The organism is Fictibacillus nanhaiensis (assembly GCF_023715445.1).
Classification (GTDB): domain Bacteria; phylum Bacillota; class Bacilli; order Bacillales; family Fictibacillaceae; genus Fictibacillus; species Fictibacillus nanhaiensis_D.
The window spans coordinates 1-57671 of sequence record NZ_JAMBOD010000011.1 but is presented as its reverse complement, the minus strand read 5'-3'; the positions used below and the strand labels follow the sequence as shown (position 1 = coordinate 57671).

Here is a 57671-nt window from a genome sequence, read left to right as displayed (position 1 = left end):
CGCTTTTCCTTTGATTAAAACAGTAGAGTTTGCCTTAAACTCTTTGTACGTTGGGCTTGATAAAGTCACTTCAACCTCTTCTGCATATGGAAGCAGCTCAAGCTTCTCTAACTTTTCATCTTTATTTGCCTCTTCAGCAAGAGCGGTGTATTTATCCTTTTTTTCCTCTTTTGCTGGGCTGCTTGAGCCGTTCTGGTCTGCGCTGCAGGCGGTCATTGCAAGCACTATAAATGATAGAAGAATACTTGTAAGCTTATTGTTCATTCTATTAATCTCCCCTATACGTATTCAAAAAGAAAGAGATGGGGTTGCCATCTCTTTGTTGTTAGTTCTAATCAAGACTGTCCTGTTCCTGATTTCTTTTGTTTTCAATCGCTTCCTGTAAAGCATCACGATTGTCTTCTATTTCACTTTGTAGTGTTTTAAACGTAACATCATCATAATCTACGAGTGTGTTATATCGATCGTTGATTAATTTTTCAACTTCAAAGCCATTTTTCACTTTCTTTAATTCACCTAAAAGTTTAACTCCTTTTTCAAGGCGGTCCTTTTCTTCAACGATTTTATTTAAGACCTCACTATGCCTATTCTGTACTTCATTAAATTTATCACTGGCTATTTGTTGGGCTTGCATGAAATTCTCGTCGCTCCAGCTTTGCCATTCCAGCCACAGTTTATTTTTTTCCCCAAGCAGATATTTCTCAAAATCAGCAGCAGAATTAACAGAATGGTATTCTCCGCCACCAGCTTGAGCAATTTTTCGTAAGGATTGCTGACCTTCGTTATTGACATCAAACCCAATGACATTAACTTGAGCTTTTGCAGGAGAATCAGCAATTGCTTTAGCTGCTGCAGCTGGATCACCATCACAAGTCTCTACACCATCACTCACAACGTAAATTAAATTCTCCGCTTTATCACCGTTTTGTCCCACTAAATCTTTTTGAGCTGCTTGAATTGCACCAGCAATTGGTGTCCATCCTGTCGGTTTAAATTTGTCGAGACTGTTCTGAAAACCGTCTTCGTTATATGTATTAAGTTTATATACAACTTCCGTACTTTCACATGAAACCTTTTTGTCACTATCGGCATTGCTTCCTTTTTGGCCGTATACGCGCAGCATTACATTAGACCCTTGTGGCAACTTACTTGCATAATTACGAACTGCTTCCTTGGCAATTTCCATTTTGGTTTTTGAGCCAGCTTTAGCAGCCATACTCCCACTCGAATCTAGTAAAATAGCAACATTTAAAGCTTTTCCGTTACCTGGTTTATCAGATACAGGCACTTCAATCGTTGTGTTTAAATTCTTGTAATACTTATAGTCTTCCTTGTAGTCTTCAGCCAAGTAATGGATAACCGCATCATAAGCTTCATTAGTACTAAGTTTATTCGGAATTTTTGCAAATGCATCTTTCATTGCTTCTTCTGAATAGTTGTCATCCACTAGCTTACCAGGACCTTCCAACATCATATCTTCGGCCTCTGTTGCAGCTTTAGGAAATTCAGTTTTCTCTTCTTTTTTCTCTTCCTTTTGTAGAGGATCTTCATTCTTCGAAGCTGTAGATTCGGAACAGGCTGACAATAGAAACAGGAATGACATTATCACTATACAGAGTGTAAGGTACTTTTTCATAAATGCCTCCTTATTGTTTAGGGTTCTTCAGTCGTAACATAAGTTCCTGCTATAAAATCATGAACAGCTCTCTTATCATTCCTAAAGATGATCATAAAAATAGTTACGATATATAATGTTAAAAAACTGATTGTATATAAAACTTGTGCTACCGGCATTCGAAGTATTGTATTTTTAAAGCCTAGTTTTTCACCATCAACACGAACAATTCTTGCACCTGTAACACGTTTACCCACCGTGTATCCATTCCAATAAACAGGAACGAGAATATAGTAAGCCATTACATACAACCAGATCGCGATTCTGGATAAATTCTCATCTTCAAAAATAGGTCCGATGAAAAATCCAATAACAGCTCCTACTCCTGCGTCTATAACTACTGCACCTAAACGTCTCCAAAAGCCTGCAGGCTTTTGTAAATCCATGGTGTCACTTCCTTCTTTATTAATAGCTAAATATCTAGTTATTAATAAAATATACTAATACAAATACAACAGGTACTGCTATTGCAGTATAAACGATTGTTCTTCCGTTAATTTTACCACCCATACTTTCTCGGACCTTCCCAAAAATAAGCAGAGCTGCACAAACAAACATTAATCCTACAATAAAATAAGAAAAAATAGATTGATCAAAAATATAGTTACCATTTGGAAGTTTTGTTGCAGAGGTACTAAATAATATAAGTGCTAAAACAACAATACTGAGCATTGGGCCCCAAAAAAACCAATCATATGATTTTTTATTCATTCTTAATCTCCCCTTTAAGGTCTTTTATACAAATTTAAAATGGATTGATGCAATTCGTTGAACTTATCTAAACCTTTATTATATAAATCCTTTAAGCCATTATCAGGATGAGATTTAGGGTCATTCCAATAATATACGTCAGCGGTTAAGGAGTTTATAAAATTACCCATTGGTTGAGTAATAGGTTCCGCAAAATCCCCCAAAGCATTAGCAATTGCAGATGAACCAGGAAGGGCTATTAATCCACCTATTCCTCCGACAATTAAATCCTCAACACTAAAACTACCATCCAGATATTCTGTGAAACTATATGAAGCTGACCCTATTCCGGCACTTAAAGTTGCCCAGCCTGTAAGACTTCCCCAGCTCTTAGATGTAATAGCGCCAAATAACTTTCCTGGAATTGGTCCTCCTATACCTGCTAGGAAACCGTTTATACCCATATTTCTAAAGGTCTCACCAAAGTTTAATTGCTCACCTGTTACCAAGGCAGATCCTACATCCCATACAAAGGACACACCAGCGCCTATACCAAATGCTTTTAAGAAAACACCCCAACCACCATAAAACCTACCTATAGCAGTAAAGGCTGCTCGACCTCTGGCACCTGCCCAACGTCCAAATTGCATTGCATTTCTTCCAACAAAGCTCCCGAATCTTCTTGCACCTTGCCCAATCCAGCCAGCGAACGAACGAAGATATCTAACACCTGTTCGGAGCCCTTGACCAATCCAGCCTCCGAACGTTCTCATTCCACTGCCAATATAACGCAGACCCTGTCCTAACCAGCCACCAAAAGTTCTCATTCCACTGCCAATATAACGCAGACCCTGCCCTAACCAGCCACCAAAAGTTCTCATACCATTTAAGGCTGCGGTTAAACCCCTAGCTAATCCTGCACGAAGCATTCCAGCCATAGCACCAACTGCACCTATACTGTATAACCAGCCTCCTAATGCGCCTAGAGCTGCACCACCGAAAGCCCAAGCTAGAACTCCCCATCCAAAGGTATCCGTACCACCATATTTCCAGAAATAAAAAGCACCTGCAACAATGGCACCGATAATAGCACCTACTAACAATGCCACGCCTACAAACGGCAGCAGTACAAACGCTGCAACTGCAACGGCAACCACCGCTAATACGGCAAGAATTGTATAAATGAGGTCTTTTGTCCAATCATTCAGGGAATTCCACCAGTCTCCAACACTTTTAATTCCATTTGCTGCCCAATCCACAGCATCTCCAAGCGCTTTAATAACAGGCTCAAAGAACTTTTCCACTTTTTTTAAAGTATCCTTTAATCCATCTCCAAAATCAAAGGGCAAGAAGTCCCAAAAGCTATTCGAATCATTCGCCTGCATTTCTGTAGGCTTTATCTGACTTTTATTATATTCAAGCGCTCCGACAGAAGCAGGGGAAACACTTACGAATGAGAATAATAAACATAGAATAATAGCTAATAAAGATCGTTTACGGCTCATTTTGTCTCCCTCTTAATCACAGGTAATTTCAATCCCTTTGGGTGTAGCTATATTTACTGCGGCTTCTGCTCGTACTTTATTTTCATCACCTGAAAACATATTTTCATCAACCGTAACAAATTCAGCTTTCTTCTTAACTTTCACAAAAACTTTGAATTCCCCTTCATATGGAAACTCGACTTCAACGTCTTCTTCTGCTCCATTTAACTTTGCATAATGGCGTGCTGCTTCTTCCACCTGAGGAAATGCATCCTCAATAGATCCGCAACTAATATGATTAATTTCGTCTTGTTCAAATAAATATTTTAAGGCTTCATTTAAATCCATTGAGTCAAGATCTACAATACTACCATTTATCCATTTTTCTACCCCAGGTGGCATTTCTTTTCCAAAGAGGGCATCACCTATCCCAGTAATAGGTGTAGAGATCCCTTCACCCTCTGCAGGTTCAGCTCCCTCTTTTCCTTCTTCTTTTTCAGCTTCTTTTTCACTTTTAAGATCATCCAGACGATCTTTTATTTGTTTTCTGAGCTCTTTATCATAAATTTGTTTTGCCTCTTCAGCGGCAGCAAGTGCAGCGGAGTCAGCAGAAGTTTGACCCACTCGTTTTGCAGCAAATGTAGTAAAGAAATCAAAAAAGATGAAACTGATAAAAATGGCTGCCATAAGCAAACCCATAACTACTAAAAGGGTACTACCTCTTTCATTTTTTAAGTAGTTATTATTCATCGGTTTCATCCTCCTCCATTGGCATAGTTGCATCGGCTTTCAAGTCATAATCAATCTTTCCTAAAAAGGGAACAGATACAGTTGGAACTTTTGTAACTACTGTAACCGTTACATTTTTTCCATAACTAGAATCACCGGTCGAACTTGAAACACTTTGAAGATCTAATCCGTATGCTGAGCTTTCTACCGCTGCTTCATAATCCCCTTCAACCGATGCCACACGTGCACCATCTCGAGCTGCTGCTTCTGAAACAACAACGGCATAGGCAACTAAAGCAACTTGCCATATAAATAGCAAAGAAAATATGATCATAGGGAACACAGCTAAAAACTCTATTAGCTGCGATCCTCTTTCATTCTTAATGTATTTTTTTATATATCTCATATGGCACCCCAGAGACTCGGTTTAACCGCCAATCCCATTAATCAATTTGATTAATTGGTTTTTCACTGCTGTACCTACAGACGTGTCACCTTTAAAAGCAGTAGCAATTGCTGCCATAATCGCTAGTACTAACATGCCCAGTGCAATCCACTCTAACGCTTGTGCTCCTCTTTCATTTTGAACTCTTCCTGTAACGTTCTCCCAAGCACTAACTGTTTTCACATATAATTTTGTAAACATTTAAATCTCTCCCTATTTATATTTTTTATTATTTAAAAGAAGCTATCTAATCCGAACGCCCCTGGATTGTAAATAATATTTAAAAGCAGAAGCCCAATGATTAAGAAAAATACAGCAGGAGCAACAAAGAATGTTGTTACAAGTGTGATCTGCGGGCTTGCCTTTGCTGCCTTTTCTTTCGCTTTAAAGCCTCTCATAGCTCTTAAATCATCCGCTTGTATACGAAATGTCTGAGAAACAGGAACTCCTAAAACTGAACCTTGAATGAGAGAGTTTACAAGCATCTCCAGTTCTTTTGATGAATTACGAGATATTAGATTTTGATAAGCTAGTTTCCTAGTTACACCTAAATCGATCTCATAGTTAAAACGCTCAATCTCTTCACTTAATGGGCCATCCATTTGATTGGTAACCTGTTTTAACGCTCCATCCAGACTGACACCTGCTTGAAGCGTAACACTCACAGTATCAAGAAAATCTGGCATAGACACGCTGATTGACTCTTGCCTTTCTTTAGCCTTCATCCGCAGCCAAAGCTGTGGCCCTAAAAATCCTGCTATTGGAAAAATCAAAAGCACAATTAACGAGAATGGCATGCCTAAAATGGAATATATAGAGCTAAAAAATAGAGCTCCAAGTCCAGAAATAAAACGCATTCCATAAAATTGGTCGAGTGTGAGACCCAAGGGATTTCCAGCTCTTGTTAAAAACAGAGTATCCTGTTCTTGATTCGCAAAAAATGGATATTTTTTGGCTGTAGGTTCCGCATATTTTGCAGCCCTCAAAAGAGGACTTATCATACTTTCTCTTAAACTGCGCTTTTTTCTTTTCTTCTTCTCTCTTTGATGCAGGTATTTGATTAAATTATCTTTTTTTGCAATGTACAAATACAAATAAACAAAGCCAATTAATATAAATAGTAAAATAAAAAATGTCATTAATACTGAGAATAAACCTAATATTTGACCCATAACTTACACCCTAATCCTAGTAATCTTCTTAATAAGCAAGAAAGCGATAAACTGCATTCCAAGAAAAACAGCTAACAAAATTAACCCAAATGGTGTAAAGAGAGGATTAAGAAATCCAGGAATAAATAGGTTCATCATCATAGCCATCATTATCGGCATGACTGGCAAGATATACGAAATGAATTTCGCCTCTGCGGTAACGGTATCTATTTCTTTGCTCACCCGAGCTCGCTCTTCTAGAGTTTGAGCCATTAAACTCAAAACTTCGGCTAAGTTGCCTCCTACCTTTCTCTGAATGAGTAAAGTAGAAACAAAAATATGCAGATCATTACTATCAAAACGATCTCGTAGTCTCATCATGACTTCTTCAAAATCATCCCCAAGACTAAGCTGCTGGTCGATCTTTTTAAATTCAGGTCCTGCAGGTGCTTTAACTTCCTGAGCAATCATTTCAATGCCTTGAGGAATGGTTAAACCTGCTTTAACAGAGTTACTCATCATCCGGCATATATTGGGAAGCTGTTTATTGAAGTTTTCACTTCGCTTGTTTTGGCGGGATTTTAATAAAAACTTTGAACCCAGCCAAACAATAAAATATGAAATGGATGCATCAAGCGGGAATACAAGACTTAAAATAAAGTGGTTCATAAACCAGAGTAAAAAGAATAGCATTATACATATTCCCGCGTACTCGGATGCTTTCAATGGAATGTGGGCCTGAACAAGCTTTTTTGATAACTCTTCAGCAAGTTCTGATCGATCGTATTTATCACCTATTCCAACAATAAAACTGCTTCTTTCTTTCTTCTTTTCTTTTACAAACCACGATTCTACATGTTTTTTGACCTGCTTGTTGCTAGAACTTCTTTTAATAAAAAAAATGGCTAGGAAAAACGAAAAGATCGCTAAACTCAATGTTGTCCATGCGAGGATCATTCAGTACCCTCCTTTTGGAACATGGTTTCATTAATAGATATCCCAAATGTTTTCATTCGTTTATAAGCTTCAGGAACATACCCTGTCGGTGCAAAATGGCCAATAACTTCGCCTTTAGCATTTACACCTTCTTGTATAAATTTAAATATTTCGAGGACCTTAATTTCTCCGTCTTCCTCTTTAATTTCAGCGATACTTACAATCTTACGTTTCCCATCAATTTGTCTGTTCGTTTGTACAATGAGATCAAGTGCTCCAACAAAGTAGCTTCTAATAACATCAACAGTTAGCGGCAAACCAGACATAATGACCATGGCCTCTAGTCTTCCTAAAGCATCCTTTGGAGTATTGGCATGGACAGTGGTTAATGATCCTTCGTGACCTGTATTCATAGCTTGCAGCATGTCTATCGCTTCTGATCCACGCACCTCACCCACAATGATACGATCTGGTCTCATACGAAGAGCATTCCTTACTAACTGGCGAATGGTGATTTCGCCTTTGCCCTCCATATTTTCTGGTCTAGCTTCCATTTTCACTAGGTTTGCATGATGGAATCGTAATTCTGCCATATCTTCAATCGTAATTATGCGTTCACCTTGTGGAATGGATCCAGATAAGACATTTAACAACGTCGTCTTACCACTTCCTGTACCTCCAGAAACGAGAATATTACATTTAGCACGAACAGCCGCTTGGAGAAATTCGCCCATATCTCGTGAGAATGTTTCAAATCCCTGCAGGTTCTGTAGGGTAAATGGTGTTTTGTTAAATTTACGAATCGACATGACTGAACCATCGAGACTAACAGGCGGAATGACTGCGTTAACACGGCTTCCGTCATGAAGGCGGGCATCTACCATGGGAGAACTTTCATCAATACGCCTTCCCAAAGGTGCGATGATCCGATCGATGATATGGCGGATATGTTTTTCATCTTTAAAGCGAATAGGTGTCTTTTCTAAACGCCCTTTTCTCTCAATAAAAATCTCATTTGGACCATTTACCATAATCTCGGTTATAGAGTCGTCCTCTAATAAAGCTTCCAACGGGCCGTAACCAACCGATTCATTAATGATTTGTGTAACAATCTGGTCCATCTCGTATTGAGGAATAATTACACGTTCTTCTTGAATCATCTGGGTTACGAGACGTTCAATGGTTTGTTTCCGTTCTTGTGCCGGCAGAATCGTTATAGATTCAAGGTTGGCTTCCTTAATAATCCGAGCTTTATAATGCCGGACCAGCTGTTCAAGCTGACTATCATTCACATCCCAGTCATGGTCAGGTACTAAAGGTGATTTTGCAGTTATTTCTTTAATCCAAGAACCCATTTTTTATCACCTCACTTCTCCATGCTAGTAACAAATTTCTTAATATCTTTTAATGCCTTGGATGAGTGTTTTTCTTTCTTAGACGTAAAAAACGGTTTACCGATATTTACATGTGGCTGAAGATTAAAAAAATCTGCCCTGATTTCACTAACGATCGGTCTTGAAATCATTTCATCGATATCTTTCTTTGATAATTCATTTTTGGCATGGACTCTATTCAAAAGAATAGAAACATTATTCCTTATACCAAGCTGGAAGCGGGCAAACGAATCTTCTGTGTTTTTATACCCTCGTAATCCCATGCTATCTGGTGTAAGCACGTAATAAATATGATCAGCTTCACCCAGTGCTGTATAGGTAATATGGTTAAAATAAGATGGAATATCAAGAAGAACATAATCGTAATGCTCTTTGCAGATACGGATTAGTTTAATGATAAGTTCAGTCGTTACTTCTTCTGCTTTCGCCAGATCTTGAGGACCTAGCACAATAACGTTGCCAGTCCGTTCATCTTTATAAGCAATGTTTTCAATGTGTCTAATATTCATCTCTTGGATAACAGGTTGAAGGTCATAATAAGACCTTTTATGATCAATACCCAGTATTGTATCAAGACCGCCAAACTGGGCATTTAAATCTATAATGGCCACTTTACAATCACCAAAAATCTGAAGTCCTTGACCGACTGCAGCTGAAAGTAGAGTTTTCCCGCTCCCGCCTTTGCTGCTGTAAAACGCATAGGCTTTTCCAGTGCTTTCTTTTTTGTCTAAGGACTGAAGTAAACTAATTTTCTCTTTTGCTGTATCAAGAACTTTTTGCACACGATACTCTTCCTCAGGAAGAATAATCACATCCGATGCATCAGCAAGCATCCATTGACGACCAAGTTCAAATGATTTTTCACTTAGTAAACCTATTACGATTAACTTATTCTGATTTTTAAAGGATTCGAATGATTTAAAGGACTGGTGATCGATAAAAAGGATAGAGTATTGATTAATTTCTAGATTTGTTCCACTCCACTCCCCTATGATATCTACCTGCAAGTTGTTTTCTTCAATGATTGGTTTAAGAGTGTTTATGTATATCTCACTCTTAGTAACAATTAAAACTTTATATCCATTCATGCTACTTACTTCCCTTCTACGATACTAGTTTGCTTTTGGTTTAGCTTGGGGTGCTGGATTCTGCTTAGGAGTAGCTGGTGCAGGTGCAGCCGGTTTAGCAGCTGGTGCAGCTTCCTCCTTCTTCTCCTCTGTATTTTTCTCTTCTAATTCATTAACTCTTAATATTCTTATCTGCTGTGCAGTATTTTGGTAATGAATCAGCTTTTCAGCATCCTCAATAGAAAGGGAAACTTTGATTACACTAGTCGTCTTATTCTTTTCAATTTCAACATCATCATCTACTTCTACTACATGAATGCCTTTTAATGCTCTTTTGGTGGTCATTACATTTTTTTCTTCCATAGAAACAACGATGTCTACACGGTCACCTTCCGTAACATTCTCATCAATTAGTACATTTTCAGTAGGGTTAAGCCATACTACTCTATGCCCCTTAGATATATCTATCTTGGAACGCAAGACGTTTTTCGTTAATATGTCACCGTCTTTCATATCTGTTAGGACAACCTGATTTTTCAAATCCCCCTCAGACTGTATAAAGTTAGAAACGGCTGCATTTTTAGGGATTTCAACCCACTTAATCTTGGAGGATGTTATGGCCTCATTTGATTTAATGTTTCCTTCTAATGCTGCAACTTTAGTCGTTTCTGTTAGGTTCTGCTGGGCTTTTCGAATTTCGTTTAAAACTACCCCAGCTGTGACAACTGCTAAAATAAATGCTACAACTAAAAATATAAGTGCTTTGCGTTTTGCGTCGACCATTATTCGTTAACCTCCAGTAATCAAAAACACAAAATTATCTAAGTATGAAATATGTAAAATGAATCATGCCAAAATTATCACATTTTTTCACTGAGCGTCAATCTCTCTAAAACCTTTATATATAAAGGTTTTATGGACGTTTCCACAACCTTCTTACTACTCCCTTTCACGCTTCGACTTTAATCGACAATCGGACGAATTAACTATACTAGGAATATAATCATAAAAAATATGAAAAAATAACCATATTTACTAAAATTCAAATTCCCCAAAAATGTGTTTTCAAAACTAAAACCCTGTATTTTAATGGTAATTATTGATGTAAAACGTAAATACTGACTACTAGGAAAAAAGTATTAAAAATAAAAAAACCAACTAAATTTAATTAGTTGATTTAATCATTTTTTAAGTTCACCTAACCATTGCCACGAGTTCCTGGATTCCATGTTTTGTACGTAACACTATCCACTTCTTTTTTTTCACCTGGTTTTATAGTGGCACCCCATTAAAGGCGACTACTAAAAAATCTCTATCCCTTCTACTCTCACCTTCTTGTCAAAAAATCCTCTCCAACAACTCCACACTATAATAATAAGTCACCAGCGCACCCAATGCTAAATACGGTCCAAATGGAATTTCCGTTTTTCGGGTAAACTTTTTCAGCAATATTCCTGTAACGCCAATAACCAAACCCACTACTGATGCGATCATGAGCGTTATAAACGCCCCCTGAAACCCAAGCACCAGTCCAAGCACACCCATCAGCTTAATGTCCCCGCCGCCAATACCGCCTTTTGATAAAATCGCGAGCAGCAACAAAAACAAGAACCCTAGCAAGCCTCCCGCCACTGCATCTAGCCAGCTTCTATATTCAAAAACGACCTGCAATGCCAAAAACCAAACGAAAAACACAATCAATACCTTATCTGAAATGATGAAATACAATAAATCCGATACAAAAATAATGGCACATAACAATAAAAGTGAGCACACTAAAAGCAGTTCCACTGAGAAACCATACTTTATGTAGGAAAAGGCATAAAGTGCACCTGTTAACACTTCTATTACCGTATAGATGGCAGGAATATGCTTTTTACACGTCCCGCATTTCCTGCCTGCAGCAATAAAAGAAACAATAGGAAACAGCTCATACCATTTCAGCTGCCTTTGGCAATGATCACATTGTGAGCGTTCTACACCTGTAATCTTCATTCCCTTTGGCAGACGATAGCCGACTACTCCGCCAAACGAAGCCAGAACCGCTCCTACTATAAAAAACCAAACACTCCACATCGTTTCCATTTCCCCACTTCTCCTTAACGCTCCATCTGCACACTATTATAATGAAGGAACTATAATTTCGCACCTTTCTTCCTTAAAGTTATCGTCTTCTCTTTTTATTTTTCTTCCTCAGAACGTAAAAAAGGAATGCCCGATTTCGGACATTCCTTCTGATGTTTTTCACTATTCTACTAAGAATACAAAGTAGCTGATAAAGATGACAAACAATACCCACATGATCGGGTGAATTTCTTTTGCCCGTCCTTTTACAGTCATCGTTAATGGATACATAACGAACCCTAGCGCGATTCCTGTTGCGATACTGTATGTGAGCGGCATTGCAATTAGAGTTAAGAAAGCTGGTACTGCGATTTCAAGACGGTCCCATTTGATCTTGCTTAGTACAGAAACCATCAATACACCTACGATGATTAATGCTGGGGCCGTTACAGATGGTGTTACAACTACTAATAATGGTGAGAAGAATAATGCCAATAAGAATAATGCACCTGTTACGACAGATGTGAATCCAGTACGTCCGCCTGCTGCTACACCTGAAGCTGACTCGATGTAAGCTGTTGTTGAAGATGTTCCGAGAACTGCTCCAACTGCGATTGCTGATGAATCCGCAAGCAATGCTTTACCTGCACGAGGCAGTTTGTTGTCTTTCATGATTCCAGCCTGTGAAGAAACGGCCATAAGTGTTCCGGCTGTATCAAAGAAATCAACGATAAAGAACGTTAAGACAACAATCATCATTTCCACTGTGAAAATTTGATCGAAGTGACTGAACGCTTGTCCAAATGTTGGCGCAAGGCTCGGGATCGCCCCAACGATTTTGTCTGGCTTATCAATCAAACCAGCGAATATACCCACAATAGCTGTAATGACCATTCCGTAGAAGATTCCACCACGGATGTTTCGGATCATCATTAGAATTGTAACAATGAAACCAAAGATCGCTAGTAATGTTGGTCCTTGTGTTAAGTCGCCAAGTGAAACAAGTGTTGCTTTATTTTCAGCAATGATACCTGCATTTTTCAAACCGATAAACGCGATAAATAGACCGATACCAGATGCTGCTGCAAATTTTAAATCTTGAGGTATTGCGTTAATAATGGTTTCACGAATTTTAAATAATGTAATAAAAATAAAGATGATTCCAGACATCAATACTCCGGCAAGTGCAGTTTGCCAAGGAATACCCATTACTAAAACAACAGAGTACGCAAAGAATGCATTAAGTCCCATACCCGGTGCCAGCGCGATCGGATATTTCGCAACGATTCCCATGAACAATGTTCCAAATGCTGCGGCAAGTGCTGTTGCTGTGAATACAGCTCCTTTATCCATACCAGCGTCACCAAGAACCATCGGATTAACGAATAGGATATAAGCCATAGCAAGAAACGTAGTTAAGCCTGCTGTTGCTTCTTTCTTATAGCTTGTATTAAAATCTTTAAAGCCAAAATAACGTTCCATCTCTCTTACTCCCCCTATACACACCTACGTATGAACTACATAAAAATAAAGACCCAAGGGACTCGCCCTTGGGTCTGATCACGAAAAAGTTAAAGAATCCGTCCATATGCCACTTTATCAATAGCACATGTCATTATTTCAATAATCTTCCGTAGTCAGACCATTTAAGGCAGTCTGGTAGAAACTTTCGGGCCATATCCCCGATATTATACGTAAGAATTTCATTTAGTTTTATTAACATCTTGAGTATAGGTCGAATTGTGTCGTTCGTCAAGCACTTTTCCGAATAATTATATGTTATTTTACAATAATCGTTCGGTTTTTTATACTTTTCCTATTCCCACTCAATTGTTGCAGGCGGTTTTGATGTAATATCGTACACAACGCGGTTAATGTGATCCACTTCGTTTACGATACGAGTAGAAATTTTCTCAAGTACATCAAACGGGATACGAGCCCAGTCAGATGTCATTCCATCGATGGATGTTACTGCACGGATACCTATTGTGTAATCGTACGTACGTGCATCGCCCATTACACCAACACTGCGGATATCAGGAAGGACAGTGAAATACTGCCACACTTCACGCTCTAACCCCGCTTTTGCGATCTCTTCACGCAGGATGAAATCAGATTCACGAACGATTTCGAGCTTCTCTTCCGTAATTGCGCCAAGTACACGAATTCCAAGACCTGGTCCCGGGAACGGCTGACGCCAAACGATGTGCTCAGGAATACCAAGCTCTGTACCTACTTTACGCACTTCGTCTTTAAATAGTGTGTTAAGTGGTTCGATAAGTTTGAACTGCATATCTTCTGGAAGACCGCCAACGTTGTGGTGAGATTTGATCGTTTGAGCTGTTGCTGTACCGCTCTCTACGATATCTGTATAAAGTGTTCCTTGTGCAAGGAACTCAATGCCTTTAAGATTAGATGCTTCTTCATCAAATACGTAGATGAATTCGTTGCCAATGATCTTACGCTTCTTCTCTGGATCAGAAACACCTTCAAGCTTGCTTAAGAAACGTTCTTTTGCATCCACTTTAATAATATTGATGTTGAAGCCTTCGCTGAATGTTTTCATAACTTGATCTGCTTCATCTTTACGGAGAAGTCCATGATCTACAAAAATACAAGTCAGCTGGTCCCCGATTGCTTTATGAACAAGTACCGCAACAACAGAAGAATCTACTCCTCCTGACATGGCGCAGATTACTTTTTTGTCTCCGACTACTTCGCGGATCTTTTGTACTTCGTCTTCGATCCAGTTTTCCATCGTCCAGTTTCCTTCACAGCGGCAAACGGATTTAACGAAATTATCCAAGAACTCGATTCCGTATTCAGAATGACGAACCTCCGGATGGAACTGAACACCGTAAAGCTGACGTGATACATCACTCATTGCAGCTACTGGGCAAGAGATACTAGTAGCATCTGTAACGAAACCTTCAGGTGGCGCAACAACAAGGTCACTATGGCTCATCCATACAACTTGCTGTTCGGGAAGATTTTCGTAAAGTTTATTTGTATTTGTGATGTTAATAGTAGCTTTTCCGTATTCACGGTGGCTCGCACGCTCAACTTTTCCGCCAAAATGATGGCTCATCAGCTGCATGCCATAACAGATACCAAGTACAGGGATTCCCAGGTCAAAAATCGCCTCATCACAAGCAGGTGAACCTTCTGCATAAACAGAGTTTGGTCCTCCAGAGAAAATGATTCCTTTTGGATTCATTTTTTTAATTTCTTCCGCAGTAGTTGTGTGCGGATGCAGCTCGCTGTATACTCCTAAATCACGGATACGGCGTGCAATCAACTGATTGTACTGTCCGCCGAAATCCAACACAACGATCATTTCGCTCATTACGTGCAAGTCATTCATTTCGTGCATGTACTCACCCCATCTATTAATGTCAGCTATAGTATCCGTCAGCTTGTCTTACTTTACACCATCAAAAAGTATAACTTGTTTAACCGATTGTTAAAACGACGCAGCAAACAAGTAAGATAGTATAAGTGCAACGAAGGCTGACTTAAAGTGCATGTCGTCAGCCAAGCTTTCTTTATAAAACAAAAAGAATTCCACCCTTGTTTTCCACAAAAAAACAAAGGCAGAATTCCTTAAAATAACTATAAAGAATCCTGCCTTCATAGTCAGGTTATTTTCGGCAACCCGGTAGAGACTCTCGAACCTTATTATCGAGGATATACGAAGGAGAATATTATCTGACGCTATAATCTTAAGGACATTCTAACAATGCCTGTTATAGCGGTCAAGGGCGGATTCTTTTAATTAAATTTTCCCACAATTCACGGTTGAATTCGTTCCATAAATCAGTCTTCTTTTTCGGGCTGAATTGGACCCCTTCATACGCTTTAGCCAGGATTCTCATGTCTTTCGTGTCGAGTGCCCGATCGACGTATAGTGCGTACTCTCTTAGCGTATACGCTGGCTGTCTTCTAATTCCATACACTTTAAGCAGCCACAAAAGTTTTTCAAACGCTTCTTCAAATGTTTCTGTACCTTGTTTGCGTTTGTAGCGCCAGATTGTATACTGACGAAGCCATTTTCTGCGGAACAAGAAGGCAAGTCCTGCAACGATCAAAAGAAAAATGAATAATGCAGCAGCCATATACCCAGCTGTTTTTAAAATCGACCCAATGCTCATTTTTTCAGTTGAAGAAGTACTGCCTTCGTTCAAATCTTTTTCAGGCTTTTCAGGCTGTTCAGGAACGGCTGCAGCTGGTGTAGCTGTTTCTTTATCTTCTTCTGGCTGAAACGGATTATCGAAACCGCGAGTCGGTTCAAACGGTACCCAGCCAATTCCAGAGAAGTAAACTTCAACCCAGGAGTGGGCGTTTGCATTTGTAACGGTATATTCACGAAGACCGTCATCGCCCATTCCTTCAAATGTACCTGACGTAAAACCTTTTACCCAACGAGCAGGAATCCCGACGGATCGCAGCAGGACGATCATAGATGTAGAAAAATTATCACAATACCCTTTTCTTGTTTCAAAAAGGAATTGATCAACATAATCTTCATTATCTTCAGGCACAGCTACTTCAATCGTGTTGTAGCCATATGCATTTTTCGCAAAGTACCCTTCAACCGTTTTTACTTTATCGTATATCGTCGGCTGACTTGCTGTTATTTCTTGCGCTAGATCGCTGACTCGCTGCGGGAGCGTTTCCGGCAGCTGCAAGTAGTTATCCATTATATATTGCGGATAGGAATTCGTTGATTCTTTTAGCTGTTTTTCTTTTAATACTGGAAGTTGATAGTTCATGGAGTAAGAGGATAGTTTAACTTCTCCCCCATTTTGGAAGGTTGAAATTTTACCTTTTACCCCATCGAGCTGAAAAGTCGTATCTGGATCTGCTTCGATTTTCGTTAACTTGCCGGGAATCATCAGAAACGGATATTCCTTGCCTTTTTCCGCTTCAATTCTTGCTGTGCTGTCTTCCATCTCTAGTCCTTGTTCCCAAATTTTTGTATAGTCTGTTTGAGCGGAAGGCTGATTTGCATCAACCGGAACAGCTGTGGTTGGGATCTTATTCTCCCACCCTTTTCCCGTATAAAATTCCTTCGTTTCAATTCTCCAATAGTGTCTCGTATTATCGTATGACTTGAAAATCAGCGTATAGTCAAATTCAAACGGACCTCCAAGCTGGCTGTCGTTTTCTCCATACCCGATTTTTGCTATACCACTGCCTTTTCCGCCTTCTCCAATGTCTTCTTTGCCAGACAAATTTTGAATGAACGGTACAGGATCTGGCCAGATCGGTGAAGCTTTTGGAGCGACATAACCTAATACGGATGACAATGCAATCACTCCTGAAAGAGGCGCTACCCAAAGAACAGGGAACTTTCCTTTTAACAACGAAAATCCTTCTGTCTCAATAATCTTCATCATTCTTAAAATACCGATCAGCAACAATCCGATAAAGACCGTTCGTATAATCGCCAGTTGGCCGTCATAAACAGTAAATGTATCAAGGATGGAAATGTAAATGACCGTGATTAAGAAAAATAAGAAGATCCTTCTCGTTTGAATCAGCCAATAATGCATCAGATAGCTCACAAGCCATAATAAAATAAAGAACAGCAGTGAGCGGCTGAGCGAGGTCATTTCATTCCAGTTCTGATCCGAAAACAGCGATAAATTGTAATGAATGTCCTCTATCAGATAAGGAACCCATTTAAAAGATAGAAATACATCAAAAAAGTAAAGAGAATGTAAGGCGTACAGCAGTGCACCCAGCTTAACCGGGAATGAAATCCAGATCGGAAGCTGAAAGTACGTCACAATGAATAAGAACATCGTATACATCACAAAAATGTTAATATCATTCGTGGTAGTAATATCTTTTAAGGGTCTCAGCCATTCCCATAAAAGAAGAAATCCTAATCCGTAGAGAACGAGTGTATGCAGGGTCGAAGGCTGCTGTTTAGATTGTTGCATACATTCCACCTGCCTTCAGTGATTCATTAAAGTCAGAGCCGATTATTGGTGTAACCGGAACACCGCATTGTCTGATCCGGTTCATATACGTCAGTTCCTGGCTGTTCAGCTTAGGATCCAAAGCCAGGTAAAAGAATATGACATTCGTTTGCTGTCTGGAAGCTATAAGTTCTAGTGTCTTCATCGTGTATTCAGACAGATTAGGAGAGATGATAAGCGCTGTCTTCCCTTCCATATGACCAATCATATATTCCTGCTTCAGACGTTCCTCAAAAGGTTCTTTTATATCAGCCTTCACCTTAGCCAGTTCATGAAAGATGCGCCATTCCTGTTCAACCCCAATGTTCATCGGGATCTCTTTTCCTTTAAAAGGATGATACCCGATAGAACCGCCTTTTGAGATTGAAAAATGAACAAGTGATGCTGCGAGTGAAACACCGCGTTCAAACAGCCAGTCATTCATACCGTAGCTTTTGTCGCAATGATCCAGAACGATTACAAAATCATCATTCCGCTGCTGCTCAAACACTTTTGTGAGCAGTTTGTTAGATCGCGCACTCGCCTTCCAATGCAGCCAATTCATTCTGTCACCAGCCACATAGTCGCGGACACTTACGGTAGATGTGTAATCTGTAAATGAACGCTTACCCACCTTTTTCATACCAGTTTGAAGCATTTTCCCGTTTTCCCAGCGTTCAATATCCTGATATTGCGGGTAAACAAAAATTTGATCCTTTATAGACACACTCGTATTTTTTAAAACAAAACCGAAGATGTCGCCAGTCTTAACCATGATTTGATCAAACTTAAACAACCCGCGTGGTGCAGGGTTAATCGTATAGGAGTATTTCAGACGTTTCCGAAACAAAGGGAACATCAGTATACGAGATTGTATCTGATGAGTGTTCCCTTCATAGCGGGTTTCACGAAGTAGTGCTTCAGGCAGCACGTCTTCCAATACGACATAGAAAAGAGGGAAATTGCTGCGCCGTGTAACCACAATTGTGATCTCCACTTCTTCTCCAGCCATCAGTTTTTCTTTTGAAATAATCCGCTCAATATTCAGCCGCCCGATGGGATAGAACGCCATTGCAACAGAATATAAAACGAGCGGGAGAACACTGTAAAACAAAAACCAGCTTACGAATCCGCCTTGGAACATGGCAAAAGAAAACGTAGCTAGCAGTAAAAAAATGATCCCTGAAAACCCTATAGGTGTTTTATAACGCTCCCAAAATTTTTGGAGAAATGCCTTCATCTCGCATGCTGTTCCTTATGAATAGGTGCAGGAACGCGGGCTAAAAGATCCTTGATTACCTCTTGGGCGGTTACACCTTCAAAACGGGCTTCAGGCTTTAATAGCACACGATGCACAAGGACAAACGGTGCCAGATATTTTACATCATCAGGGATTACAAAATCACGGTTCATTAACAGTGCATAAGCCTGTGCCGCTTTTAGCAAGGCAAGTGAACCACGAGGACTCACTCCTAATGCAATGGACTTATGATTACGCGTACGGTTAACGAGATCAACAATATAGCGCTTCACAGAATCAGATACATAAATATTTTTCACAGCGGTTTTCAGTTCAGCGATCTCTTCTGCTGAAATCGCTGGCTTCAACAAGTGGATCGGATGTTCGTTTCCGATAACGTTAAGTACATTAAACTCTTCCTCCGGCGTTGGATATCCCATTGTAAGCTTCATTAAGAAACGGTCCAGCTGGGCTTCCGGCAGCGGATATGTTCCTTCGTATTCAATTGGGTTCTGTGTTGCCATTACTAAGAACGGGTCAGGCAAGATATGTGTTTGCCCATCAACCGTCATGCTCATCTCTTCCATTGATTCAAGAAGAGCTGACTGTGTTTTTGGAGAGGTACGGTTAATTTCATCTGCCAAAATAACGTTTCCGACTAGCGGACCCGGTCTGAACTCGAAGCTCATGTCTTTTTGATTATATATGGATACTCCCGTCATATCCGACGGCAATAAATCAGGTGTAAACTGAATACGGTTGAATGTTAGACCAAGGGATTTAGCGATGGATCGAACCATCATTGTTTTCCCTACCCCAGGTACATCCTCAAGCAATACGTGCCCCCCAGCTAACATAGATACTAGCGTTAATTCAGTAACTTGTTTTTTTCCTACCATTACTTTTTCAACATTTGTGATAACGTCTCTTAGCTGCGGATGATATTCGAATGAATTTTCATTTCTAGCGCTCATGATAGACTCCCCTCTAACATTTCTGTCTCTCTATTAGATAATTTTTTTCTTTCCTATTAAATTCGCATTTGTAAATGTATATTCCTTGTTTAATTTACAAAAAAAGAGAAAATTCGGGAAATCAGCACAAAATAAAAAAGATGCACCCTGAACAGTGCATCTCAATACTCTATTTTCTATTCATCATTTGCGTTTTTAAACTTTTTTCCAAATCGTGGTGCAGGGTTGGTGCTGGAACTTCAGGATTAGGGATATTTCCTTGTGGGACAGGATCTGCTTCATAAACAAAATCACCTGTACCATCCTGAGCACTTCCTGTTGCCCACAATCCTTCTTTAGATTCCTGTCCTTCTGAAAGGTTCCAAAACTTATAGGCTTCCGGCTGGGATTCTAATTCGGCTTCTGGCGGGAATGAAGCCGGAACAACTACACCGTTCTTCTGTTCAAGTTCTTCAATAGCTGCCATCCACTGATATTGATGATATCGGTCACGCGCAAGCATTTTTCGAAAAGCAGCACGAACTCCTTCATCTCTCGTCATATGGTACAAGCGGGCTACTTGCAGTCTTCCTTGACTTTCTGCATGCAGATTTGATCTCATATCTGCCAATAAGTTACCGCTCGCTACAATATAGGCTCCGTTCCATGGTACACCGTTTGAGTTGGTCGGCAATCCGCCAAGACCGCTTACAAGCAAGTGCTGCGGGTTGATTCCTCCCATGATTGCTGCTGTAGCGGGATCTTTAGCAGCTTTTGCTTGGTCATCTGGAGAAGCACCATCAAGTAGCTGACTGATCATTGCACATAGCATTTCTACGTGTCCGATTTCCTCTGTTCCAATATCCATGAGCATATCCTTGTACTTTTCTTCTCCCCTGCAGTTAAAGCCTTGGAAAAGATACTGCATCATAACCGTCATTTCCCCAAACTGTCCGCCTAAAACTTCCTGAATCTGACGGGCGAGCTGAGGATCTGGACGTTCTACCTTAATCTCAAACTGCAACTCTTTTTGGTGACGAAACATATGAAACCTCCTTGATAGTTGGTTGATAAAGCTTCAATTCTTTGATTACCCGCTTATTCACCTTTCAAACAGCTATCATAAAAAACAGGTCAGAAAGAACTAGGCTTCAATGTGCCATTGTACCAGCAATATGCAGAAAGCCCTTATAAAAAAAGTAGAAGAAGATTGGTTTGTAGTTGGTTTGATAATAACTCCCTGAAGGAACAAGCAAAAACCCTGTCCAGTAAAAGGAGACAGGGTTTTTAGATTTTAAAGAATTTTTTTAAACAAGTTTCGCCCAAGAAGTTCGTTGGCGAGCTGAGCTTCTTGTTTGCACAGCAAATTACGGATTCTTGTCGATGAAATGGTTTCGCCTTTTGAACATTTTATCGGCGGATGGGTAAAGGTTTGAAACATTGCTGAAAGGTCGGCCGCCGTCCCTTTTTTTCCTTTTCCGAAATTAAAGTCCGGTCCAACCCAAACTTCCTGCGGATTTAATACTTTTAGCTCCTGCAGAAAAGCTTCAGGACTGCGTGAAGCGTAGTGTTCATTAAAGTCAGCTATGATCACATAATCCACCTTCATTTTTTTGATAAAGCTTATTTTTTCCCCAACATTCGTTAAAACCATTTGATTTTGAAAAAAGGCACGGGGAGGTGGATTAAAGGTGTATACGACGGAAGGGACAGCGAGTTCCCTTGCACGGTTCACTGCTCGTTCGATTAATGCTTGATGTCCTCGATGAATGCCATCAAAAGCTCCTATCGTCACGACAGACTGTTCAAGCATTAATTCATTGTTTCTAAATACCTTCATCATGGGGTTCCTCCGTTACTTTTCATTTTAGTTTAGAGAGGAATTGTTGGATTTGCTGGTTTATTTCAGGTTGGTTTTTAAAGACCATGGTGTAGTGATTACTTGGCGTTGTAACTGTCTCTATTTTCTTTGTATATTTGCATGTATCCTCATAGGACTTCTCATTAAAGAGAGGCGGTTTTTCGCCTATCTTTCCATCGGCAACTACTAATAGCGTATCGCAATCTACTTTAGAGCAGACTGATTTTGGTTCATAATCATAAAAGCTTTCAAAGTCTTCGGCTATCAGTTTAGGATCTGATTTGTGTTTCCACATACCGTTTTGTTCCTTAACCTCGTATCTTGCGTTTTCTTCTAATTCTGGATTCCATTGAATACCCAGCTTTGAATAGATAACTTTTGTTTCCTCCACATAGTCTTCAGGAGATTCATAGTCTTTGCTTAGGCGGCTTAAGGATGGCTTGATCTGGTCTCTCTGCGTTTCATCCGCTTTCCCTCCCCCATCTAAAAGGATAATCCCTTTCACCCGTGGGTCCATACTTCCAACTAACGCAGAGATGTAAGCTCCCATGGAATGGCCGATCAAGATAGGGTCTTCGATATTTAAGGCATTGATGATTTGAATTACGTCACTTGCATGCTTGAAAATGGATGGAGAGTCGTCCATTGGGGAACTGTTCCCTCTTCCTCTCAAATCTATAGAAATAAATCGGTACTCTCCAGAAAGGGTCTCGGCGTAATAATGCAGGTTTTTATGGTTTCCTGTCAGGCCATGTATGGCAAGGATAGTGCCCTTCTCTCCTGGATATTCCTTTATTTCGAATTGTTTATCCATTATGTTTATTTGATATTGCTTCATTAAGCCACCTCCCTGATCCCTTTATTTAACCGCATAAATCGAATATTGTACGCCATCTGGCAGCCTTTTTCCAACACAAATAAAGACCGTACGGTTAAGCCAGTCATATTTTTCCGATGCCGTTTCAAAAACAGGAACGGTACGGAAATAATATTCCGTCATATCTACTTCTTCTCCAGCATCCAAACGTTTTAAAACCGATTGAGGTCCCGTGCGTATACCACGGTATGTCATTAAAATAAGGGCACCATCATCGGTGCGGAGCGTAATTCGGACATCCTGTATGATGGTTCCGTCCTCTCTTACTGTAATCCAGTCATCTCCGCCCGGGACCACCTCTCCTCTTATTTCTTCCCCTTCAAATGTCCCGCTTGCTACATTTATAATTCTTCTCTTGCCAACGGGGGTCTTTTCCTGAAAATGCGGAGGGTCTACTTTTAACGATAAATTAAAAAGAAATGTAAGTTCGGGAGCAGAAAATGTCTGCAATAGATCCCACTCTCCTTTCGTCTTTCGGTTAATTTATTGTACCGCCTCTATACACGCTGCGATCCCTTGCCCCATTCCAATACACATGGTCGCTAATCCTTTTTGGGCCTTACGCCTTTTCATTTCGTGGATGAGGGTCGTGACAATCCGGGCACCGCTGCATCCTAATGGATGACCGATAGCAATTGCCCCTCCGTTTACATTAACAATTGATTCTTCAAGATTTAGTTCTCTTATTGAAGCAATTGCCTGTGAGGCAAATGCTTCATTTATTTCTGCAATTTCAATATCCCCTGTTTCCCAGCCTGCTCTGGATAAAGCCTTCCTTGATGCTGGTATTGGGCCAATGCCCATGTAATTTGGGTCGACTCCTTCGGCGGCCCCTGAAACAATTTTTGCAAGAGGCCGAAACCCTAATTCTTTTGCTTTAACGCTCGACATGACAATCAGAATAGCGGCTCCATCATTGAGACCGGATGAATTACCCGCGGTAACCGTGCCTTCCTTCTGAAAGGCAGGCTTAAGGGCTGCTAATTTTTCATAGGTTGCTTCAGATCTCGGATGTTCATCTGTATCGATAATGGTTATATTGCCTCTTTTATCGTTCAGCTCAACGGGGATTATTTCGTCCTTCCAAATGCCTTTTTCCTCAGCTTCCTTCCATTTTTTCTGGCTCCAAAGAGCAAATGAATCCTGTTCTTCTCTTGTAACATAATAGCGATTAGCAACATTTTCAGCTGTATCTCCCAGAGAAGACAGGGAATACATTTTTTCCATTTCCGGATTTGGAAAGCGCCAGCCCAGTGTTGAATCGTACATTTCCTTCGTTCCGCGGGAAAATGCGGTTTCTGGTTTTCCTATCACCCATGGAGCTCGGCTCATGCTTTCTACACCGCCTGCGATAAAGATATCTCCTTCTTCCGCTTTAATTGCCCTTGCTGCCTGTAAAATGGCTTCCATCCCTGAACCACACAGACGATTGACTGTAACACCTGGAATTCGTTTCGGCAAACCTGCCAAAAGCAGCGCCATACGCGCAATGTTTCGGTTATCTTCCCCTGCTTGATTGGCACAACCTAGCAGCACGTCATCAATGAGTTCAGGATCAAGTCCCGTTTCTTTTATTACTGTCCGCATCGTAGTGGCTGCCAAGTCATCCGGACGTATTGAAGAAAGAGAACCTCCATAGCGGCCAATCGGCGTTCTTTTGGCTGCAATGATTACCGCCTCTTTCATACTCACCACTCCCATATCCAATTCATTACGTATTTTTTCGTCTATATCTGCTAACTTTTTCCTCATCCAGCTCCACTCCGAGACCTGGTTTTTTCGGGACGAAGATTCTGCCGTTCTCATACTTCACCGGCTCTTTAACAATGTCATCTGCTAACCACACAGGGCCGAACAACTCACTGCCGTAATCCAAATTGGGGATTGTGCAGTAGGCATGCAGACAGGCTGCTGTGCCGATCGAGCTTTCGAGCGAGGTTCCTCCAAAGCATGAGATGCCCGCAGCTTCCGCGATTCCCGCTATCTTCACAACGTTTTTCATACCTCCAGACTTATGAATCTTTAGAGAGATAATGTCTGCTGCCTTCTTTTTCGCCAACTGCATGACTTCCTGCAAGGTGGATGCACTTTCATCCGCCATTACGGGGACTTTCGACATTGCTGTTAATCGTGCAAGACCGTCTATATCCCAGTAAGGAAGAGGCTGCTCTAAAAATTCGACGCCCGCTTCATTCAGCCGGTCCATCCAGCGGGTTGCCGTCAGAATGTCCCATGACCCGTTTGGATCTACTCCAACTGTTGAGTGACCACGAAGCAGATATGCAACATCGGCTGTTCTTTTTGCGTCTTGAGCTGGTGGTATGTTGCCCGCTTTTATTTTAAAATTCACATAGCTTTCTGTTTCCATCTTCTCTTTTGCTTCCGCCGCGTCTTCCTCTACGTCACCTGTTGCAAGCGCCCATCTCACAGGAATACTTTCCTGGTACAGCCCGCCCAGCAGCTGATGTACAGGCACCGCATTTATTTTACCAATGAGATCGTAAAGAGCCATTTCAACCGTTGCTTTCGCAAATTGGTTTCGTTCCACTTGCCTGTCCATTAAGGCGAGTATCTTTCCCATGTTTCGCGGGTCCTGGTTAAGCAGCAGCGGCTTAAAGTGGGCTTCAATAACAGCCTGCATCGTTTCTACACTTTCACCGCTCCACCATATACCAGGTGTCGTTCCTTCCCCTATGCCCATCAATCCTTCTGCCGTTTCGATACGGACTATGACAAAGCTTTTTGCATACATTTTTTCTGCTGAAAATTGGTGGGGACGCTTGATTGGAATATCCAGAATTTCTGTCTTAATTGAACGGATGGTTTTATCCATGTTTTCCCCCTTAAGCCTTCTTTAGCTCCCTTAATTTTTGCAGTTCTTCATCCCTTGGCGGCTCCACCACTTGCACATTCTTTGCAATCTTAAGCTTCCAGCCGATGTTCTCCTGCACTTGTTCTTCCTTAACACCAGGATAAAGCTCGGTCAGTGTTAACTCTTTTGATTCCGGATCCGGTCTTAGGATGCCGAGGTCTGTAATAACAATCGATGGTCCACTGCCGTTAAATCCTAAATCAGTGCGGGAATGGGAACCTTCTAAAAAACCCGCTGAAGTGATAAAATCGATTTTTTCAACGAATGCTCTTTTTTTCAAAGGCATAATAATAAAGACTTCTTTTGCCATAGAAGCAATTTCAGGTGCGCCACCGGCTCCCGGCAACCTGACGTTCGGATTATCGTACGTTCCAATGACAGTGCTATTTAGATTCGCAAATCTATCAATCTGTGCGCCTCCCAAAAATCCAATGTCCACTCGATTGCCCTGCAGCCAGTAATTGAATATCTCGGGAAGAGGCACTATCGTATCAGACGTTTCAGCCAATTCTTCGTCACCTATGGATAAAGGTAACGCTACTGGTTTTGTGCCGATCGTACCGGATTCATAGATTAATATACTTTCCGGCGCATGGAGATGGCGTGCCAGATTGGCTGCCGCGCTTGGAAGTCCAATTCCAACAAAGCAAGACACTCCGTCTGTTAATTGCCTTGCAGCAACAATCGTCATCATTTCATCCGGGGTATAATCCATCACGTCACAACCCCCTCTAAGCTTCTAAGAAATTCTTCCGTGTTTTTTGTTTGAAGAACATGGCGTTCCATCCAGTTCATGAATGTGTTTCTGTCTCTGCTGATACTGTCCCATTTTTTATAAAATTGATTATCCCGTTTCGTATAGTCAAGGGCATAAGAAGGATAGGTCCCCCCTGGCACTTTGCAGACCGCATCAATTGTAAAAGAAGGAAGAAAGACGGCATTTGGTCTTGGCTCGATTTTATCCACCACTTCCTCTACGGTCACAATGACTTTTTTTGCTGAAAATGCCGCTTCTTTCTGAATTCCCGTGATCCCCCATAGCTGGACATTTCCTTTTCGATCCGCCTGCTGGGCATGAATGATCGTCGTATCTGGATTGATGGCAGCCACTGCCGCAACCTTTTCACCGGTAAATGGGCAATCGATTACTGCTGCATTCTTTGTGTTTTTTAATAAATCCGTTCCCTGATATCCTTTCATAACCATGAATGGGAGCCCTGAAGCGCCGGCAACATATCTGTTCGCAAGCCCCGCATGTGTGTGTTCCTCTAACTCCAGTTCCCGTGGCCATTGATGTTCAACAGCATCCCGAAAACGGTGGAGGGAACCCACACCCGGATTCCCACCCCAAGAAAAGATCAATTTTTTAACAAGCCCCATCCCAATGAGCTGATCATATATAAGGTCAGGCGTTAAACGGATTAACGTTAAATCCTTTTTACCCTGGCGAATGATTTCATGGCCAGCTCCCTGTGGAATAAGATGCGTAAACCCTTCAAGGGCGACCGACTCATGATCTGCTATTAAGGTTTGAACAGCTTCTTGTAAGCTAGCTATTTCAGCCATTCCTCTCCCACCTCTTTTTTATTTCGATGAATTGGCTACTGTCAGGTCCTTTTTTGTTTCCGCTCTCCAGTTCTGTGTTCTCATTTCAAAATCAAGCGATGCGGTTTTATAGGATCCGTTTGTATCTTCATGGTGTTCAAGCTTTGTAATCAGGGTAGATCTTACACCTTCTGCGACATCTGTTTCAATCCATGGATCTCCTTCAAAGAAAACCTGGGTAATAAGATTTTCATAGCCTTCCTGTTTAAATTGAATATGAAGATGTGCGGGACGGTACGGATGATGATCAATATAATCCAAGAACTCACCTGTCGGGCCATTCGTTGGAATCTTATAAGGGGCAGGAACGATCGTTTTTACTTCGAATTGACCGTTTTCATCTGTATAGAATCGTCCGCGTAGATTGTATTCTGGGATATCATCCGCATAATGCGAATATTCACCATCCGCATCGGCTTGCCACATATCTACGAGCGTATTCGCCAGCGGCTTGCCGTCCACGGATCTTACAGTTCCTTTAAAATACAATACGTCTCCTTTTTCATCCGCGCGCTGCGTTAATACATAGGGTTCTTCAAGCATCGGTGTGTTTTCGATATGATACGGCCCGAGCAGTGAAGGTTCTGTCCCTGGATAACCGCTGTAAATGCTATTGAGTACATGGGTTTCAAAAAAGACATCCATGAACAGCGGAATTTCTCCCTTTCGTCCGAGACGGTCAAGCCAAAGAACGAATTCATGATACTCGTCGTGCGAGATTTGTGCTTCATCTAATAATTTCTTCGTGTGCTTCACGATTCCCTCAAAAACTTTTAATACGCGCTGACTTGCCATTGATTTGTACCTCCTTTTTATTTCGAAAAGTAGCTTACATCGTCAGGGTTTATCCATGTTTCATTGATCCATCCGTCAAGATCATAGTCACTCATACATTCCTCTGCAAATTGTTCATATTCGAGAGCTTGTCCATTCTCAGTTGCAACCAATAAATTTTCCAATCGGATGTTTTCATGGTTGCCTGAGTAGTTGCGTTCATATAGTTCATGTCTTCCACCGTATTCAGTGCCTACAACATCCCAGAGAAGTTTAATTAGTTTGATTTTGTTTAAGGCATCCACGTTATTCGAGCCCCTATACAGCTTATCAAGGTATGGGCGCAGCTCAGGGTTTTTAAAATCTCTCGCGCTGGAAGGTTGAACGATCAGACTGCCGGCTACCACGTTCTCGATTATTTCCTTAATTTTAGGCCAGCCTTCTGACATGAACACCCGATAAGCGAGACCATAATTTAGATTAGGAAGAACCGTACCGTTTGCACCTTTCTCCGGATTGAGAGCCATCGCGTCACTCAGCGCCCAGAACATGTTCTTCCACGCCAGCACTTCCCCCACATTCACCTGAACACCCCGGAATTGGTCGGTTCCGTTCACCTTTACCGCTTTTAAAAGCAACCCGGAAATGAAATCGAGTTTTACAGCGAGTCTTGTTACGCCATGGAACGTAAACCGGTGAAGAAAACCGCTCTCTGCAAAGAAGTTATTCACTTTTTCCACATCTTTATAAATAAGGATGTTTTCCCATGGAATCAGTGCTTTATCAAAAATAAGCACTGCATCGTTTTCATCAAATCTGGAGCTTAGCGGATAATCGAACGGACTGCCCATTACCGCGGCGTTCATTTCATAGGATGTCCTGCTTACGAGCTTGACGCCTGGCGTATCCATTGGCGCTACAAAAACCAGTGCAAATTCTTCCTTCTTAATCGGTGCTGCCCCATAGTGGGCAACAAAATTGTAATTTGTTAAGGCTGAGCCTGTGGCCACCATCTTAGCCCCGCTGACGATAACACCTTCTTCTGTTTCACCTTCCGCTTTTATGAAGATATCCGATACGGCCTCGAGCGGTTTATTGCGGTCAACCGGAGGGTTAATGATTGCATGGTTGAAGAACAAGTTCTTTTCCTGTGCTTCTTTATACCATCGTCTCGCGTTTTCCGCATATGGCGCATAATAGTCCGGGTCTGCTCCAAGCGTAGCTAGGAATGATGCTTTATAATCCGGGGACCTTCCCATCTGCCCATAAGACAGCCTTGCCCATTGTGCAATTGCGTCGCGTGTTTCTAAAAGTTCCTGTACGCTTTTATCGACCTTAAAGAATTTTTGTGTGTAACCGCCATTGCCTGTGTCGGTTTCTACGGTAAGTACATCTTTTGTCTTTTCATCATGTAAAGCGTCATACAATCTTGCAATCGACCGGGCGGCATTACGAAAAGCTGGATGCGTCGTTACATCTTCCACTTTCTCTCCATGAATCCAAATTTCACGCCCGTCTCTCAAACTTTCCAAATACTCCTGTCCGGTCAACGGCTTTTTAGTGATTTCTTTTTCCTTGGTTTGCATTGTTCTGCCTCCTTGATTGAGTTAATTTAGAAATAAAGCGCTTACAATTCCTATAATTTAAGTATGAGTAATTATCTGATTAATTTGAACTGTAAAAAAATACTGATAACAAAGAAGTTTTTTTCAGTTTATGCGGTGCGGGAGTAAGCATAGTGAGGCGGAAAAATTTAATAAAAATAAAAAAAGACCGCCAAAAGGCATCTGCCTTATTGGCGATCATGTTTATGTCGCAAAAGAATACCGTTCATCAATGATCTGCATGCCGAAGTAAATACGAACGGCTAGCTGGTACTTAAAGCGACCTGTTCCTGTTTTTAAATCTGCATTACACAGCGATTCGATCTTCTCGAGGCGGTAACGTAAACCGGCAATGGACATATGAAGGTCATCCGCCGTTTGCTGAAGATTCCCGTTATAATCTAGATAAGATTTTAGTGTAATGACGAGATTGCCCTGATTGGCAACATCGTATTCGACCAGCTTGCCAATAGTATTCTTACAAAAATCAATCAGTTCCTCCTGATCCGCTCCTTTTAAAAACATAATGATCGGTTCTAGCTCTTCAAAATATGATGTTCTGCTGTCTGTAGGATAAGCTAACTGAATAAAATCACAAATCCGGCATGCATCGTGATAGCTTTTCCCCAGTGTTTTAAGGTCGTTGGCAGGGCGCCCGACACCAATATAAGCTTTCATAGATTTAAACTTTTCCTGAAGGTTCTTTTGAAGTTGTAAGGAAAAAGGTTGTACTTCCAAACTATTTTGATCAGACAAAATGAGAATAATATAGTCGTCTTTTATAAAAAAATCAATACCAGAATAGACGATACTCAAGTACTGAAGGATTTCCTTTTTATTAGAAACAGGATCTACCTTCAGTGTAAGGATGCGGTTTATAGCTTGAGGATTAAAATCAAACATATACATATGCCGATGGAGTGTGTCTTCGTCGTATTTATTTCGAAGCAGTTCATCAAATAAATCTTCTTTTTTCTGCCAAACGGAATTCATCAGCTTTCGCTGGTGGAACATTTGCACCGTGCAGACCATAAGTGCTCGTTTAATAATCATTTGCTCTTTTTTATTCATCGGCCCTTCGCTAATGACCACCATTCGGCCAAGAATTGCTTTATGTGCCTTGATCGGAAAGGTCTGAACATGCTTCTCTGTTCCACCTGTCAATCCGTTATCTTTTTTCCAATCTCTATAGGTATCTTCATCTTCTTGGCAGATGAATGAGCGTTCCAGAGTTTCATTTATATAGTCGATTACAATGCTTTTCTGGAGGGTGTCTGAAATCAGGCTTACCGTATCGCTAACTTCCTTGTCTTCAAGCAGCATGTCTGTCAGCCGGTTTTGTACCTTCTCAGATTCTATGATATTTTCATTTAACTCTTGAACTTCTTTATAGACCCTATCAAGTTCGGATAAGAGTGTTTCAGACTTGTAATAGCGTAAATATTGCTGGTGGCGTTCATCATTATGGTCTACCGTTTTCGCGACAAAATAGCAATGTGAGTCTCCCTTGCCCTCGCACTTTTCTTCATATACGAGCACTTCTTTTCCGAACGTCTTCGTTAAGTATCCGCTGGCATAACCAATTAGAATCCAGCACACCGGATCCTTGCTTAGCCCGTAATGGTTAATGTGTTCAACAGCTTCAAACGAATTTTTCCAAAACCCTGTAAAATGAAGCTTTTGTTCACAGAAATCAATCGTATCAGGCTCGACGGTTACCACTCCTTCAAGAGTATGGAGATATGGCCCGGCAAGCAAAAGCTCTTGGCGGGAACCCCAATCATACATCTTTTCAATTGTTTCTCCATCTTTAAAACCGCATGCCCATCCGTATCTCATTAAAAAGCCCTTTGCTCGATCCATGCTCAGCGTATTGACTAAATCTCTGCGGAGGATTCCGAGGGCTTCCACTGATACGAGCGCCATTCTTCTGTCATCAAACATAATTGTGCCTGTACGGGGATTAATATCTATCAATTTCTCAAAAAGTAGATGATGAGCTTTCATATGTCCCCTCCCTTAATTAGCTGACTCTATAGACTGAGCTGGGTGCTCACGCTTGAAAACTTCCCGCAGTAATAGGTGAGCGGACTGCCTTTCCGATATTCAAATTCACTCACTTTCCCAATGAAAAGAACATGATCGCCTCCGTCATATTCCGCAAAGGGCTCACATTCGATGTAAGCCAGCGAATCCTGCAGACGGGGGCTCAGCTTCCCTTTTTCCCATTGGAAAGGTGCTTCTTCGAGGGGTCTGCCGGCAAAATGCATCGCTGTGTCCTGCTGTTCCTCTTTTAGAATATTGACTGTGAAGTTATTGTTTTTCATGAATTCAATCGCCTTCGTCTTTCGGTCAACAGATACTAGAATCAACGGTGGGTCGAGTGAAACTGACGTAAAGGAATTTACGGTAAACCCATGCGGCCCTCCGTCCGTATTACATGTGACTACCGTAACACCTGTAGCAAAATGACCCATACAATTTCTAAATTCTCTTCCATCCATAAATTTCGCTCCTTTTCACTTTTTTGTTAGCGTTTTCATAAAGTTATTTTAATGGTAGCTATAATAAGGTCATTATGTAACCGTAAAAAAGTATAGTTCCTTGCTGTGTTTCCCTACTTTTTGTTTAGTCATATTTCCTTTGTGGTTTTCTATTTATATGAATAACGATGCAAAATCAGGAAGGGAGTTCTCTTCTTATAAACTGCACATAGAAAAAAGGCCGCACACCAGTTCATCGAACGAATGAAAGACCCCCTCCTTTACGGTTCTTTTGAAAATAAATTATTGCTATTTAATAATGGGCTCAAAGATTTGTAAATACCAACTCAGAATTTGTAGATATTTCTCGGGAAATGGTCGAATTTAGATGAAGATGCTGGTAAATTGTCACATGTATCGGGTATCACTACATCAGTTTTACTTTTTTCTATCAATACATAAGAAGCGGCACTCCATGTAGATGGTCCGTATCGCGTATCGATATATTCCCTGGATATATGATGAACAAGGCAAGTTAGAGATATTTAGAAATACATATCGCCACGCGATACGAAACAAAGAATAATGGCCACATTATTTTCGAAATAGGGAGAATAGCCCCTCCCATTTACTTTTAGGTTTTTGTATCACTTCTTCTAAACGTTTATTAAAATCATTTTGTAAACGCCACTCTTTTGTCTGTTCTTCTCGCATATTTTGTATTTCTTTTTGTAGGAGTTCACTTTTTTCTTTTTCTTGCTGCAATAATGTTTCGTAATGATCCTTTTGTTGATTAGTTAACTTTTCAATTTTAGCGTTCGTTTTTTGCGCTGCATTTCCAATCGTAGAACTTATAACATGGTGATCTTGTTGAAGTCGGGAAACCGTTATTTTAAGCTGCGACATATCGTTTGTCAGTTGAACATTCATTTCACGTGCAGCTGCTAGTTCATTGGCCAATACCATTAAGACCTCTTTTAAATGATTGGGATCCTGGGGTAGAGTTTCATATGTATCGGGTATCGCTACGTCCGTTTCATTGGATACTATTAATCTTTCTTTTTGTTGTAGCACAAGTTCTTTTGCTGTATCGTCCAATGGTTTGTCTGTATCGCGCAACGCTATAAGCGATTCGATGTCTGATTGAACAAAGATACGGCGGTCGCCGTCTTTCAAAAATTCATACCCGTTCCGTTCTAAAATCTGTCCATACTTCCGGACAGTTGGTGTGGCAATACCTACTTCTTCTGCTACTTCCTTTGATGAAAATGCTCGTTCGTTCGGTTGTATATCACGTCGCATATCGGACCTCCTTTTCTACTCAATATCATGTTATTTATATCTATTATAAGTTATATCGCCCAGCGATACGAACCTAAAGCAGCTGATAATTCGCCTATTATAGGCATTCGAAGTGATAAACCTTGTTTTGTGCTTTGGTTCCAAAAATTATCATGATAAACAAATTATATTAACATACTAAAGACTCCCTCTTTATTAGTAAAGAGCTTTCTCTTTTTAGTATCATTTACCGATAAAATAGCTGTTTTCTTAGACGTAAGAGACAGATATAATGAGTTAGCGGGGAATTCTCCATTCATAATCTGAAATTAAGTAAAATCATACTATTAAACGAAAGAGGTTATTTTGTGAATACAACATTTTCACCGATAGAAACGAATAAAACAAAAGCGTTAGTAATCAATGCACTTTTCGTCGCATTAACTCTTGTAGCTACCATGTTCATCAACCTAAAACTCCCGATAATGGGTAACGGCGGCCTAATCCATCTCGGGAACGTTCCCCTATTTATAGCAGCATTCGTTTTCGGCAGAAAAACAGGAGCTATAGCTGGCGCCTTTGGTATGGGCCTCTTTGATATTATCTCCGGTTGGACAGTGTGGGCGCCATTTACCTTCTTCATAGTTGGTGCAATGGGCTATGTAGCCGGTCTTATATCCGAAAAAGTCCCAGGCAAAAGAGCTGTTGTATACTCAATGGCAGTTGCGATTGCCCTTATTATTAAAATTGTAGGCTATTATTTTGCTGAAGTAATCCTCTATAGTAACTGGATCCAGCCATTCGGATCAATTCCTGGCAACGTCATGCAGGTTGTAATAGCCGGTATCATTGTAGTACCACTTGTAGCTCGTATTAAGAAGAGAGTTATATAGATATAGAAGTTGCTTTTGCAGTAGCGCTTATTTTTAAATTTACCCCTATAAAGCATCGCCTTTTAAGAAAGGCTGCATGATAGGGGTTTCTTAGTGACCTTCGGGAATAGTTAGACTATTTATAAACCTTGAAACTTTTTAAAACAAATTACGACTTACTTTATAAGTTGGATTTTAGGGGTGTAAAAATGAAAAAGGGATTTATTATTTTTTCTATAGTCGTCTGTTCCATCTTATTTTCAGGGTGTAACATTACTTCAGAAACAAATGGAACTACCCATCAAAAGAACACTCAAGAAACATTAGAAAAATTAAAAGTTACGGGTAAAGTAAATAAAACATTTTATAAAGAAAAGGAAATAAAAATCGCTCGAGACGCTATACAATCTGCTGAAAAAATACAAGGAATATTAGATGTGGCAAAAAGCAATTTTGAAATTAGCTTAATAGATTCAAAGGGCAATAAAGAAAACTTTTTTCTCTGGTTACGAAAAGAAGATAATGGTGGAATGATAATGAATGTTCAGGATACTCATACAGGCTATACATTACAGAAAACAGATGTTGCCAAATTAAAAGAGTTGTTAAATATATAGGAAGATCTCCTCAAAACTGAGGAGATTTTTTTTGCGAAAAATCCCCTTCACAATTAACTTCGCCTAAATGTTAAAATTAATGATACTTAAAGCTAAGAATGTAGAGACTTTTCACCTTCGAATTTACATATCAGAGCAAAATAGGAGTGTATTTAATCATGAACAAAAAAGATATCGCACAGATTCGGAAGCAATTTAAAAAAGATAATGATTCACTCAAAATCTTCAACATCTTTAATGTCTATATTATGAAGGAATCAAGTGAAATCTATCATCACCAGAGTCAGCCTTTCGAAATGCTGGATTCAGAGCAACAAGAGCTGTTTTTGAATAACTTCAAAAAATTACTTGGCGGAAGTTTAGATGAGAAGCTCTTTGAATTAAAATTTAAAAGGGATGCTGAAAACAACAGCCAGCTCATTTTGCATCAAGGCTTACTCAGCAGTGATGTGGAAGACTGGAAAGAGCGAATGCTCCAAATGGTAGGTAAAATGCTTTTAAATCGACAATACGAGATGGATATTGTCATTACATTTATTCGCGGAGAATATTTTAAGCCGACGAAACGCAGAAATGAGGAGGCCGAGGTAAGTGAACGAGATACCGTTTACTCTTTCCCCTTTATTCTGTGCAGCATAAACAATACACAAGAGCCAAAAAAAGAGCTGCTTTTTGATTATGTTGAAAAAGAGTTCAAGTACAATTTTGTGGTCGATCCTATCATTAATCTGAATGCGCCAATCGGAGGATTCCTCTTCCCTTGTTTTAGTGATAATGCAGCAAATGTGAACCACATTCTCTATTCAGCAGGGAAAGTGCATGAGCCTGATCATGAATTCATCGAGAACGTGTTGAACAGCGAAGAAACGATGACGGCAAAAGACGATAAAATCGTTTTTGAAGAAATCATTAAAGACGTAACAAGGGATCAATTAAATACATCAACGCTCTCAAATGTGTATGAAGAGATTAACCGTATGATCGAAGAAAATGAAGAGGAAGAACACCCAAAATTAGATTCCAAGGACGTTGAACGCGTTTTAAAGATGAGCGGCATTGAAGATGTTAGTACGGAAAAGGTAGAAACTGCCTTCCAAAAAGTGATTGATGATGACAAATATGAGATAAAAGCGAGCAGCGTCGTGCCAAAGTATAATTCGAAGTCGATTAAAATCAATACGAAGGTTGCTAACATTTCGATCAGTCCACAAGACTTAAAGTTTGTTAAACAAGTTCATCTTAGTGGTAAACGTTACTTAATGATTGAAGTGGAAGAAGATACTGTTATTGAAGGCTTTACGATGATTCCAGAAGCTTTTGGTGAAAAAGTAGAGAAGTAATTCACAAAACTAACAGTTATCCAATAATCAGTGAAATAAAAAGGCTATTTTCGAGGAGTGTTTGATTTCCGTTTCAGGATGCTCGCTTTCCGCGGGGCGTGCCGTGAGCCTTAGTGGAAGATGGATATTCAAGGAAGCATGTGTGCTCCTGCGTCTGCAAGGCTATCCTACCGAAACGGGCTTCCTCGTCGCATGCCTTGCGAGATGGATTCTCAGGTGGTAGGCACGCTGCTCCCGCAGGAGTCTCGCATCTTGCACTTCAATCAACTTGTCAATGAATACTCTTTACAAAAATGACCTAAAAGCAACAGTCTTTTAGAAAAGAGCCAATAGAAAATTATAGTCTTTTAAAATTTTCTTTTCGTTACGGGAAAAACTACATGAACCTTCTTTAGTTTATTAATTAGAATAACTCTATAACAGATAGAAAAAAGCTTCTCACAAGTTTGTTCAACTTATAAGAAGCCTCTTTTATAGTTTCCTAGTAAGGAAAATGTAGCATTCCACTCGATTCTACTTAAAACAGCGATTACAGCTTCAGTTTTAGGAAAAAACAGAGTTCTTAATGTAATCATTCTAAAGTACATAGACTACTTCACTGGATAAAGCTTGGTTAGCCACTTTTTCAGGGTACTTTTCTCTCCACCTCTCTTTTTATCAATCTCTTTATCTAAATCTATTCGATCAAGATACGGTACTCGTGCTCTATACTCCTTTGACTGTCCCGTATGGCAAGTTTTGCACCAAGAGCTTCTACCTGCCTCTCTACGTTTATCTTTCTTAAAATCAAATATACTTTTTGCTTGTTTACACCTAGTACACTCTCTATTCTTTATCAGCTTATCTCCAACCAAAACCCCTTCTTTGTTTTAATAAATTGGTTTTGTTTTGCTAAGTCTTTTTCTGTTTTATTGAACAAGATTGTCAGTCCTCAAAAGAAAAAGCCACCATTATTGAATTGGCGGCTCATTCCTCATTCTTACTTTTCAATTAGAAATACTCAATTTTCCCTAGTTCTTAACATAATATTACTTTGTTTACCTACTCTCTGCCCACTTTACTACTGCTACCTCTAATATATCCAATCTTGGTAGGATTGAACGGTACCAATGATTTGCTTCATCGCCGGGAAGGCAGTTCGCAGAAGCTAAAAATGCTCTTCGTTGCCAATTAGGCAATTGCATTATATTTCTTTTCCTAGTCTTAAACCACGATTGTTGATTTGCTTTACCAAGAGCCAAAATTATTTTTCTTCTTGAAAAGTCATCGAAATATTCATTATAGTATGTAGCTAATCTATCAATATTCCATCCTGTTCCGTTACTAAAAGTTTTAAATAGCCACATTCTGTGGAATTCTAAATGCCCTACAATGGAATCTTCTAATATTCCTATTAGTTTTTCACTTACTTCCACCTTTTGAGAAACACTTAGTTCTAATTCGTTAATGTAAATAAAGATATGTTGGAAAGCTGTATATAATTTATCTATATTATCTAAGACTAATTCTAAGGCATCGGCGTTTTTTAATTGAGCCATCCTTCTCAAAACAAATCCGACTATTTTTGCATCAGCGTTATCTGAATCAATTTGTTCTTGAAGAATTGCCACAAGGTTTAAACTATTTATTTGTTCCTGCATTTCATCTGGTAAAATATCATAATCGATTTCACCGTATGGGTCATCTATCCCCATTTCTTGTATAATTCCTAAAAATTCATCTGATAACCTTTGAATCTCTATAGACTCTTCAGATTTTAAATAATTCCTTCTGAATTCATCAACAGGTACTATCCTAGTTTTATGTTGTTGTAAGGTTAAACCATGATTTTCAAACAACATTTCCGCTAACAAAGCTAATTGTTGATAAGCTTCTTTTTCACTAGAACAAAATATCCTAAAATCATCAACATACCTACAAAAGTCTATACCTTCACTTAATAATCCTTCATCTATATCATTAAGTGTAAGTTCGGCAAGTAATCTTGATGCGTCCTGACCAACTGGTATTCCATAAGAAATGCTATAATTCCAACTGTTTAGTAGACGCTTGATTGCACGAGCGTGATTTGACTTTGTAGTACAAGAACTTAATGCATTTTCCAATGGATGTAAATATAATCTAGGGAAAAAATCTGCGATGTCTGCTACTACAACATACTCAATAGTGTCATCCCCTACAAATTCATCAACCTTCTCTTCACAATAATTCAAGAAGCTTCCATAATGAATTTCAGAATCAAACATTCTTCCGTCATCATTTGGATTAAATCTATAAGAAAAACTTACATTCCTATCAACAGGTATCCTCTTTTGTTCAATATCTTGGCCAATCTCATAAACTAATGCAAGATATACCAAAGTATCCAACGGATCTAACTGGGTTGATAACCGAAAACCAAATTTATGCTTTGGTGTAAGGCTTCTTCTAAAATCCCTTACATTCCACTGCAGCATATCTTGATTTCTCAAAAATTCTTTAAGTGTAGTACCACTAGGTAATTCTCTTATATTAGTATCCCATACATGCCTAATTGCTTTATATTCAAATGGAACTGGGAAGATATCAGTATCACCATAGTTCTCTATATGTTTCAATGCCCATTCTAATGAATCCATTCTAAGTTTTAACAATTGATCACCTCTAGATAGTATTAGTAAATAAATTCGACCAAAAAATGCAAAATCCTTCAAATTTTTTACAATATCATTTTCTTTTTATATCTATTTCTAATGAGTTTTGATTTAAATATGTATTTTTTAAAGCTCTTGATAAGCCAATTTCAATAACTTGAAAAAGACTACTTCCTTGTTTTTAGAAAGTAGTCTTTTTCTTTTCTCACTTTCGAGAAAATAGTATTCTTTATTACTATGGAGTGAAGGGCAGCTTACATCATGCCGCCCATTCATCAAGATATAGAATAGAAGAAAATATAATTATAAAGCCATCGAAATAATAGGGGTTTCACCTATTAAATAGAATATTTCAACACAGAATCGAAAAACATTATGAGCAAAATTATGAGCAATAGATATCTAACCTTTTTCTTTCCTTTTCAACCAAAATAGGCTTTTAAACTGTACTTCTTAGAGTTCTTTTTAAATAAATGGCTCTTTTCATAAGGATTGTTCCTTTTCTATTCAATAAGACAAGGTTTAATTTTTTGATACTGTTTTTCAAGAGCTTTTTCAGCTAACGGTGCAGGATAGTTGAAGAGGATCAACTAATCTTTTGAAGAGTATGATAAAATTAACAAAAGCCCGTATTAGGTGGGAATAAAAGATAAAAGGGGAAGTTAGATTGAGTGAAAAGTTAAGATATTATAGTTTATCTATGTCGATAATTGAAATAATGAGGCTTATTGAGGATAAGCAAATAGAGATAGATACTAATATTTATAGGAACTTTATATGGAGTAAGAAAAAACAAAGTCTGTTTATAGATTCTATATACAGAAATTTTCCAGTACCCACCATTTTTCTGTATGAAGATGAAAAAAGTTATGGGAAATATAAAGTTATTGATGGTATTCAAAGATTAAGAACAATTCATGCATTTTTCAATAATGAATTAAAAATTAATTTAAAAGGTACGCTACAATATAGTACATTTTTTGACCTGCCAAATAAAGAACGAGATAGACTATTAAATTCAGTAATAAGTGTTACAGTTGTAGAAGATATATGGAATGATGACAAAGTAGTAGAAGAGATTTTCTATAGACTTAACATGGGTGGAACAAATTTAACAAGTCAAGAATTTCGAAATCGTATGTATAGCGGAATAATGATTGATACAATTAATAATTTAAATAATACTCAATTATGGAGAGGATTTTATAATAAACCCATTAATCCAAGATATAAAGATTCTGAAGAAATATTGAAATTTTTTGCATTAGTTTACAATGAGAATATTAAAAGGACACCATTAAATGAACAAATGGATAAATTTATACAAGAAAATAGAAATAACTTAATATTAGCGGACAGATTAGCTGATATCTTTAACACTGTGTTGAAAATTGTTTATAAAGAGTTTGGATTAGATATTTTTAAGAACAAAACTGGAATTGATCAACAAATATATATGCTGTTATTTATACCATTAGGAATATTGGTATCTAAGGGCCAAGATGAATTTAGTTTTGATAAAATTCGTAATATTCTATTGAATGATAATATCACAAAGATGCCTGTTTATAAATTGATTTCAATTGGCCTGGATGTTCTAGAAGGTGATAAGAATGATTAATTTTAGACATTCGGATATTCAATTATATTATGCTTCTTTCATGAGAGACATGAGTAATATACAATCATTTCAACTAAGAGATCCTAACGATGTTAAAATTAGAGCTATTTTAAATACAGATATTTATACTAAGGCTACACGTTTTTTAGAAGCTTCAATAAAACATATAATCTATAATTGTCTTATTATAAAAGGTTTAACAGATATTGAACTTGGTGATTTATCAATTCGTTTAAAAAGTTTTAATAATCCAGAATACTCAAAAATAAAACAATTGGTATTGGGTGAATTAAGTTTAGATATTGATAGTGGACTAAGACCTCCAATTAATGCATTCTCAGGTAGGGATAAAACCAATTTAGATCAAATAGTATTAAATCGCCACAGAAATGTCCATGCCTCGGAGGATTCCACAACTTGGTTCAGTACAAACAACAAAAGTTTACTAGACTTCAATAATGAGTTTGAAGGCTTAATAAATATACTATTATTTATGGATGGAATTACATATGACGGGACTAATTTCGTTTTTAGTTCCCAAACTCAAACCCAATAACGTTTTGATAAATCTTTTTTATAAAAACTAAATTAATGGAAAAATTAAACCCGCACATTTTGATAAATCTTTGTTCGAAGAGAGTAGGTTTCTTTTATTATAAAATCAACGTTTTAACTTACTTTTTATCAACTCTTATCTCAATGCTAAATTGATAGAAAATTTGCTGAAATTGACAATTGCTCTTTCTGTAGTAAATAAACAAAAATAATGATTTTGGGTAAAAGAGGATAAAAACCACAAACAAATGTTATTTAATGGCATGTTTAGGTCAGTTGAAACAGCAATAATTAAACTAATCGACAATCAAGAAAATATATTCTCTTATTAAACTAAAGGATGCTTTTATTGAATAGCAACAGTATTTACGAAAAGAGCCAAATAAATTAAAGATATTCATTATTATTAAGAATGAAAAAATGAAAAGCCTGTTTTCGCGGGCTTTTCTATGGAAGAAAAGGCCTCCCACCAGTTTAGTAAACTGATGAAAGACCTTCTCTAATCACTATTTTATATTCTTCTATGAGCAAAAGTATGAGCATTTGCAAACCAACTCCATAAAACCCCTCATATATCGGGGCCTTATGATGTTAATTACATCATACCGCCCATTCCGCCCATGCCCATGCCGCCCATGTCAGGCATTCCGCCGCCAGCGTTTTCTTCAGGCTTATCCGCGATTACTGCTTCAGTTGTTAAGAACATTGCAGAAACGGATGCTGCGTTTTGAAGCGCAGAACGCGTAACTTTTGTTGGGTCAACGATTCCAGAATCGAACATGTTTACCCACTCGCCAGTTGCTGCGTTGAATCCGATTCCTACTTCTTCGTTTTTCAAGCGCTCAACCACAACAGATCCTTCAAGACCAGCGTTGTGTGCGATTTGACGAACTGGCTCTTCAAGTGCACGTTGAACAAGTTTAACACCTGTTAACTCGTCACCAGTAGCATCTAGTTTTTCGATCGCAGAAAGTACGTTAACTAGAGCTGTACCACCACCGGATACGATACCCTCTTCAACTGCCGCACGCGTTGAGTTCAATGCGTCTTCAATACGAAGTTTGCGCTCTTTCAACTCAGTTTCAGTAGCCGCACCAACTTTGATTACCGCTACTCCGCCAGCTAGTTTTGCTAGGCGCTCTTGTAATTTTTCTTTATCAAACTCTGAAGTTGTTTCTTCAAGCTGAGCTTTAATTTGGTTAACACGAGCTGCAATCTTCGCAGACTCTCCAGCACCTTCAACGATAGTTGTGTTTTCTTTCGTTACAACAACTTTAGAAGCTGTACCAAGCTGTGTGATGTTCGCAGTCTTAAGGTCAAGACCTAGCTCTTCTGTGATCACTTCACCGCCAGTTAGTACTGCGATGTCTTCTAGCATAGCTTTACGGCGGTCACCGAATCCAGGAGCTTTTACAGCTACTGCATTAAATGTTCCGCGAAGCTTGTTAACTACTAATGTAGCAAGTGCTTCACCTTCAACGTCTTCAGCAATCAACAACAATGACTTGCCTTGTTGTACAACTTGCTCAAGAACTGGAAGGATTTCTTGAATGTTTGTAATCTTCTTATCTGTGATCAGGATGTACGGGTTCTCAAGCTCTGCTTCCATCTTGTCAGAGTTTGTAACCATGTATGGAGAAGCATATCCGCGGTCGAACTGCATACCTTCAACCACTTCAAGCTCAGTTGTGAATCCTTTAGATTCTTCGATTGTGATTACACCGTCGTTTCCAACGCGCTCCATTGCCTCAGCAATCAATTGACCTACTTCATCGTCAGCTGCAGAGATCGATGCAACTTGTGCGATAGATTCTTTGCCTTCGATCGGCTTAGAGATTGCTTTAAGCTCTGCAACTGCAGCAGCTGTCGCTTTTTCGATCCCTTTACGAAGTACCATTGGGTTTGCACCGCTTGTTACGTTCTTAAGTCCTTCACGGATCATCGCTTGAGCAAGTACTGTTGCAGTTGTCGTTCCGTCACCAGCAACATCGTTCGTTTTGCTTGCTACTTCAGCAACAAGCTTCGCACCCATGTTTTCGAATGCATCTTCAAGCTCGATTTCTTTTGCGATTGTTACACCGTCATTTGTGATAAGCGGAGAACCGAATTTCTTTTCAAGCACAACGTTGCGCCCTTTAGGTCCAAGCGTTACTTTTACTGCGTTCGCTAATGCATCAACACCACGAAGCATTGAGCGGCGTGCGTCTTCACTAAATTTAATATCTTTAGCCATGTAAAAACCCTCCCATTAATTTAAAAAGTTAGTGACTTACATATGCTTTATTTATGTAGCTTCAAATCATTGAAGCTTCAATTCTCTGAGATTAGCCTACGATCGCTAAAACGTCAGATTCACGAAGAATCAAGTATTCTTTGCCTTGGTACTTCACTTCTGTACCAGCGTATTTAGAGAAAATAATCGTGTTTCCTTCTGAAACTTCTAAAGAGATACGCTCGCCGTTATCCGTTACACGGCCCGTACCTACAGCAACAACTTTTCCTTCTTGAGGCTTTTCTTTTGCTGAATCTGGCAATACAATGCCGCTTGCAGTTTTTTCTTCACCTTCTACAAGCTCAATAATAATACGGTCACCTAATGGCTTTAACAAGTGAAACACCCTCCTTAAATAGTTAAAAAGATTTTCTTATTAGCACTCTTTGTTAGTGAGTGCTAACTCCATTTCTAATAATAAATAAAACTTTAAAACTTTGCAAGCAGGAAATACGAAAAACTTCTCAAAATCGATATCCTCGCGAGCCATGCCTATTCTATGGTAAAATGGGTTAGCATATAGAGAGAGTAGTAACAAGAATAGTATTCGGGTGAGGAATCAAAGGAGAACTTAATTTGAAGAAAAAATACTGGTGGATCATCTTTATATACATACTTATGCAATTCTCAGGATATCTTGGAATTCCTCTTTTGAACGAGCTTGGCGTACCTAAAAATCAGTTGTTTGGAATGTGGGGAACGATCAGCTTTATTGCAGCTCTCTTCATCATCCTTTATATGCTGATGCCTGAGATGAAAAGCCGGCATCGTGATTCAGAACGCGTGTCAAAAGGCTCTGCAGTGATGTGGTCGATTATCGGTATTTTCATGGCCTATGCCGCTCAAATCATAGCTAGCCTTATTGAGATAAATGTATTCGGAATTGAGCCTGGTTCTCAAAACACGGAGAAGCTTGTTGAAATCGTAAAAGATGTAAAGTACTTTATGGTGGTCACAGCGATTGTTGGTCCGATTTTAGAAGAGATTATCTTCCGGAAAATTATTTTCGGATCGCTTCATAAACGATTTAATTTCTTTATCTCTGCTTTGATCAGTTCTCTTATCTTTGCTGCTGTTCATGCGGACTTTACACACTTATTAATCTACACAGCAATGGGCTTTACCTTTGCATATCTGTACGTTCGGACGAAGAGGCTTATTGTCCCGATCGCTGCACACGTTGCAATGAATACACTTGTTTTAATCGTTCAGATTTTCCTTGCAGATAAAATTAAGGAAATGGAACAACAGCTAGAAACAGCGCAATTGATTTTTGGAGGACTGCTATGAAGACATCACCTTTGTTTATGGCATTTTTATATTTAGGAATCGGACTCGTCTTTACGTACTTAGCTGTACATTATTCAAACGAATATGGGATGACGAGCTTCTGGACCATCATCACGATGGTTGTCGCAACGTTCGATTTTGCTAATGCCATCCGTTATTTCGCTTTGAACAACCACTTAAAAAGAAAACGAAGAAAATAAATACGAAAAGCTGCCCTTTTTGGGGGCAGTTTTTCTTTTTTTGAAAGGTACGAAACGACGTCAGGAGCAGCGGGGTTGATGAAAAGCGGGGTTTTATGGTACGTGTTCTTATATTTATTACATGTTCGCTCAGAATCATTGAGGTTTCGCTCAAAAACGAAGAGTTAGGCTCAGGATTCTCTTGCTGCGCTCAAACTACCTTCGTTTCGCTCAAAATATCCCTTTTTCGCTCAAATTTCCTTTTCTTGAATCTTGGACCAGGAAATCACCTGACTCTAATACCGCTACGTTTACGAAAAAAGCCTTAAAGCATGTGCAGAAAAAAGCGGAGGCGTATGACAAAGAGGAAGATGGATCACCATCCATCTTTTTTGTACTTAAAATGAGCAAAAAATAGAAAAAAGAACAAATGCATATTCAAAAAGACCTACTACTCAGCTTTTTATGAATCTGTTACCCTTTTTCCAATGATTTCAAGATGATATTTCATCCCTGCAGCGCTTAACCCGTTTAAGTGCTTGTTCCAACCCGACTTGGCCGAGTTACACCCCCAAATTATACCGTTTCGCCAGTTGACCCTTCAGTTTCGCTCCATCCAAAAAAAGGGCTCACCCGCTAAAGGTTCGCCCTCTTCCTATTCATGAAATGCAGATTCAATTTCAGCTTCTCTTTCTTTCACCAGAGCTTCCACTTCTGCTTTCATTCTTTTTTTATAAGCTGTTCTGGAAATCAAGATACTGATCTCATAAAGAAGAATTAACGGGAAAGTTACCATTAAGTGAGACAAAAGTTCTGGAGGCGTAATAAATCCTGCAATCACTAAAATCCCAAAATAAGCTATTTTCCTAATCTTCTTCAGATAGTCAGGAGTTACAATCCCTAACCGCGTTAAAAACATAATAAGTACCGGAAATTGAAACAGCAATCCAAACGGCAGTGTGATATTGAATAAAAACGAGAAATACTCCTGAATCCCATATTCTCCTTCAACACTTAGTGCGCTCGCAACGTTTCCCATAAAACTAACAACAAACGGAAAGAGAATGAAATAGGAGAATGCTAATCCCGTTAAGAAAAGCAGAAATGCGATCGGGATATACATCAAAGTTACTTTTCGTTCATTTTCATAAAGACCCGGGCTGATAAACGCCCAAAGCTGGTACAGCGCCACAGGAGCTGCTAAAACACACCCGATAAAGAATGCAAAAGTCATGTAGACATTCAATGGGTCTGTTAAGTGAAATGCGTTCATCTGTATATCTTTAGCGATCGGATCACTTTGCAAATACACGATCACCGGTTTCGCTAAGAAAAATCCAACGATGAGAAATACAAAGAAAGCTATTAGTGCCCACACGATGCGTTTTCTTAACTCACCAATGTGGCCGTATAACGTCATATTTTTTTCAGAGGTCATAGAAAAACATCCTTACTTCTGTTGTTCGCTTTCCTTCTTCTTATCATCGTCATCGTCCATAATGCCTTTTGTTGCATTCTTGAACTCACGCAGCGTCTTCCCTGCTGCTTTCCCTAACTCAGGGAGCTTCTTAGGTCCGAATAAAATTAATGCTACACCTGCAATGACAGCGATACTTCCTGGTCCTAACATTGTACTGCCTCCTTTAAGAATAATTTTTCATAAAATAAACGAGTGACTGCAATTCTACAGCTAGATCGATATGATGTACGCGGATTTCTGAAGATAAGGTTAGACGTGCCGGGGTAAAGTTTAAAATTCCTTTAACACCCGCTCTTTCCAGCTGATCGGCGATTGTCTGGGCTGCGCCAACAGGGACAGTTAGAATGGCAACGTCAATACCCCGTTTTTTCAGTTCACTTTCAATATCATTTGTATGATAAATAGGTACGCCTGCAATCTCGGTGCCAATCTTAGATGAATCCACATCGAATGCCACTTCTATTTTTGTATTATTATTTTTTGTGAAATTATAATGCAAAAAGGCTGTGCCTAAATTACCTACTCCGATTAAAGCAACCGTTGTTGTTTCATCCTGATTAAGTGTTTTTCGGAAAAATGACAGCAAGTAATTAACATTGTAGCCATAACCTTTTTTTCCTAACGCACCAAAATAGGAAAAATCTCTGCGTATTGTAGCAGAATCTACTTTTACAGCCTCACTTAATTCAGCAGAGGACACCCTTTGCTTTCCAGAAGAGGATAGGTTCTTTAAAAACCGGTAATATAATGGCAGCCGTTTAGCTGTAGCATGCGGTATTTTTAGCTGATCTTGGTTCATGTATGGGCCCTCCATGTAAGAAAGCTTATCTTTTCCTATTGTATCATACTTTGTCTGGGCTTGATGAGCGTACAAAATCCCCATTCTTTCCACCGGTTTTGGATACGAGATATGTTGGACCGATGATCATTCCTTTATCGGCCGCTTTACACATGTCATAAACGGTTAACGCCGCTGCAGATGCGGCAGTGAGTGCTTCCATTTCAACCCCGGTACTTCCTTTAGTTCTTACTTCAGCTTGTATATTTAATTTGTATCCTTCTTCATTCTCTTTGTTCCATTGAAAGGATAGATCAACGCCGGTTAATGAGAGCGGATGGCACATTGGAATCCAGTCAGATGTCTTTTTAGCCGCCATGATGCCAGCGATTTGAGCAACTGCTAGAACGTCCCCTTTTTTGAACTTATTATCTTTTATCTTAAGGAAGACTTCTTCAGATACAGTTATCCCGCTGACTGCGATGGCTGTCCGGTACGAAGTTTCTTTTTCAGAAATATCTACCATTCTGGCACGGCCTTCTTCGTTAAAATGAGTTAACTCTTTCATAAAACCACTCCTCATGTTGAATATACACGAAACCGCTTTTATTGTCGTTATATTCTTCCTTGTAAATATTGCAAAATGTTAACATTCCCTTTGTTGGCGCGAATCCCCAAACTGCGCTAAACTACTAGTAGACAGGGTTACGATTGTTATTTAAAGGCTAGTGGAAGTAGTTGATTTCCGCTTCAGGATGCTCGCTTTCCGGGGGGCGTGCGGTGAGCCTCCTCTGCGCTTTGCGCCGTTAGGAGTCTCACCTGTCCCGCTAATCCCCCAGGAGTCTCGCACCTTGCGCTCCAACCAACTTGTCAATGAAGCGTACTCACTGCTTTGTTCACAAGCAGCAATCCTTTAGAACAAAGCCACTAAAATAAATAATCACCCTTTTTCATAGAGGTGAAATCGAAATGATTATATTACAAGTTCAAGATGTCACCAAGTCTTTTGGAGCTGACGTCATTTTATCCCATATAAAACTAGAAGTTCAAACAGGCGAACGCATCGCGCTAGTAGGCAGGAACGGAGCAGGAAAATCCACACTGCTTCGGGTCATTACTGGTGAGTATTCGTATGATTCGGGTCATGTCATGATTCCGAAAGATGTGAAAACAGGATACCTCGCGCAGGATGCTGGCCTTGATTCTAATGAAACGATCTGGAATGAAATGCTCTCCGTCTTTGAACCTCTTCGCAAAAAAGAGAAAAAGCTGCGGGAGATGGAAGCACGCATGGGAGATCCAGAAGTCTTAGAAAATGCTGCTGAGTATGAGCGCCTTTTAAAAGATTATGATGAGCTGCAGGTTCAATTTAAAGACGAAGGCGGTTATCAATATGAAGCCGAGATCCGTACCGTTCTTCACGGGTTTCAATTCGCCGATTTTGACCGAGACACCAGAATCAATACGCTGAGCGGCGGACAGAAAACAAGGCTCGCTCTTGCAAAGCTTCTCCTGACAAAGCCTGATCTGCTTATTCTGGACGAACCTACGAACCACTTGGATATTAAAACGCTCACGTGGCTCGAGCAATACTTACAGAGTTATCCGGGCGGCATTTTAATTGTCTCCCATGACCGTTATTTCCTTGATAAAATCGTCACGACTGTTTATGAAGTCTCCAGAAAGCGATCTTATCGTTATACCGGAAACTACTCCAGTTATCTCGAACAAAAAGCAGAACGCTATGCTCAAGAAATGAAAGAGTTTGAGAAACAGCAGGACCAAGTTGCAAAGCTCGAAGACTTTATTCAACGCAATATTGTACGGGCATCTACAACAAAACGAGCACAAAGCAGACGTAAACAGCTTGAAAAAATGGACCTCAAGGACCGTCCTTCAGGTGCGGAGAAGTCCGCTTCCTTTTCATTTGATATTGAAAGACAGAGCGGAAACGATGTGTTGAAGCTTGATGGAGTGAGCACCGGTTATGAGAGCGGATTTCCACTTTTTGAAAATGTGAACCTGGCAGTCAACCGTCAGGATAGTATAGCTATTGTCGGGCCAAACGGGATCGGTAAATCAACACTTTTAAAAGTAATTAGAAAACAGCTGCCGCTTCTTACGGGTGATATTCGTTATGGCAGCGGCTTGAAGATTTCACATTATGATCAGGAACAAGCTGATCTGCATTCGAGGAAAACACTTCTAAACGAGCTTTGGGATGATTATCCGGAAAAGACAGAAAAAGAAATACGTTCCATTCTTGGTCAATTCCTTTTCAGCGCAGATGACGTCTTAAAGCTTGTAAACGAGCTAAGCGGCGGACAGAAAGCACGCCTTGCCCTTGCAAAGCTCATGATGGAAAAAGGAAATCTGCTGTTATTGGATGAGCCTACGAACCACTTGGACCTTGATAGCAAAGAAGTGCTGGAACAAGCTTTGATTCATTATCCAGGAACCATTCTTTTTGTGTCTCATGACCGTTATTTTATTAACCGGATCGCAACTAAAGTTGTTGAATTGGCGCCTAATGGACTAACGGAGTACCTCGGCGACTATGATTATTACACAGAAAAAAAGAATGAAATGAAAGCTCGTGAAGAAATCGCCAAACGTCAAAATGCAGAGAGTGCTGTAAGCAATCAATCAGCGGATCAATCCAACAATACGAAGAACTCAATCGATAAAGAAGCGAAAAAACAAGACCGTAAACGCCAGCGCCGTATCGAGGAAATCGAAGAGCTGCTTGAAGGGCTGGAGGGCAAGATCGCCTATGCTGAAGGTGAGCTTTGTAAACCTGAAGTATTTCAGGATTATGAGAAAACACAGGATTTCCAGTCACAATTAGACGCATTAAATAGTGAAATGGAAGCTTTAATGGAAGAATGGGAAGAATTACAGAACGCTTAACAGTCAAAAGCTGACAACCCACTGAGGTTTGTCAGCTTTTTTGTTATCCACAGGAAAACTTTAGATTTTAAAGGTGTATTCCTCACTTATCCACTTTATCCACAAAAAAATGTGTATACATTGTGTGAATTGTGTATAACAAGAACCCTTAATTTGAGAAGTGTTATCTTTCTTTTCCACAATATCCACAAAGCTGTGCATAACTTTTCCACAAAGAATACTGTCGAAAGAAGTCTATTTACGTCGATAATCAAAAGAGCTCTTCTCCAGATGGAAAAGAGCTTTCTTTTACCTTATTGAGCCTCCAAATCTAATCCAGGCACTCCGTTTAGTGCCATATCACCTCGTGTACCCTTTTGATAGGCTACACTGCCCGCTGCCGCGATCATCGCTGCATTATCCGTGCATAAGTCCAAAGGCGGAATCACTAAATCATATCCTGTGTCCTTAAATCGTTCTTCCAGTGCTTTGCGCAGCCCTTTATTTGCTGCTACACCGCCAGCAAGGAGCACCTGTTTTACTTTATACTGCTCTGCTGCACGATATGTTTTTTCCACAAGAACATCCACAACACTCGCTTGAAAGCTCGCTGCTAAATCTTCTGGTTTAATCACTTCACCGCGCTGTGTTGCATTATGAACCGTATTAATGACAGCCGATTTTAGTCCGCTGAAACTAAAATCAAGTGATTCTGGCTCAAGCCAAGCTCTCGGAAGGTCAATGTTTGGTTCCCCTTCTTGTGCGAGCTTATCGATATGTGGACCGCCAGGGTACGGCATGTTCAGTGTTCTTGCCACTTTATCATACGCTTCACCCGCTGCATCGTCTCTTGTTTCTCCGATTACCTTGAAGATTCCGTGTTCCTCCATTAAAACAAGCTCCGTATGGCCGCCTGAAACGATCAATGACAACAACGGAAACGTCATTTCTTTTACAAGACGGTTCGCGTAGATGTGTCCTGCTATATGATGAACCGGTACAAGAGGAAGTCCGTGTGCAAACGCAAATGCCTTCGCAGCATTAACACCAATGAGGAGCGCACCTACTAGTCCTGGTCCTTCTGTGACCGCAACCGCAGTTAAATCTGCTGGCTCAAGCTCAGCCTTATTTAAGGCCTCTTCTATCACGATCGTAATTTGTTCTACATGATGACGCGAAGCCACTTCAGGCACTACTCCGCCAAACCGCTTGTGGCTTTCAATCTGTGAAGCCACTATGTTTGCCAGCAGCTCTGTTCCGTTTTTAACGATGGCGACTGCCGTCTCATCACAGCTTGTTTCTATCGCTAATATGATTTCATCTTTTCTCATAGTTCCACCCACATAACTAACGCATCTTCACCGTTATCACTGTAATAGTTTTTCCTGATTCCGCCTGATTCGAACCCGAGTTTTGTGTATAGGTTCTGAGCAATATGATTGCTTACACGTACTTCAAGCGTCATCGTTGCGGCACCATGTCTTTTTGAAAGCAGCATCGCTTCTTTCAATAGCTGCTCTCCAAGCTTTCTTCCTCTGTAAGAAGGAAGAATAGCAACATTCGTCACATGTGCTTCATCCATTACAAGCCATACGCCGCAATAACCGACTGGCTGGAAATGATCTTCAATGATAAGGTAATACGCAAATTGATTTTCAACAATTTCTCTGTAAAAGGCTTCTCTTGACCAAGGAACGGCGAAGGAAGACTGTTCGATCCCAAGGATATCATCTATGTCACTTACTTTTGCCAGTCTGAAAGTATATGCCTCTCCCAAATGAAACACCTACTTGCCTTGTGCCTTAAGCCAGTTCACTTCAGCTTCGGCTAGTTGAAGATAATCTGGTGTAAACGAATGAATGTCATCTGGCTTTTTTAGCATGCCGATACGTCCTAGCTCACCCGGTCTTGGATTATGGTCAGACACTTGTCCAAAAACGGCCTGACTGGCAAGCACTTCAGCAATCGTTTCGTGATGAAGCGGAAGATCGTTTCCTACAAATAAAATCTTTTTATCAGTAGTTTGCAGCATTTCAAGCCAATCTTTTAATAAGATGATGCGGTCTTCCCAAAGGTTTTCAAATTCTCCCGAGTCAGCCTTTCCATAAAGACCCGTAAAAACTTGAGTGCGCCTCGCATCGAATAATGGAACTGTATAGCCATCAAAGTACTTGCCGCTTTGTGCGAGTACTTCAAGACTTGATATACCTACAAGATCTTTTTTTAGAGTCCATGCTAATGTTTTGGCAATCGTAACGCCAATACGGACACCCGTGTAAGATCCTGGACCTTTTGCAACCACAATGCGGTCAAGTTCTGCAGGACTAACACTAGTTTCTTTCATTAGCTGCTCGATCGCAGGCATGACCCGAATGGAATGATTCTTCTTCAAGTTAGTAATATACTCACCAAGAACTTTTCCTTCATCCAATACGGCAATCCCCATAACGAGGTTGGATGTATCTATTGCCAGTACTTTCATTGCATAATCTCCTTAACACGTTCTTCATATCTTTCTCCAAGAGGAGTTACTTGTATTTCTCGCTCGTCTTCGCCAATGTGTGAGATAACAAGTTCAAGTCTTTCTTCAGGCAGATAGTCTTTTATAAAGGTTGCCCATTCTACTACACAAACACCATCACTTGAAAAATACTCTTCAAAACCTAAATCTTCATCAGAGTCTTCCAGCCGGTACACATCCATATGATACAGCGGCATACGGCCATGATATTCTTTAATGATGGTAAAGGTAGGGGAATTTACAGTCCGGGTTATGCCTAATCCTTTGGCAAGACCTTTCGTAAAGGTCGTCTTTCCGGCTCCAAGATCTCCAGCGAGGGTTAGAACATCCCCTGCTTCGAGGACTGTACCCAGCTTTTCAGCAAAAGTCATCGTTTCTTCTGCTGACTTTGTTTTAAAATGATAAGTACTCATGACTTCCTCTTACCTTTCCCTAAAATGATTAAAACCTTGTTTTGTGAGCAGCTCTGGTGTTTCTTTTTCTTTGCTGTGCAGATAGACTGCTGAATGACCAGCTTCTCCAACTTTCCCAATTTCATAAAAAGGGAGAGAAGACTGCTTGAAAGTTAAAGCCAGTTCTTCAAAATTCTCTTTTGATACTGTTCCTGTCAGTACATAATCTTCTCCGCCATAAAGCTGATGTTTGAGCTGATCAGCTTTAGGAAGCTTGGCTAATAATGAACTGGCTGGTATTTTGTCCTTTTCAATATGTATCACCACACCGCTTGCTTCAGCAATTTCGTTAAGCTCACTGGCAATCCCATCACTAACATCGTTTAAAGAAATCCGATAACCGCTTAAAGCGAGAATTCGTCCTTGTTCAATGTGAGGCGATGGCATTTGATGCTGTTTAACCAGCTGACCTTCCTTACTGTCAAAATGATGGTATCTCGTTTTTTCTAATAACAACTGAAGTCCAGCTGCAGATTCTCCCGTCATTCCGGTTAAAAAGACACGGTCACCTGGCTTTGCATTCTTCCGGAGCAAACGTTTCCCTTTTTCTACTTTTCCAATAACGGTTACTGTTAATACAAGAGGACCTTTTGTAGAGACAGTATCGCCGCCAACGAGATCCGTTTTGTATTTGTACGCTAGATCGGCCATTCCTTTATAAACTTCATCTAGCTCTTCTTCGTTCCAGTCTTTCGATATTGCTATGGAAACTAAATAAAACTGGGGTATGGCACCCATTGCTCCTAAATCACTTAAATTTACAGCAAGCGCCTTATATCCTGCGAGATAAGGTGACATTGTCTCTTTTGTAAAATGAACCCCTTCAACCATAGTATCCACACAGACCACTTGATCCATATCTTCACTAACTGACCAAAGCGCGGCATCATCACCAATACCTGTTATTAATTCTTTCTGAAAAGAAGAATCAGGTGTAATGCTTTTAATCCATTCAAATTCGTCACGAAGCATCGGGAAGTCACCTCTTTGGCTAAATCTGTTTATAAAAAAGCCTTAGGATCAGATCGAACTCCTAAGGTATCAGTAGTATATTTTTAGTTTAACTTACTTTTAGACATAAAAAAACACGAAACCTTGTTTCGTTTTTTAAAAGTGGCGGACCCGACCGGGGTCGAACCGGCGATCTCCTGCGTGACAGGCAGGCATGTTAACCACTACACCACGGGTCCAGCTTGTATGTAATTAGTGTAGTTGCACCCAATGGGCACTTCTGATATTTCATGGTCAAGATGTAATTCGACGTTGTTCATGAAATAAAATTGGTTGCACCCTATAGGCACTACTGATATTTCATGGTCAAAAAGTTTCTCGACGCAGTTCATGAAAATTTAATTGGTTGCGGGGACAGGATTTGAACCTGCGACCTTCGGGTTATGAGCCCGACGAGCTACCAGACTGCTCCACCCCGCGACGTTATAAAAGGTTGTTAATTAACAACTTGTTTCGGACATTTATTAATATACCACGTTTATTATTATGTTGCAAGTGTTTAATTAATATTAGGCACTGGAAATTTTTATTTCTTCCAGTGCCCTTTTATTATGCGGCTTTATTTTCTTTTTCAGAAGTTTTATGGAAACCTTTTGCATAATAGATGACCGTTAATAATATAAGCCAGCATGGTCCAACGATTAAAGCGATTCTTGTATCTGGGAAGTAAGCCATTAAACCTACAACAAATAAAAGAATGGCAAGTGCAATATATGATCCATACGGCCAGAACGGCGCCTTAAACTTCAAGGATTTCTTTTCTTCTTCACTTAAGCCTTTTCGGAACTTCAATTGAGATAAGAGGATTATTCCCCATGTCCAAATCGCTCCGAATGTTGAGATACTTGTTACCCATACAAAAACTTTTTCAGGAACTAGGTAGTTAAGAACAACTCCAACTAGCAATGCAGCTGCGGATACTAAAATCGCAAAAGACGGAACTCCCGTCTTTCCGATCTTTTGAAGCTTTGCTGGTGCCTGCTTTTGTTCTGCCAGATTGAATAGCATGCGTCCTGTACTGAAGATCCCGCTGTTACAGCTAGATAATGCTGCAGTCAACACAACAAAGTTAATGATACCAGCTGCTTGTCCAATGCCGATTTTTTCAAAAGTAAGAACGAACGGACTTCCTTGTGTTCCGATCTGATCCCACGGATAAATAGACATAATAACAAACAATGCCCCAACGTAAAATAAAAGAATACGCCAGAAAACAGTATTTACTGCTTTAGAGATTGCGTTGCCTGGATTCTTTACTTCCCCTGCAGTAACACCAATCATTTCTATTCCTAAATAAGCGAACATTACCATTTGCATTGACATTAAAACACCTTTAATGCCATTTGGTGCAAATCCGCCATTTTCCCAAAGGTTGCTGATTCCGGTAGCTGCTCCACCGTTTCCAAAACCAAAAATAATCATACCAAGACCAACGATGATCATTAAAACAATGGCAACGATTTTAATCAAAGCAAACCAAAATTCAAACTCACCGTATGCCTTAATTGCAATTAAGTTTACACTCGCCATAATTACAAGAGCTGCTAATGCCCAGATCCATGTCGGTACATCCGGATACCACATTTTCATGTAGATACCAACAGCTGTTATTTCAGCCATACAAGTAACAATCCATAAGAACCAATAATTCCACCCTGTCAGGTATCCAGCCAATGGACCAAGATAGTTTCTTGCATAACGACTAAAAGAGCCTGCTACAGGCTGATGGACCGCCATCTCACCTAAAGCTCTCATAATCATAAACATTACTGCTCCACCTAGAGCATAAGCAAATAAAATTGCTGGTCCTGCCATTTCTATAGCTGAAGCTGACCCTAAAAATAAGCCCACTCCAATAGCAGCCCCGAGAGACATCAGCGTAATGTGTCTTTCCTCGAGCCCGCGATGTAATTCTTCTTTCGGCTTCATTTTTTTATGCCTCCCTTGATGTATATGGTGATGAAGCGCTTTCACTCTGGTATCATACCACGATTCGACATGGTCTAACAATTTCGTTTTTATTACAGTTTAAAGCCCTAAAGCTTTCTGTGCAGCCGTTTTAAAAACTGCACAAATATCTTCTGCGTTTTCAATCCCAACGGATATACGGATGACATTTTTATTAATGCCTAGCTTTTCACAAACCTCTGGTGGCAGTGAACGATGAGAAGTGCCTAACGGATACGATACCGTTGTTTCTACACCAGCTAAGGTTGGAACGATGTGTACCCAGTCCAGTGACTTAAAAAACGTATGCACATCACTTTTGTCGTCTAATTCAATCGTAACGATAGCACCATTGCCTTTTTCACTTACAAACTCAGGATAGTACACCTTTTTAATGCCTTTTGTTCCATTTAATTCGTTGGCTAACGCCTGTGCATTTCCCAAATGACGTTCCATACGCACGCTTAACGTTTTCAGTCCTCTGGATGCCAGCCATGAATCAAACGGACCAAGGTTGCAGCCAAGGTGAATCATCTTGGATTTAGCTCTTGCAATAAGTTCCTCGCTGCCAACAACTACACCAGCTGTTACATCACTATGTCCATTCAAGTACTTCGTTGCACTATGAACGACAAGGTCCACTCCTTGTGTATACGGCTGTAAAACAAAAGGCGTTGCAAATGTATTGTCAATCATCGTTGTTAGATCATGCTTTTTTGCTAAGCTAACTAGCGCGTTAAGGTCTTCTACTCTTAATAACGGGTTTGTTACGGATTCTGAGTAAATTAATTTTGTGTTTGGGCGGATACTTTTTTCTATTTCGCTTAGATCGTTAAAAGAAACAAATGAAGTTTCGATACCGAAACTTTTCAATTCATCAGAAAGAAGCTGATAGGTTCCTCCATATAAATCTTCGCAAGCCACTATATGATCGCCATGCTCAACCACAGATAAGATTCCGACTAATATTGCTGAAATACCCGATGATGTAACCACACCCGCAGGAGCTTGTTCCAGCTGAGCCACTCCACGGGCAAAATCATCTTGGTTCGGATTGTTCATTCTTGTATATAAGAAATCGTTCTTGCCGCGAAAATAATCTTCTAAGTCATCCAAATCAGAAAAAGAAAATGCTGATGTCTGATAGATCGGCTTAACCTTGCTTACTGACTTTACACTGTTATGACCACCTGCATGTACAGTGGATGTATCGAAATGAACATTTTTCATTATTTATGGCCTCCCCATTATTTTTATCTTCTAGTGTAGCATAAATCAGCGATAGTAAGAGTAATAAGGTATGTGGAGGAAATTGGATGATAAGGTGACTTGTGAGGATATGATGGCATAAGAGAAGACTTATTTTTTTTGATTTAGACTTAATTAAGGTATATATTTAGACCTTATTTTTAAAACTTAGACCTAATTGTCCTAAATTCAGACCTAATTATTTGGATTTAGTAGACTTAATTGACGGTTTGCGGAGATTCCTGGTAGTTCAAAGATTGTGATTTCATGGGGTTTTCGCTGGGCAGGATCTCTTTCCTTCAATAGGGGAAAAGCGTTTATAGGCCGTAATTTTATTTTGTAGGCCGTAATTTTGCATTTATAGGCCGTAAATAAACTTTATAGGCCGTAATTCTCGTTTCTAGGCCCTAATTCTTCATTTATAGGCTTTTCGACAAATTACTTATGAAACAAATAAAAAAGAAGATGGCTAGACCATCTTCTTACCTTCTTATAACACAAAAAAAGAAGATGGATCTCATCCATCTTCCTCATTTTGCCTAGCGATGTCCTACTCTTACAGGGGGAAACCCCCAACTACCATCGGCGCTGAAGAGCTTAACTTCCGTGTTCGGTATGGGAACGGGTGTGACCTCTTCGCCATCATCACTAGACCTAACCATGACGTTAACCATGATTTTATTTAGTTGAGAGTATGTTCTCTCAAAACTAGATACGACGTTTCCAAACTTCATGCTTTTTAAGGATAAGCCCTCGACCGATTAGTATCTGTCAGCTCCACGTGTCGCCACGCTTCCACACCAGACCTATCAACC

At 39.9% G+C, this 57671-nt stretch carries 54 protein-coding genes, 2 tRNA genes, 1 rRNA gene and 2 riboswitches (1 of these 59 running past the window's edge); of the genes, 8 read left to right on the top strand and 49 right to left on the bottom strand.

Annotated elements, in window-relative coordinates; all coding sequences use genetic code 11:
- The 32 genes from M3196_RS19600 to M3196_RS19445 form a co-directional block, all read right to left on the bottom strand.
- Nucleotides 1-264, bottom strand: partial view of a transglutaminase domain-containing protein gene (locus M3196_RS19600; RefSeq protein ID WP_251324029.1) — the beginning only. It extends 1410 nt beyond the left edge of the window; only the first 264 of its 1674 coding nucleotides appear in the window; the start codon lies at nucleotides 262-264; its stop codon lies off the left edge, out of view.
- Between the two features lie 67 nt (nucleotides 265-331).
- Entirely contained in the window at nucleotides 332-1636 is a 1305-nt protein-coding gene (locus tag M3196_RS19595) for a VWA domain-containing protein (protein WP_251324028.1), read from the bottom strand.
- Between the two features lie 17 nt (nucleotides 1637-1653).
- Entirely contained in the window at nucleotides 1654-2061 is a 408-nt protein-coding gene (locus tag M3196_RS19590; protein WP_251324027.1) for an RDD family protein, read from the bottom strand.
- Between the two features lie 34 nt (nucleotides 2062-2095).
- The gene (locus M3196_RS19585) at nucleotides 2096-2386 is read right to left on the bottom strand and encodes a hypothetical protein (protein ID WP_251324026.1); all 291 of its coding nucleotides are present in this window, start codon (nucleotides 2384-2386) and stop codon (nucleotides 2096-2098) included.
- A gap of 14 nt (nucleotides 2387-2400) precedes the next feature.
- Complete coding sequence (locus M3196_RS19580; RefSeq protein ID WP_251324025.1) at nucleotides 2401-3870, bottom strand: hypothetical protein; 1470 nt, start codon at nucleotides 3868-3870, stop codon at nucleotides 2401-2403.
- Nucleotides 3871-3882: 12 nt separating this feature from the next.
- Nucleotides 3883-4599 (bottom strand): pilus assembly protein TadG-related protein, encoded by a 717-nt coding sequence (locus M3196_RS19575; protein ID WP_251324024.1) that lies wholly within the window; start codon nucleotides 4597-4599, stop codon nucleotides 3883-3885.
- On the bottom strand, nucleotides 4592-4984 hold the full coding sequence (locus tag M3196_RS19570) for a TadE/TadG family type IV pilus assembly protein (protein ID WP_251324023.1): 393 nt from the start codon (nucleotides 4982-4984) through the stop codon (nucleotides 4592-4594). Before M3196_RS19570 ends, M3196_RS19575 begins: the two co-directional genes overlap by 8 nt.
- 21 nt (nucleotides 4985-5005) lie before the next feature.
- Nucleotides 5006-5224, bottom strand: a complete 219-nt coding sequence (locus M3196_RS19565) for a hypothetical protein (protein WP_251324022.1) — start codon at nucleotides 5222-5224, stop codon at nucleotides 5006-5008.
- 32 nt (nucleotides 5225-5256) lie between these two features.
- On the bottom strand, nucleotides 5257-6195 hold the full coding sequence (locus M3196_RS19560) for a type II secretion system F family protein (RefSeq protein WP_251324021.1): 939 nt from the start codon (nucleotides 6193-6195) through the stop codon (nucleotides 5257-5259).
- Nucleotides 6196-6198: 3 nt separating this feature from the next.
- Nucleotides 6199-7131, bottom strand: coding sequence for a type II secretion system F family protein (locus tag M3196_RS19555; protein ID WP_251324020.1), 933 nt, complete (start codon nucleotides 7129-7131; stop codon nucleotides 6199-6201).
- Nucleotides 7128-8465, bottom strand: coding sequence for a CpaF family protein (locus M3196_RS19550; RefSeq protein ID WP_251324019.1), 1338 nt, complete (start codon nucleotides 8463-8465; stop codon nucleotides 7128-7130). The genes M3196_RS19555 and M3196_RS19550 overlap by 4 nt, the downstream gene beginning before the upstream one ends.
- A gap of 11 nt (nucleotides 8466-8476) precedes the next feature.
- On the bottom strand, nucleotides 8477-9592 hold the full coding sequence (locus tag M3196_RS19545; protein ID WP_251324018.1) for an AAA family ATPase: 1116 nt from the start codon (nucleotides 9590-9592) through the stop codon (nucleotides 8477-8479).
- Between the two features lie 24 nt (nucleotides 9593-9616).
- Nucleotides 9617-10354, bottom strand: a complete 738-nt coding sequence (cpaB, locus tag M3196_RS19540) for a Flp pilus assembly protein CpaB (RefSeq protein ID WP_251324017.1) — start codon at nucleotides 10352-10354, stop codon at nucleotides 9617-9619.
- 555 nt (nucleotides 10355-10909) lie between these two features.
- Nucleotides 10910-11656: a prepilin peptidase gene (locus tag M3196_RS19535; RefSeq protein WP_251324016.1), complete on the bottom strand. Its 747-nt coding sequence runs from the start codon at nucleotides 11654-11656 to the stop codon at nucleotides 10910-10912.
- Between the two features lie 162 nt (nucleotides 11657-11818).
- The gene (locus tag M3196_RS19530) at nucleotides 11819-13117 is read right to left on the bottom strand and encodes an NCS2 family permease (protein WP_251324015.1); all 1299 of its coding nucleotides are present in this window, start codon (nucleotides 13115-13117) and stop codon (nucleotides 11819-11821) included.
- Nucleotides 13118-13249: 132 nt separating this feature from the next.
- Nucleotides 13250-13351: riboswitch (purine riboswitch) on the bottom strand.
- A 100-nt stretch (nucleotides 13352-13451) separates the two neighbouring features.
- The gene (gene guaA / locus M3196_RS19525) at nucleotides 13452-14999 is read right to left on the bottom strand and encodes a glutamine-hydrolyzing GMP synthase (protein ID WP_425311035.1); all 1548 of its coding nucleotides are present in this window, start codon (nucleotides 14997-14999) and stop codon (nucleotides 13452-13454) included.
- 249 nt (nucleotides 15000-15248) lie between these two features.
- Nucleotides 15249-15350, bottom strand: a riboswitch (purine riboswitch).
- Between the two features lie 40 nt (nucleotides 15351-15390).
- Nucleotides 15391-17583 carry a transglutaminase domain-containing protein gene (locus M3196_RS19520; protein WP_251324014.1) on the bottom strand — a complete coding sequence of 731 codons (2193 nt, stop codon included), beginning with the start codon at nucleotides 17581-17583 and terminating at the stop codon, nucleotides 15391-15393.
- Nucleotides 17570-18841 carry a DUF58 domain-containing protein gene (locus M3196_RS19515; RefSeq protein ID WP_251324013.1) on the bottom strand — a complete coding sequence of 424 codons (1272 nt, stop codon included), beginning with the start codon at nucleotides 18839-18841 and terminating at the stop codon, nucleotides 17570-17572. Before M3196_RS19515 ends, M3196_RS19520 begins: the two co-directional genes overlap by 14 nt.
- Nucleotides 18838-19815: an AAA family ATPase gene (locus M3196_RS19510; RefSeq protein WP_251324012.1), complete on the bottom strand. Its 978-nt coding sequence runs from the start codon at nucleotides 19813-19815 to the stop codon at nucleotides 18838-18840. The genes M3196_RS19515 and M3196_RS19510 overlap by 4 nt, the downstream gene beginning before the upstream one ends.
- 169 nt (nucleotides 19816-19984) lie before the next feature.
- The gene (locus M3196_RS19505; RefSeq protein WP_251324011.1) at nucleotides 19985-20839 is read right to left on the bottom strand and encodes a manganese catalase family protein; all 855 of its coding nucleotides are present in this window, start codon (nucleotides 20837-20839) and stop codon (nucleotides 19985-19987) included.
- A gap of 249 nt (nucleotides 20840-21088) precedes the next feature.
- Nucleotides 21089-21637: an FAD synthetase gene (locus tag M3196_RS19500; RefSeq protein WP_251324010.1), complete on the bottom strand. Its 549-nt coding sequence runs from the start codon at nucleotides 21635-21637 to the stop codon at nucleotides 21089-21091.
- 19 nt (nucleotides 21638-21656) lie between these two features.
- The gene (locus M3196_RS19495; protein ID WP_251324009.1) at nucleotides 21657-22493 is read right to left on the bottom strand and encodes an alpha/beta fold hydrolase; all 837 of its coding nucleotides are present in this window, start codon (nucleotides 22491-22493) and stop codon (nucleotides 21657-21659) included.
- A gap of 21 nt (nucleotides 22494-22514) precedes the next feature.
- Nucleotides 22515-22982, bottom strand: a complete 468-nt coding sequence (locus M3196_RS19490) for a DUF3237 domain-containing protein (RefSeq protein WP_251324008.1) — start codon at nucleotides 22980-22982, stop codon at nucleotides 22515-22517.
- Between the two features lie 33 nt (nucleotides 22983-23015).
- Complete coding sequence (locus M3196_RS19485; protein WP_251324031.1) at nucleotides 23016-24218, bottom strand: thiolase family protein; 1203 nt, start codon at nucleotides 24216-24218, stop codon at nucleotides 23016-23018.
- Nucleotides 24219-24243: 25 nt separating this feature from the next.
- On the bottom strand, nucleotides 24244-25365 hold the full coding sequence (locus tag M3196_RS19480; protein ID WP_251324007.1) for a muconate cycloisomerase family protein: 1122 nt from the start codon (nucleotides 25363-25365) through the stop codon (nucleotides 24244-24246).
- A 10-nt stretch (nucleotides 25366-25375) separates the two neighbouring features.
- Nucleotides 25376-26119 carry a CoA-transferase subunit beta gene (locus tag M3196_RS19475; RefSeq protein ID WP_172827383.1) on the bottom strand — a complete coding sequence of 248 codons (744 nt, stop codon included), beginning with the start codon at nucleotides 26117-26119 and terminating at the stop codon, nucleotides 25376-25378.
- Complete coding sequence (locus M3196_RS19470) at nucleotides 26119-26970, bottom strand: CoA transferase subunit A (protein ID WP_251324006.1); 852 nt, start codon at nucleotides 26968-26970, stop codon at nucleotides 26119-26121. Before M3196_RS19470 ends, M3196_RS19475 begins: the two co-directional genes overlap by 1 nt.
- 18 nt (nucleotides 26971-26988) lie before the next feature.
- On the bottom strand, nucleotides 26989-27804 hold the full coding sequence (locus tag M3196_RS19465) for a dioxygenase (RefSeq protein ID WP_251324005.1): 816 nt from the start codon (nucleotides 27802-27804) through the stop codon (nucleotides 26989-26991).
- 17 nt (nucleotides 27805-27821) lie between these two features.
- Nucleotides 27822-29369: a 4-hydroxyphenylacetate 3-hydroxylase family protein gene (locus M3196_RS19460; protein WP_251324004.1), complete on the bottom strand. Its 1548-nt coding sequence runs from the start codon at nucleotides 29367-29369 to the stop codon at nucleotides 27822-27824.
- 222 nt (nucleotides 29370-29591) lie between these two features.
- On the bottom strand, nucleotides 29592-31394 hold the full coding sequence (locus M3196_RS19455; RefSeq protein WP_251324003.1) for a XylR N-terminal domain-containing protein: 1803 nt from the start codon (nucleotides 31392-31394) through the stop codon (nucleotides 29592-29594).
- 26 nt (nucleotides 31395-31420) lie between these two features.
- On the bottom strand, nucleotides 31421-31891 hold the full coding sequence (locus tag M3196_RS19450; RefSeq protein WP_066286298.1) for a flavin reductase family protein: 471 nt from the start codon (nucleotides 31889-31891) through the stop codon (nucleotides 31421-31423).
- Nucleotides 31892-32464: 573 nt separating this feature from the next.
- Nucleotides 32465-33172: a hypothetical protein gene (locus M3196_RS19445; protein ID WP_251324002.1), complete on the bottom strand. Its 708-nt coding sequence runs from the start codon at nucleotides 33170-33172 to the stop codon at nucleotides 32465-32467.
- Nucleotides 33173-33519: 347 nt separating this feature from the next.
- Between M3196_RS19445 and M3196_RS19440 the strand changes: the two genes are divergently transcribed.
- From M3196_RS19440 to M3196_RS19430, 3 genes are all read left to right on the top strand, one after another.
- Nucleotides 33520-34044, top strand: a complete 525-nt coding sequence (locus tag M3196_RS19440) for an ECF transporter S component (RefSeq protein ID WP_251324001.1) — start codon at nucleotides 33520-33522, stop codon at nucleotides 34042-34044.
- 188 nt (nucleotides 34045-34232) lie between these two features.
- Nucleotides 34233-34640 (top strand): hypothetical protein, encoded by a 408-nt coding sequence (locus M3196_RS19435; RefSeq protein WP_251324000.1) that lies wholly within the window; start codon nucleotides 34233-34235, stop codon nucleotides 34638-34640.
- A 158-nt stretch (nucleotides 34641-34798) separates the two neighbouring features.
- Complete coding sequence (locus M3196_RS19430; RefSeq protein WP_251323999.1) at nucleotides 34799-35980, top strand: DUF4317 domain-containing protein; 1182 nt, start codon at nucleotides 34799-34801, stop codon at nucleotides 35978-35980.
- Nucleotides 35981-37017: 1037 nt separating this feature from the next.
- On the opposite strand, the gene M3196_RS19425 is transcribed toward M3196_RS19430, so the two are convergent.
- Complete coding sequence (locus tag M3196_RS19425; RefSeq protein WP_251323998.1) at nucleotides 37018-38613, bottom strand: RNA-directed DNA polymerase; 1596 nt, start codon at nucleotides 38611-38613, stop codon at nucleotides 37018-37020.
- A 667-nt stretch (nucleotides 38614-39280) separates the two neighbouring features.
- Here M3196_RS19425 and M3196_RS19420 point away from each other — a divergent pair.
- Nucleotides 39281-40234, top strand: a complete 954-nt coding sequence (locus M3196_RS19420) for a DUF262 domain-containing protein (RefSeq protein ID WP_251323997.1) — start codon at nucleotides 39281-39283, stop codon at nucleotides 40232-40234.
- The gene (locus M3196_RS19415) at nucleotides 40227-40790 is read left to right on the top strand and encodes a hypothetical protein (protein ID WP_251323996.1); all 564 of its coding nucleotides are present in this window, start codon (nucleotides 40227-40229) and stop codon (nucleotides 40788-40790) included. The genes M3196_RS19420 and M3196_RS19415 overlap by 8 nt, the downstream gene beginning before the upstream one ends.
- Nucleotides 40791-41384: 594 nt before the next feature.
- Here the strand turns inward: M3196_RS19415 and groL are convergent.
- Together groL and groES are read right to left on the bottom strand one after the other, a co-directional pair.
- A complete protein-coding gene (gene groL, locus M3196_RS19410) occupies nucleotides 41385-43022 on the bottom strand; it encodes a chaperonin GroEL (RefSeq protein WP_251323995.1) in 1638 nt (545 codons plus the stop codon).
- Between the two features lie 91 nt (nucleotides 43023-43113).
- Complete coding sequence (groES, locus tag M3196_RS19405; protein ID WP_066242572.1) at nucleotides 43114-43398, bottom strand: co-chaperone GroES; 285 nt, start codon at nucleotides 43396-43398, stop codon at nucleotides 43114-43116.
- 239 nt (nucleotides 43399-43637) lie between these two features.
- Between groES and M3196_RS19400 the strand changes: the two genes are divergently transcribed.
- Both M3196_RS19400 and M3196_RS19395 read left to right on the top strand, forming a co-directional pair.
- Nucleotides 43638-44351, top strand: coding sequence for a CPBP family intramembrane glutamic endopeptidase (locus tag M3196_RS19400; RefSeq protein ID WP_251323994.1), 714 nt, complete (start codon nucleotides 43638-43640; stop codon nucleotides 44349-44351).
- Nucleotides 44348-44551 (top strand): YdiK family protein, encoded by a 204-nt coding sequence (locus M3196_RS19395; RefSeq protein WP_251323993.1) that lies wholly within the window; start codon nucleotides 44348-44350, stop codon nucleotides 44549-44551. The genes M3196_RS19400 and M3196_RS19395 overlap by 4 nt, the downstream gene beginning before the upstream one ends.
- Before the next feature lie 634 nt (nucleotides 44552-45185).
- On the opposite strand, the gene tatC is transcribed toward M3196_RS19395, so the two are convergent.
- The 4 genes from tatC to moaC are packed head-to-tail and all read right to left on the bottom strand — an operon-like array spanning nucleotide 45186 to nucleotide 47356.
- A complete protein-coding gene (gene tatC, locus M3196_RS19390) occupies nucleotides 45186-45968 on the bottom strand; it encodes a twin-arginine translocase subunit TatC (protein WP_251323992.1) in 783 nt (260 codons plus the stop codon).
- Nucleotides 45969-45980: 12 nt separating this feature from the next.
- Nucleotides 45981-46160 carry a twin-arginine translocase TatA/TatE family subunit gene (locus M3196_RS19385; protein WP_251323991.1) on the bottom strand — a complete coding sequence of 60 codons (180 nt, stop codon included), beginning with the start codon at nucleotides 46158-46160 and terminating at the stop codon, nucleotides 45981-45983.
- Nucleotides 46161-46173: 13 nt separating this feature from the next.
- Nucleotides 46174-46809 carry a redox-sensing transcriptional repressor Rex gene (locus tag M3196_RS19380; protein WP_251323990.1) on the bottom strand — a complete coding sequence of 212 codons (636 nt, stop codon included), beginning with the start codon at nucleotides 46807-46809 and terminating at the stop codon, nucleotides 46174-46176.
- 43 nt (nucleotides 46810-46852) lie between these two features.
- Nucleotides 46853-47356: a cyclic pyranopterin monophosphate synthase MoaC gene (gene moaC / locus M3196_RS19375; protein WP_251323989.1), complete on the bottom strand. Its 504-nt coding sequence runs from the start codon at nucleotides 47354-47356 to the stop codon at nucleotides 46853-46855.
- Between the two features lie 401 nt (nucleotides 47357-47757).
- Between moaC and M3196_RS19370 the strand changes: the two genes are divergently transcribed.
- Nucleotides 47758-49698, top strand: a complete 1941-nt coding sequence (locus M3196_RS19370; protein WP_251323988.1) for an ABC-F family ATP-binding cassette domain-containing protein — start codon at nucleotides 47758-47760, stop codon at nucleotides 49696-49698.
- Nucleotides 49699-49991: 293 nt separating this feature from the next.
- Here the strand turns inward: M3196_RS19370 and tsaD are convergent, their stop codons facing one another.
- The 10 genes from tsaD to rrf all read right to left on the bottom strand — a co-directional run bounded on the left by tsaD (nucleotide 49992) and on the right by rrf (nucleotide 57509).
- Entirely contained in the window at nucleotides 49992-51008 is a 1017-nt protein-coding gene (tsaD, locus tag M3196_RS19365; RefSeq protein ID WP_251323987.1) for a tRNA (adenosine(37)-N6)-threonylcarbamoyltransferase complex transferase subunit TsaD, read from the bottom strand.
- The gene (rimI, locus tag M3196_RS19360; protein ID WP_251323986.1) at nucleotides 51005-51454 is read right to left on the bottom strand and encodes a ribosomal protein S18-alanine N-acetyltransferase; all 450 of its coding nucleotides are present in this window, start codon (nucleotides 51452-51454) and stop codon (nucleotides 51005-51007) included. The genes tsaD and rimI overlap by 4 nt, the downstream gene beginning before the upstream one ends.
- Nucleotides 51455-51463: 9 nt before the next feature.
- The gene (gene tsaB, locus M3196_RS19355) at nucleotides 51464-52159 is read right to left on the bottom strand and encodes a tRNA (adenosine(37)-N6)-threonylcarbamoyltransferase complex dimerization subunit type 1 TsaB (protein WP_251323985.1); all 696 of its coding nucleotides are present in this window, start codon (nucleotides 52157-52159) and stop codon (nucleotides 51464-51466) included.
- Nucleotides 52156-52611: a tRNA (adenosine(37)-N6)-threonylcarbamoyltransferase complex ATPase subunit type 1 TsaE gene (tsaE, locus tag M3196_RS19350; protein ID WP_251323984.1), complete on the bottom strand. Its 456-nt coding sequence runs from the start codon at nucleotides 52609-52611 to the stop codon at nucleotides 52156-52158. Before tsaE ends, tsaB begins: the two co-directional genes overlap by 4 nt.
- Nucleotides 52612-52620: 9 nt before the next feature.
- Nucleotides 52621-53622 carry a thiamine-phosphate kinase gene (thiL, locus tag M3196_RS19345; RefSeq protein WP_251323983.1) on the bottom strand — a complete coding sequence of 334 codons (1002 nt, stop codon included), beginning with the start codon at nucleotides 53620-53622 and terminating at the stop codon, nucleotides 52621-52623.
- 142 nt (nucleotides 53623-53764) lie between these two features.
- A tRNA-Asp gene (locus M3196_RS19340) sits at nucleotides 53765-53840 on the bottom strand.
- A 164-nt stretch (nucleotides 53841-54004) separates the two neighbouring features.
- Nucleotides 54005-54081, bottom strand: a tRNA-Met gene (locus M3196_RS19335).
- Nucleotides 54082-54210: 129 nt separating this feature from the next.
- Nucleotides 54211-55590, bottom strand: coding sequence for an amino acid permease (locus M3196_RS19330; RefSeq protein WP_251323982.1), 1380 nt, complete (start codon nucleotides 55588-55590; stop codon nucleotides 54211-54213).
- Nucleotides 55591-55689: 99 nt separating this feature from the next.
- The gene (locus M3196_RS19325; protein ID WP_251323981.1) at nucleotides 55690-56838 is read right to left on the bottom strand and encodes a trans-sulfuration enzyme family protein; all 1149 of its coding nucleotides are present in this window, start codon (nucleotides 56836-56838) and stop codon (nucleotides 55690-55692) included.
- Nucleotides 56839-57393: 555 nt separating this feature from the next.
- Nucleotides 57394-57509, bottom strand: a 5S ribosomal RNA gene (rrf, locus tag M3196_RS19320).
- Between the last annotated feature and the right edge of the window lie 162 nt (nucleotides 57510-57671).

What these genes read in the sequence shown, in the direction of transcription:
- M3196_RS19595 (WP_251324028.1), bottom strand. Translation starts at nt 1,636, where the DNA reads ATGAAAAAGTACCTTACACTCTGTATAGTGATAATGTCATTCCTGTTT.
- M3196_RS19590 (WP_251324027.1), bottom strand. Translation starts at nt 2,061, where the DNA reads ATGGATTTACAAAAGCCTGCAGGCTTTTGGAGACGTTTAGGTGCAGTA.
- M3196_RS19585 (WP_251324026.1), bottom strand. Translation starts at nt 2,386, where the DNA reads ATGAATAAAAAATCATATGATTGGTTTTTTTGGGGCCCAATGCTCAGT.
- M3196_RS19580 (WP_251324025.1), bottom strand. Translation starts at nt 3,870, where the DNA reads ATGAGCCGTAAACGATCTTTATTAGCTATTATTCTATGTTTATTATTC.
- M3196_RS19575 (WP_251324024.1), bottom strand. Translation starts at nt 4,599, where the DNA reads ATGAATAATAACTACTTAAAAAATGAAAGAGGTAGTACCCTTTTAGTA.
- M3196_RS19570 (WP_251324023.1), bottom strand. Translation starts at nt 4,984, where the DNA reads ATGAGATATATAAAAAAATACATTAAGAATGAAAGAGGATCGCAGCTA.
- M3196_RS19565 (WP_251324022.1), bottom strand. Translation starts at nt 5,224, where the DNA reads ATGTTTACAAAATTATATGTGAAAACAGTTAGTGCTTGGGAGAACGTT.
- M3196_RS19560 (WP_251324021.1), bottom strand. Translation starts at nt 6,195, where the DNA reads ATGGGTCAAATATTAGGTTTATTCTCAGTATTAATGACATTTTTTATT.
- M3196_RS19555 (WP_251324020.1), bottom strand. Translation starts at nt 7,131, where the DNA reads ATGATCCTCGCATGGACAACATTGAGTTTAGCGATCTTTTCGTTTTTC.
- M3196_RS19550 (WP_251324019.1), bottom strand. Translation starts at nt 8,465, where the DNA reads ATGGGTTCTTGGATTAAAGAAATAACTGCAAAATCACCTTTAGTACCT.
- M3196_RS19545 (WP_251324018.1), bottom strand. Translation starts at nt 9,592, where the DNA reads ATGAATGGATATAAAGTTTTAATTGTTACTAAGAGTGAGATATACATA.
- cpaB (WP_251324017.1), bottom strand. Translation starts at nt 10,354, where the DNA reads ATGGTCGACGCAAAACGCAAAGCACTTATATTTTTAGTTGTAGCATTT.
- M3196_RS19535 (WP_251324016.1), bottom strand. Translation starts at nt 11,656, where the DNA reads ATGGAAACGATGTGGAGTGTTTGGTTTTTTATAGTAGGAGCGGTTCTG.
- M3196_RS19530 (WP_251324015.1), bottom strand. Translation starts at nt 13,117, where the DNA reads ATGGAACGTTATTTTGGCTTTAAAGATTTTAATACAAGCTATAAGAAA.
- guaA (WP_425311035.1), bottom strand. Translation starts at nt 14,999, where the DNA reads ATGAATGACTTGCACGTAATGAGCGAAATGATCGTTGTGTTGGATTTC.
- M3196_RS19520 (WP_251324014.1), bottom strand. Translation starts at nt 17,583, where the DNA reads ATGCAACAATCTAAACAGCAGCCTTCGACCCTGCATACACTCGTTCTC.
- M3196_RS19515 (WP_251324013.1), bottom strand. Translation starts at nt 18,841, where the DNA reads ATGAAGGCATTTCTCCAAAAATTTTGGGAGCGTTATAAAACACCTATA.
- M3196_RS19510 (WP_251324012.1), bottom strand. Translation starts at nt 19,815, where the DNA reads ATGAGCGCTAGAAATGAAAATTCATTCGAATATCATCCGCAGCTAAGA.
- M3196_RS19505 (WP_251324011.1), bottom strand. Translation starts at nt 20,839, where the DNA reads ATGTTTCGTCACCAAAAAGAGTTGCAGTTTGAGATTAAGGTAGAACGT.
- M3196_RS19500 (WP_251324010.1), bottom strand. Translation starts at nt 21,637, where the DNA reads ATGATGAAGGTATTTAGAAACAATGAATTAATGCTTGAACAGTCTGTC.
- M3196_RS19495 (WP_251324009.1), bottom strand. Translation starts at nt 22,493, where the DNA reads ATGAAGCAATATCAAATAAACATAATGGATAAACAATTCGAAATAAAG.
- M3196_RS19485 (WP_251324031.1), bottom strand. Translation starts at nt 24,218, where the DNA reads ATGAAAGAGGCGGTAATCATTGCAGCCAAAAGAACGCCGATTGGCCGC.
- M3196_RS19480 (WP_251324007.1), bottom strand. Translation starts at nt 25,365, where the DNA reads ATGGATAAAACCATCCGTTCAATTAAGACAGAAATTCTGGATATTCCA.
- M3196_RS19475 (WP_172827383.1), bottom strand. Translation starts at nt 26,119, where the DNA reads ATGGATTATACCCCGGATGAAATGATGACGATTGTTGCTGCAAGGCAA.
- M3196_RS19470 (WP_251324006.1), bottom strand. Translation starts at nt 26,970, where the DNA reads ATGGCTGAAATAGCTAGCTTACAAGAAGCTGTTCAAACCTTAATAGCA.
- M3196_RS19465 (WP_251324005.1), bottom strand. Translation starts at nt 27,804, where the DNA reads ATGGCAAGTCAGCGCGTATTAAAAGTTTTTGAGGGAATCGTGAAGCAC.
- M3196_RS19460 (WP_251324004.1), bottom strand. Translation starts at nt 29,369, where the DNA reads ATGCAAACCAAGGAAAAAGAAATCACTAAAAAGCCGTTGACCGGACAG.
- M3196_RS19455 (WP_251324003.1), bottom strand. Translation starts at nt 31,394, where the DNA reads ATGAAAGCTCATCATCTACTTTTTGAGAAATTGATAGATATTAATCCC.
- M3196_RS19450 (WP_066286298.1), bottom strand. Translation starts at nt 31,891, where the DNA reads ATGGATGGAAGAGAATTTAGAAATTGTATGGGTCATTTTGCTACAGGT.
- M3196_RS19445 (WP_251324002.1), bottom strand. Translation starts at nt 33,172, where the DNA reads ATGCGACGTGATATACAACCGAACGAACGAGCATTTTCATCAAAGGAA.
- M3196_RS19435 (WP_251324000.1), top strand. Translation starts at nt 34,233, where the DNA reads ATGAAAAAGGGATTTATTATTTTTTCTATAGTCGTCTGTTCCATCTTA.
- M3196_RS19430 (WP_251323999.1), top strand. Translation starts at nt 34,799, where the DNA reads ATGAACAAAAAAGATATCGCACAGATTCGGAAGCAATTTAAAAAAGAT.
- M3196_RS19415 (WP_251323996.1), top strand. Translation starts at nt 40,227, where the DNA reads ATGATTAATTTTAGACATTCGGATATTCAATTATATTATGCTTCTTTC.
- groL (WP_251323995.1), bottom strand. Translation starts at nt 43,022, where the DNA reads ATGGCTAAAGATATTAAATTTAGTGAAGACGCACGCCGCTCAATGCTT.
- M3196_RS19395 (WP_251323993.1), top strand. Translation starts at nt 44,348, where the DNA reads ATGAAGACATCACCTTTGTTTATGGCATTTTTATATTTAGGAATCGGA.
- tatC (WP_251323992.1), bottom strand. Translation starts at nt 45,968, where the DNA reads ATGACCTCTGAAAAAAATATGACGTTATACGGCCACATTGGTGAGTTA.
- M3196_RS19385 (WP_251323991.1), bottom strand. Translation starts at nt 46,160, where the DNA reads ATGTTAGGACCAGGAAGTATCGCTGTCATTGCAGGTGTAGCATTAATT.
- M3196_RS19380 (WP_251323990.1), bottom strand. Translation starts at nt 46,809, where the DNA reads ATGAACCAAGATCAGCTAAAAATACCGCATGCTACAGCTAAACGGCTG.
- moaC (WP_251323989.1), bottom strand. Translation starts at nt 47,356, where the DNA reads ATGAAAGAGTTAACTCATTTTAACGAAGAAGGCCGTGCCAGAATGGTA.
- M3196_RS19370 (WP_251323988.1), top strand. Translation starts at nt 47,758, where the DNA reads ATGATTATATTACAAGTTCAAGATGTCACCAAGTCTTTTGGAGCTGAC.
- tsaD (WP_251323987.1), bottom strand. Translation starts at nt 51,008, where the DNA reads ATGAGAAAAGATGAAATCATATTAGCGATAGAAACAAGCTGTGATGAG.
- tsaB (WP_251323985.1), bottom strand. Translation starts at nt 52,159, where the DNA reads ATGAAAGTACTGGCAATAGATACATCCAACCTCGTTATGGGGATTGCC.
- tsaE (WP_251323984.1), bottom strand. Translation starts at nt 52,611, where the DNA reads ATGAGTACTTATCATTTTAAAACAAAGTCAGCAGAAGAAACGATGACT.
- thiL (WP_251323983.1), bottom strand. Translation starts at nt 53,622, where the DNA reads ATGCTTCGTGACGAATTTGAATGGATTAAAAGCATTACACCTGATTCT.
- M3196_RS19330 (WP_251323982.1), bottom strand. Translation starts at nt 55,590, where the DNA reads ATGAAGCCGAAAGAAGAATTACATCGCGGGCTCGAGGAAAGACACATT.
- M3196_RS19325 (WP_251323981.1), bottom strand. Translation starts at nt 56,838, where the DNA reads ATGAAAAATGTTCATTTCGATACATCCACTGTACATGCAGGTGGTCAT.